The following is a 57,671-nucleotide window of genomic DNA, read 5'->3' as shown; positions in this document are numbered from 1 at the left end:
CGTTCCGAACCAAAGCCGAAGCTGTGGATGCGGCCAAAGAAAAGAGTGAAAAACAGAACATTCGGGCTATTATCCATAATGAAGATGGGCAAATTGCCTCTTCTATTAAGCCTTAAGTGAATCTGTTCTAAAATAGGATATATCGTGGATGTATTACGTTAATTTTTTTACTGAAGGCACGCAAAAAAGCCCTTTCGCCGCTAATGGAATAATTCCCATCAAGCATGCAAAAGGGCTTTGTGTTTGGTATGAGGCAAGCCCACCATACTCGAACAACTTTCATTTCGAATAGGGTGGTCGTTACGTTCAATGGGAAACCCCTCTAGCCACCGGAACTCGTTGTGAAGCACCGCTGACTACTTTGGCTGCAGTCGACACGGGCAGTTTCACAGCTGAAGTGGTAACCGACCGGCGAGCAGGGAAACTGACCATGTACGTAATCACTTTACTGGCAATCCATACGGCCAGAATGGTATATAAAGTTTCTTTTACCGGTAGAAAGAAAAGCGACAATCCGAGTACAAACGCATCGCTGACAAAGAAAACCGTTCCCAGCTTCCAGCCCTTCCAACGGCTAATGAGCACCGCCAGAATGTCATCTCCACCTGTCGCTCCTCCGAATCGAAGCACCATACCAGCTCCCACGCCCGTGATAACACCGGACAGGACTGCCGGAATCCACAGATTACCGTGAAACGGAATGACCAGGGTAGAGTACCGCTCAAACCCGTCATAGAACAATGAGAATGCGGCCACACCCAGCAGCGCCTGAATCATGAACTTCCAGCCCTTGAGGAACCAGGCCAGAATCATGACTGGAATATCCAGCAGCAGCATGCCGATTGCAGGTGATAAGCCTGTCGCGTACTTTCCAAGCAGGGCCAGACCGACAAATCCGCCCTCCGATAAATGATTCTGAAAATTAATGTGATAGTAGGCAAATGCCAAGATAAATGTTCCGAGCAGCATAATGGCGAACTTTCCCGCCTCTGTCTTAACTTGTTGTAAGGTTAACGATGTTCTCTTCATTCAGGTTCCCTCGCAGTTTGTAAAGGTTGGTTTGCACCGACCGTACCCTGCAAAAGGCAAGCCTGGAAGAAATCATCGTATTTGTCCTTCGAATATTATTCATTCCAATCCCCTCTTTCGCAGAGTCAGCCGTTTTTTTCTTTACGGTGGTGTACTCTACAAGGGGCGCTAAGTGTAAGAGAGATCGTAACGTTTCCAGATCGTCCTTGGGGAGATTATCCTTCGGGAACTCATGGTATCCTGATCCTTTCTGTCTGTTGGTGGTTAGCTATGCTTGGTTAAACGAATTGAAATATTACACTATGCACAAAGTCGAACGTCTGATATCACACTTAACCCACTTCGATTGCAGTACCCTCTTTCGATCGCTGTTATCCACGAATTTTTCTGATCCCATATTTCAAATGGGAAAATTCGTTGATAAAGGCGAGCGCTTCGCTTCTACAGACGGGTTCTGCACTCTTCGTTCCTGTGTGAATGTAAGTTCAACATGATTCAAAGCGTGTAATCGTTCATTCTGCTTAAACACCAAAGCTAACTTGCTTGTTCTTCTATTATATAACACCGATGTGATTGGGTCGAAACAGCAGACCCTTCAAATATGCGCAAAAAGCACACTCTGGCCTGCTTGATCCGCCAAACAGCCACACCAGGACAAGCTTCTCTAACTAATGGTGCTACCTGCTCCTTCATTCTATGACTGAAGCTTCCAAATATAACTGTCCAGTCACCCAACTGTGACAATTTGGGTCCATTTTTTATTTTTCCGCGGATTTTAAAGGAATCATCTCCCTCTTACACATACACTATAGCAAATGTGATCGGCTTATCTTGATCCAGCAAACGTTTCCAGACTTACTCTGCTGTTTATGGTATAATATAACAATTGATTCCCACTACCCGTTTAAGCGAGGCGGATTGATGAAAACGTTAAAGCCAAGAGTCTTTATTGGCTGCTCGCTGGAAGCGAAGCCGATTGCAGCCGCAGTACACGAAAACTTGCGTTTCTCGGCCGAAGTTACCCCTTGGTACTCCGGAGTTTTTAATCCAAGCAGTTATACCATGGACGATTTGGAAACAGAAGTGCGCACGACTGACTTTGCCATTTTTATTTTTCATCCAGATGATATATCGAAAATTCGCGGGAAGTACTATGCCTCTGTCCGTGATAATACAATGCTTGAAATGGGTTTGTTTATGGGGCGGCTAGGACGAAAGCGTATTTTTTTCATTCTTCCTGAAGATATTACGGACATCAAAGACGCTTCCAAGATTGAAGGTTTACGCATGCCTACAGACCTGCTGGGATTAAATCCACTGGTTTATGAAATTCGTTCAGATGGGAAATGGGCGCCAGCTGTCTCGGTGGCCTGTTCCAAAATCGCCGACAGCATCGAAGAACAGGGACGATGGAGCGATCCCGAAGTGGAAAAAATCATCGAGAAGCACAAAAGGTCTGAGGGCGAAGCCCGGTTACAGTTGCTCAAGCTGCTGCGATTCTTCAGGGAGTTACTACGTACCCGCAAAGCAGATGCAGTTATGCTGGAGCGAATGAGCGATGCACTTCGAAGTGCATTTGTATCCCTTCCTCCATTTGCCGTGCGTGGGACTGCCATATACCGTACAGATGACAGTGGTCATATTGAACAATTATGTGGTAATGTTGGGGAACCGGGGAGAAAATATAACTTGTCCGCCAATGACGACAAACAACCTGATGATCCGAAGCGGATTCTGGTTATTGATTCTTATCGGGAGAACAAAATCAAGATCAATCTCTACGACGACTACCTTGAGAAAGAGTATCTGCTATGCTATCCTGTAGCCAAGAGGTATGTAATCACGGTCCATATTATTGGACATATTGAAGCGGATGAGGCGATATTTCAGCAGATGGATTTGGAGAACCGTCATCTGTTCAACGCCATCAACGATTTGTTAGGAGGCGAACCGGAATGAAACCGGAAACGAAAAAAATAAGCAAGCGCTGGGGCAGCGAGAAAAAGGTACGCCTCAGTTCTGCGCCCGAATCATCACGACCGGTTCCGGAACCCAAGGAAGAAGATCGTTTCCACAAACCGGCCGTACCGCTGACTACCATTGGCCCTTCGCTGAAGGGTAAAGAAAGACCTTACAAAGTGATTCTGGAAAAAGAGGCTCTTTATGAGAAACCTCAGTATCTGGCTTAACCGCTTTATGCTCATATACAACTCTGCCGTCTGGTTCGGCAGATCATCTGGCCCCGCCGCCCAAGGCAGGGGCTTTTTTGTTGCAATCACTTTGGCAATTCTTCATAACCTTTGCTAATCAACGAACCGAAAAGCTTTTCATCTCTTCCTCTGATGCATTAAGTCTTTTTCTTTATGCCCTTAGGTTTCCTGCAAAACCCAAATATTATACCTTATTTTGGAGAAGGCCTGTCCCTATTTCACCGCCTACAACCTCAACATCAACCGCATACGGACTACTTCCAATATTTCTCGGTTGTATTGTGTATCATCATTGCATATATTGATTATAATATAAGAACATACGTTCTGTAAATAAGAACATGTCCGAATTCAAGGTTAAGGAAGTGAAAGTATGTCATCATCCTCTTCCGCCCCATCCCCTGCGGATGAAGACCACCGATTGATTAAAAGCATGGTTGTACGCACCCTGCTGCTGGATGTGCTTGAACGGGACATTCGTACACTGGATACGTTGCAGCTCAAAATGCCAGAGGTCTACATTCTTTCTCTAACCCGCATTCAGAATGAGGTACTTAAGGAAATGCTCACGCTTCGCAAACAGATGAGAACTCGTGGCGTCAAGGTTCTGGAGGAGAAACGGCAAGTTGATGGAATCGAAACCGAGTATCTATGCAGAGGATATTTGCAGCGGTTCTATATGCTATGGACGTTCGCAAGGAATGAAGTCAAAAAAGAGCTTAGTCGGCATCTGGATATGGATCTGGCCCAAAATTGATGGCTTTGACAACATTGCACTCAGGTACACGCCATATTGTTATTTCAGGAGATAGACCTGACCCCCTTATCCGTCATTACGTTCGATTCTGACTTATACTCGCTTTCTCCAATATCTTGGCTCCTCTGGTTCGAACCTCCCTGATTATCGAAACAGGTTGACCCCGTGAGGCTGCGTTCATTAAGATGGAATAGACATGTCTGTACATTCCGTTCAGACTTGTAATGAAAATGGATTCCTATAAGCAACAAGCCTGCCTGCCATTTACGGCGGAGAGACTTGTTCATTGGAATTGCTTTCAACGTCTTATCAATCAAGGAGTTGTACTTCATGGACTTGAATTCGCATTTCATTCAAAATCAAAAAAACGCACATACAGGCATTGCCGCAGATGTTACGGAACTGATCGGCCAGACACCTGCCGTTAAACTGAACCGACTCACAGGCAGCGACTCCGCTGACGTATACGTCAAGCTGGAATATTTCAATCCGAGTGGCAGCGTAAAAGACCGTGCCGCCTATAACCTGATCGTTCAGGCTGAACGGGCAGGACTGCTGCTTCCCGGCGCAACCATCATCGAGCCGACCAGCGGCAATACCGGCATCGGTCTGGCAATGAATGCTGCCGCCAAAGGATATAAGGCCATCCTGATCATGCCTGACAACATGTCCAAGGAACGCATCAACATTCTGAAAGCCTATGGCGCAGATGTCGTACTTACCCCTGCCGCCGAACGGATGCCTGGTGCGATTCGCAAGGCCAAAGAGCTTCAGGCCGACACTCCGGGAAGTTTCATTCCCCAGCAATTTGAGAACCAAGCGAACCCGGATATCCACCGGATCACCACGGCTCCCGAAATTATGCAGCAGATGGAGGGCAAGCTGGACGCCTTCATTGCTACAGCAGGAACTGGCGGTACGATCACCGGAACGGGAGAAGAACTGCGCAAGCAGTTGCCGGACATTCGTATCTATGCGGTAGAGCCGAAAGGTTCACCTGTGCTGTCCGGTGGCGAGCCCGGACCCCACAAGATCGTCGGTACAAGTCCGGGGTTCATTCCGGATATTCTGAATACCGACGTGTGGGATGCCATCATCCAGGTGTCCGATGAGGACGCACTGGATACGATGCGGCAGCTTGCTGCCCGGGAAGGGCTGCTGCTCGGCCCTTCCTCTGGCGCTTCGGTGTGGGCCTCCCTGCGCATCGCGCGGGAACTGGGGCCGGGTCACCGGGTGCTCTGCATTGCGCCTGATACCGGGGAACGGTATTTGAGCATGGGTATTTTTTAACACAATTAAAATCTGTACACATCAAAAAGGCCGCTCCATAAGTCATCATAAAAATGACAGGAGACAGCCGTTCTTCGCATTTATTGCGTCTAATGAACCTGACACACGCTATTCGCTTCTATCTGCGCAGGTTTGACGTGTAAAGAATCACAGCGACGTTATTCCTCCAAATTCGGTCGATTTCTAGGTTGAAACGCCACTTTCGGACGGGATAACGTTACTGAGATTCGTTAGAATTTACATCTCTTAATGATCGCTCTAATAAGGTGCGGTAGGTTCGTTAGAATGTTGGAGCGACTGAGAGCGAGAGAAAATTCCTCGAAAAAAGGGAAGAGAAGTACATCAGAGGAACCATCAAAATAAGCTCTTGCTCACTTACGGATGATGAATCCACAGAGAACAAGAACTTATTTTGGTAAGAAGCCTTATCATCAAAAACAAAGCAGAACATTTAACGTAAGCTGGTTAATGAGTCAGGGTTGTCCATTCTACACCTTCGGGGAGCAGAGCCGCAATGCGGTCTTTGGCTTCCTTTTTGCTGTACAACGATTCATCCAGAATGGCGGCGGTACCCGAATCACTGCTTGTCCGAATCAAACGTCCCAGACCTTGCTTCACACGCAGCAGCATATATGGAAGATCGATCTCTTCATAAGGTGCCGCTGACGCTGTACGTTTTGCATTAAATACAGGGTCTTGTGGTGGATACGGGAGCGACCAGATCATAACATTGGATAATGACGGTCCCGGAACGTCCAGACCTTCCCACAGATTGACGGAGCATAGCACACTTTCCTCATCCTCCTGGAAAGCGGCAATCAGGTCACTAATCTCCCGATCTCCCTCATACATAAAGCGTAACCCTTGAGCCTCAGGGACATGAACGATGTCCTGCTTGAATGCACGCAACTCTTCCATCGTACGGAACAGAATCAGGGCACGACCCCCACTCTCCTGAAGCAGCGTCACGGCGTCACGCATCCGATTTTCGTTTTCTGGGTGACCAGGTACAGTTTCATCTGTAATCTTCATCTGCATTTTGTCCGCGTAGTCATATGGAGAAGCCACGGAGAACGATACAAAATCATCAATCCCCAGACTGTCTGCCACATAACGGAATGAACTGTCCACAGATAACGTTGCGGATGAGAAGACAATCGGAATGCCTGTATTGAACACACGCTCGTTCAGAATTTCCTTCACGGTACGCGGCATGATCGATAAGGTTATCTCGTCTTCGCTCTCTTCAGCCCAGCAGATGTACCCATCTTCCTTACGGAACAACGCAAGTGCAGACTGAATCATGTCCAAATGTTCTTCCACTACACGCATCTGATAGCCATCCAGTGAGAACAATCCGCTCTCAAATACTAATTCTTCGCCGATCGCATCCAATACGCTGGTCAGACGTTCAATCTCACGCAGCAGCGGCGGTTCTACCCTCACTTCTTTCCGTTCCGATCCGGGAATGGCTACCGTATACGTATCGAGCAACGCAAACAGTCGCTCACTGCTCTCAATCGCTTCATCCACACGCTCGGCGAGGGATTCACGAATCTCCCCTTCAAGCAGACGGGTAACCAGTTCCTCGAAGATGCGGTGTTTCAATTTGTAGCTCAGTGCGTTCAGGGCCGCTTCTTCCAGCAAATGTCCTTCATCAAATACAACCGAGCTGTGATCTGGCAGCAGTGGCAATTGTCCCTCGCGTTTGCGCGCTTCATAGGTCCACACATGCTCCATGTAGTAATCATGGGAACAGATAATAATGTCCTTGGAACGACGATAGTGGTCACGCGACAGCGTCAAGCCACAGCGTTGACGTTTGGGACAAACGAAGCAATCCTGGAACGGGTCCCAGTTAATTTTGTTCCACTGGCGATCATTCAGATGTGGATACTGTTTGCGGTCACCATACGGATGGAAAGCCTGAAGCGTACCCGGCGTATTCACAAAATCCGGAAGGCTTTCATGCACTTCTTCAATGACAGGCGCATCCTCATCCGCAAATCTCATCGCACTTAATTTGTTCAAACAGACGTATTGGTCAGGTGACTTGCCCAGACGTGCGTCCACTTCCAAATCCAGATGTGCAGCCAGCTTCGCAATATCTCCGCCGGCCTTCACGAGCTGTTCAATCAATGACTCATCCGCACAGGCGATTACTGCCGGTTTACCCGTATAACGTGCATAACAGACCGCGTAGAGCAGATAGACTAATGTCTTGCCTGTTCCCACACCAGCCTCAGCCATAATGGTCTTTTTATCTCCATAGGCCCGTTCGAGCTGATACGCCATAAAAATCTGTTCATCCCGTACCTCGAAGCCAGACTCTGGCAAAATATCGTAAAAAACATCGGCAACCCATTCCCCTAAACGGGATACAAAAGGTTCAGCCGGATCATATGCGAAAGGATAACGTTGTGTAGACAATCCTGGGTCAGCCTCCATTCTTCTATAAGTGGTGCATTTTTATCTAAAAACCGTCCATAGGGCAAAAGTTAATTATCCCACGCCATGAGGTGGGTGACAAGCTTTTTTTGCGAAATTTTATGTATAGAACCGGACCACAGGGAAAATATATACAGAAATCCAACCTAAGGAAAGGTGGTACTCCATGGATAACCATTCTTCACAACCTGAGCATTCCTCAGACAAGGCACCCGAGACATTAACGGATCGGCAAGGCCATCCCATCACGGATAATCAAAATGTTCGAACCGTCGGCAGCCGGGGACCGACCACGCTGGAGAATTATCATTTTCTTGAAAAGATCACCCATTTTGACCGCGAACGTATTCCAGAACGGGTTGTCCATGCCCGCGGCGCTGGCGCCCATGGCGTATTTCAGGCTTATGGAACGGCCGGGGATAAACCGGTATCAAAGTATACTCGCGCACGTCTGTTTCAGGAAAAAGGTAAAGAAACGCCCGTATTCGTTCGCTTCTCTACAGTTATTCATGGTGGGCATTCACCGGAGACGCTTCGGGACCCGCGCGGATTTGCTGTGAAATTCTATACCGAGGACGGCAACTGGGATCTGGTGGGCAACAATCTGAAAATCTTTTTCATTCGTGACCCGCTCAAGTTCCCGGATATGGTACATGCCTTCAAGCCAGACCCGTTGACCAATGCACAGGATATGGAACGGTTTTTCGATTTCGTTTCGCTCAGTCCTGAAGCCACCCATATGATTACGTTTCTCTTCTCCCCTTGGGGAATTCCGGCCAACTATCGACAAATGCAGGGGTCGGGCGTCAATACATACAAATGGGTGAATCAGGAAGGCACTGGCGTGCTCATTAAATATCACTGGGAACCGCTCAATCAAGGCATACGCAACCTGCTCCAGAAGGACGCCAGTGATATTCAGGGGCAGAACTTTAACCACGCCACACTCGACCTGTATCACGCCATCGAACAAGGAGACTACCCGGAATGGGAGCTGTGCGTTCAGGTTATGGAGGACGGCGAGCATCCCGAACTGAATTTTGATCCGCTGGACCCGACCAAGCTGTGGCCGCCAGAGCAGTTTCCATTTTTGCCGGTTGGGAAAATGACGCTAAACCGCAATCCAGAGGACTACTTCAATGAAGTGGAACAAGCAGCGTTTGGCACAGGTGTACTGGTGGATGGACTGGATTTCTCGGATGACAAACTGCTGCAAGGCCGCACCTTCTCCTACTCGGATACCCAGCGTCACCGGGTGGGTGCCAACTACCTGCAACTGCCAGTTAATGCACCCAAAAATCGGGTTGCCACCAATCAGAGCGGTGGACAGATGCAATATCAGGTCGATCGTGCACCGGGGCAGAACCCGCATGTGAACTACGAGCCATCCTCTCTTGGTGGACTTAAAGAAGCTGCACCGCGCGGCCCGGAACATGAACCTCTCATTGAGGGTCGTCTTGTTCGTGAGAAGATTGAGCGTACCAATGACTTTGGACAAGCGGGTGATACGTACCGGGCGTTCGAGGATTGGGAGCGGGATGAGCTAATCAGCAACATGGTCGGCGCATTGGCACAATGCAAACCGGATATCCGCGAGCGCATGATCTCCCATTTCACACAAGCCGATGCCGATTATGGACGCCGGGTAGCGGAAGGATTATCCTCCGTCTCAACAGATGACAGTCCCACGGTTCAGCCCAAGCATGAACCCACGGTGGAACAGGCTGCCAAGCGCAGCCATGAAGCTGATCCGTATTAAGAAAAAAGCCAGCGGCTGCGTAATTAAACGTGGTCGCTGACTTCCCTACAACAATTTTTTTGTTATATATGAATTCAAGGAATTTTTAAACCTGCATTTTTGATATCAACATCTTTTGTATCAGATAATTTATGTACAAGTCTTAGTTAGTGAACCATTATCTTCCTTTCCTAGGTTGGAAGACTCGTTCTCCTCTGATCCAAAGATGACATCCCTGAGTTAAATTATGTAATTTTTATCCTCTCAGTTCTGTTATTAACTGCTTATTTTGGCAGTGTTGTATTGGAGTAATTTATTGAAATATCCGGCCCTAATCATGATCTTCTCTTTTGGAATTTTTAAATACCTCAGCTATTATTAAATAAACTAGACCAAGAACAAATAAAATTAACCCCAAAACAATACCTATCTTCGAAGTGAATTCCGTAGATATTATTTGCAACATCTGATATTCATCTGTACCTGACATTAATATTGAATTTGAAATTAAATTCAAACCGATAAACAGGCTTGAGGCAATAATTAACCCTAGTCCAATAGATCGTCTACTCATAGTAAAACTCCCTTATGACAAATTCGTTTAAACCCTGCAAACAAGGCTGAGAACTTTTCCTTGTTTGCAGGGAGAGATAAATAGTTACTTTGTATATTGCTGCTGTTGAACAATGTAACCTACAGGCCTCCAAGCTGATCCGCTTTCTGTACTGGTCGGCCCTTTTACTCCTCCGGATTGCAAGTAACGATTCTCATCAAACTGTCTTACCGAATAATTCGTAAAAATCTTAACGTTTAATTTCTTATTACTGGCAACGGATTCAGTTCTAAAGTTTCTAGAAATTTCATGGCCTGTTGAGGCATTAAACCCAACTTCGGCAGAAACCTCCTTAGCGCTAAATCCAAATTTGCTACTGTATCCGGAATTAACAACGTTTTTTAAAGTATACGTAAAACCATCTGGCAATGGGCCTTCGAACCAATCACTGTATAACGGTTGATCTGCATAATAACGGTCTCCTATTGTTCTTACATTACTTATCCATTTTACGATAAAAGACGTCATTGGTGTAACAATAGAGTCTCCGGGATTATCAACTATTCTATTCGTATTATAGTTAATAGCTGGTTCTGTATAAAGAACTGTTGTATTTATAGAAGTAAGTTGATAGCCATCAGGTACCTCAATTTCTTCATCAGCGATGAGTTGATCCAAACTTTCTCTATCAGTTAAAGTGAACACTTTCTGATTGGCGTCTTCGTATGATAAAGATCCAAAACTTGTATATTTATTAATACTTATTTGATCTTTAGGCGCTTCATCTTGTTCAGCTAATACCGATCCACTTAGACTGAATGCTAAAAATGCACTAAGAAATAAAGTAACAAACAACTTCTTTTTCTTCAAAATATAAAACCTCCATCCTCTTTAATTAAGATATATATGAACGCTGGCCAGCATTTCATATCGCAATTAGCTTCTCTGAGAATATTGCCTATGTAGAGGTACAAATAAATTCTTTTATGATTTTCCATTTGTTGATTATATTTTATCATAATTTGGATAACCAGTTATATAGGTACAAGGAACCTTTATGTAATAATCTGGTAGATTAATTTTGTTTAACAGACGACTTACGCATCAATAATTTATAGCACATCATATGATTAAAGCTCAGATAGAAAGTGTTTAAGGTACGCACATAGCTGGGACCTTCTAAGAATCGATATCCTTTTGTCATCAACTGCTTTGGTTAAATCCTGTGTATGTACACTAACTAAAGTCAACCCCTGTTAGCAAAACAGGGGAAACTGAGTTCAATTAAGCCGATAAACTGTTGAATTCAAATGATAGACCTGAACAATGGATTATCACTCCCGATGACTCATGCCCTCTTAGCCCCCTTCTTGCCCACATCCAAAATAATCTGATCAAATGATTATTGATGATAACGTTTACAACATTTACCATGGACCTGTGTCCTCTAGGACTTCATTTCCCAAATACTAAGGAGGTTTGCGTAATGAAATTATTCTCGTCTGCATCTACTCATGTCCATGCACGAACTGAACGTTCACTGAAATCGAAAATGGCCCATATCTGTCTGAGCGCCGCGTTCCCTCTATTATTGATTGGTGGTGGATCGGCTGGTGCCGAAGAACTGATCGAGAGCAGCTTGCAAAATCCCGCAGAATCCGTTGCTGTGTCTAGCACCGCACTCGCTGCAGGTGATCTATATGTCGCTCCTGGCGGCTCGGCTAGCAATTCCGGAACCCTCGCGAGTCCTACGTCACTGGCTAACGCGCTGACACAAATCGCACCGGGCAAAACGATATATCTGCGCGGCGGCACCTACAACTTCTCGGAAACGGTTACGATTGAACGAGGCAATAGTGGTACATCTGGACAGCGCAAAAATCTGGTGGCGTACGGATCGGAAAAGCCTGTCTTTGATTTCTCAGCCCAAGCATTCGCTTCCACCAATCGCGGGCTGCAAATGTTCGGAGACTACTGGCTCGTCAAAGGGCTTGAAGTGAAGGGTGCGGGCGACAACGGTATCTTTATCGGGGGCAGCTACAACCGCCTGGAACAGATCGAAGCTCATCATAACCGGGATACTGGCATCCAGCTCGGTCGTTATGCCTCTACTGCTGCCAAGAGTGAGTGGCCTGCCTATAATGAGATTATTCGTTCGTATTCCCATGATAACTATGATCCGGATGATGGAGAGGATGCCGACGGATTCGCTGCCAAATTGACGGTAGGCCCGGGCAACCTGTTCGATGGTTGTATCGCTGCCTATAATGTGGATGACGGCTGGGATCTCTATAGCAAAACCGACACAGGCGCCATTGGCGTCGTCACGATCCGTAACAGCATCGCCCATCACAACGGGCAGACTTCGGATGGTACATCCACCTCCAACAGTGACGGTAACGGCTTCAAGCTGGGAGGCGAGAAAATCGCGGTGAATCACATTGTCGAGAACAGTATTGCTTTTCAAAATAAAAAGCACGGCTTCACCTATAACAGCAACCCAGGTTCAATTCAGATGAAAAATAATACATCCTGGCAAAATGGTCAAAGCAACTTCGCCTTTGATGTAGGCACACACATTTTCACCAACAACCTGTCCTTTGAAGGCGGCGCCAGCGACAAAACCAGCGGAACCGACGTCAGCAGTACCAACGTCTGGTGGAAAAACAAAAAAAGCGTCAACGACAAAGGCCTGCTCTCCAGCGCAGCCGACTTTGTCTCTCTCGTGCCTTCGGTAACGCGCAGCGCGGACGGAACGCCTGTCCTGGGCAACTTTCTGAAGCTTGCCACAGGCAGTGATTTGATCGGCTCGGGTACGCCATCGGGTACGAATATTGGGGCGCGGTAAGCGGTAGTGTAGTTTGGAGTTAGAGTAAGACATGTGTGTTCAGCGCACATGCAGAGTAAAAGAAACGGATTAAACATGAAATCCCCTTCCCTATGCCAGCCGAATTGCTGGTGTTGGAGAAGGGGATTTTTGAGTTGCTGCATACCCTGTTGACTTATGGATTGATACATACTCACGGTTTGCATAAAACCTCAATGATGAGTTTACCACCTGTACGAAAACCTTGCTCAAACGCTGCTTCTACATACATGGATGTGGACTGTCCGATCAAGTCGATCAGTTGCTCCAAAGCATCGTATTCTGTATCTGTGAGAGTTGTTTTGTAGATCTGCATCATGTCCGATATTTGGCGATTGATCTCTTGATACTCGGCCTGCTCAGGATGAATCGATTCGTCCAACCGCAGGTTTCCGTGAAACAAATCTTCGATCAGGTTTGACATGTTTTCCTTCATAGTAAGGTCACCTCACGAAGATTGTACCCTAAGAGAAGAACTCATATTGGATTTTAGCGGAAAATTCACTAAGGTAGTTAGTTAAGATCTATCAGTTAATTTGTTACTACAATAAAACGTGAGTATACAGTTCATTTAACTTGCTTTAACGCTCTTCCGTGTTGAAGAAACAAACTCCTCAGAAGGACTGTTTAGAATTGTTCCAATTATCTTAATTTTTATGGTTCGATATCAGTATATTTATTTAGGCCAATAATGCTATCAAGCTGGAACATCTCAGACAAAATATACTGAGATTCAATATAGGGTAATTCAAGTCCTTCAAGTAGACAATTAAATTTATGATGAAGAAAACTATAATGATTCTGTTCTGCAAGTAATAGACCTTTGTTAAACCAATTCTTTTCCTCGTCTAAACCGTTATTGAGTAGAAATTTAGAATAGTAATAGATCGCTTCAGTATAATAATAACGAATCGACTGTAAATCATGGATCGCGTTCTCATAAAAATTGATAGTTTTCTTTTCATCTGTCTCTATGAAAGCTAGCATTAAGGATTTAAGACCCGAGGTGTATCTATCTGTAACAACTAGTCTATTTATAGTTTTCTTATCTAATTTTATCATTTTTGCTTTAATGTAATGAATTTGCATCAATTGTGTATATTCTTTTCTATAGAAACTATTACTTATAACGGTTTCCAACTCATCATATTCCAATTTATTCGTGTTTAACTTCATTTCCATTAATGTAAATGGAGAAATCTTTTTTCTGTTTGAAATCAGTAATTCTTCTATCTTCCCATATTCCCCCGAGTAAAATAATAATCGAATTATATTCCACTGGTTATGGAAATTGCTTTCTTTTACAAACTTTCTAACTTCATTCACATTACTGTACATATAGATTTCAAGCGCTAAATTAACAATATCCTTCTCCAATTCAACAGTATGATCAAGTTTATACATTTCTTCAATTGAGACCGATTTCTTTAATCTATTGTACCCTTCCTCAAAATCACCTTCATTATATTTAGCATTTGCTACTATAACCTCAAATAAAACATTCGACTTTGCCACGTCAAAATGATGTTTTATTTTTTCGATTTTATCACTAAATTGCTGAGTTTGGTGGATTAAGTCAAACATTTGATAAGTTATTACTATAAATTGTATCTTCTCATCTTGATCATCGTCAAAGGCAGTTATATAACTGTAACTTTTAATAAAGTTCTCAACGTTTTGGTCAAAGATTTTTAATCCAAGTGTTCGATCAGCATGATACATTTTATAAAGCATCTTACCTAGAAAATTCATATAATAAAAAGCTCGTTTATAAAAATCAACTTTTTCTTCCTCCGACCTCTTAACAAACTGATGCTCGGCAAACCTTCCTATAATTGATTGTAATTTAATAAACCCCCTGTTGATTTCGATCAACGATTTGTTTTCTAATGAAGTAATCTCACGATCGGTAACCTTTTTGGAATCACGCTTATAATCGCTTTGTGAAAAAAAATTTTTTATATTGTTCATGTGGATACCATCCGGAAATAAGTAAAGCAATTCAAACAACAGCTTTTCATTAACTTTCAGACTTTTGTAAGAATAAGCTATGGACTGGTAGAGTGACTTCGAACGTTCAATATTAGAATCAGTCTCGTCGTCAAAAATATCCTCGTAGTCATCCTTCGTAATGTTAAAGAAATCCTCCTCAAGATCTTTCTTCAGAACGGCCATGTTTTTGGACTTAGGGAGATTTCTGGCTGTTATCTTGATTGCCAGAGGATTGTTATTCAACAGTTTTCCCAATATGTCCTCTTTGAGTATTTTAATCTCTTCTGTGTTCAATGACGATTTGTAGTACTTTCCAAACAACTCAAACGCTTCTTCATTTGTAAAAGCTCTCATCTCATGTCGTTCCTCAAATTCCAATTGAACCCATTCTCTAGATGTTATAACTATGTTTACATAATCACATAAAAAAGCAACAAGAGCTTTGACTTCATCCCTTTCTTTTATATAAAGCAATGTCTCGAAATTATCCATAATAATTACGGCATCGAGTTCAATGTTATTTTGCAAAATATGTTCTTTAAGATTAATTGTACTCTCAATACCAAAACATTGTGCAACCTTATATTCAAAAGATTTATAGTGTGTGATGAACTCACAGTCAATAAAATAAATTCCATCTAGATAGAACCCTCTCTCAAATAGTTCTATGGCGATTTTTTTAACTGTAGTAGTTTTTCCAATACCACCTGATCCTTTAATGGTCAAAACTTGCTTATTGGTATCAATTACTTTTCTCGTAATATCCTCCATATCTGTTTTGCGGCCAACGAAATTAACTAGATTTTTAGCATCAATATTTTCAGATAGAATTTGTTTTGATTCGTCAATTCGTGTTACAACTTTCGAATTCCCCTTTTCCACCAAGTTTAAATCAAACTTTTCTAGATTTACGATAAATCCGTTTATGAAATTATTCAATGTTTTCCTTTGAAACAACTTAAAGAACACGCTACTTAAGTCTGTCTCCCACAAGACTGCCAATGGAATAGATATTGACGGGGTCGTCATTTGTGTTTTCTTATCGGTAAAGATAAATATGCCCTTTAGAAGATCCGAAATCAGATTTTCCTCTATCTCCTCTAATGTAATCAGTTTACTCTTTAGGTACTGATCTTCAATAACAATTTTATCCTTCACTGTCTGAGATAGAATGATAATATAGTTGAATCCCTCCAAATTTCTTAAAACCTCAAGAGAAAAGTAGAAGCACTCAATGGTAACCTTGAATTTAGCAAGGTGCTTAGTCACCTTCTCAAAATATGGCTTATTCTCCTGGTCAATAGGAGCGGCCATTAACAACGCAATTGACACTTCTTTGACTATTAAAGACGGAAGCGCTGGAGCTATATTGCCAACTATAGTTTCTGATGCTCCACTAATTTGGCTTGAAGCTCCTTTAATTTCAATTAGACTGTCCAGAAAGGGACCTAATTCACTCCAATTATTTAGGAGAATAGGGTGCACTCCGTGCATCTCACTTGCATTACTTTCTACGGTCAGATAGTAATGTTGTCTAGAGAATCCTTTGTAAATTGCATGAATGTATTCAAACTGCTTCTTAACGTATTCGTCAGACAAGCTGAATCCAATAAAAAGAATTGTATGATCGGCGACAAGATTTTTAAGCTTTTCAATCGCAGCTGTCTCCTTATACAATTGGTCATAATCGTCCTGAAACAAAATACATTTTTCTGGATTCTCTATGCAACCATGCAATTTGAGCAGGAAATTTTCTTTGTCTTGCAAATTCGCTATATGAAAAGTATTGTCAAACACAACCTTTCTAAAATTTGTCGCTGTTTCGAGCAATCGGTCATAGTTAGTTGTAATGATTTTAGAGGAGACTTTACCTACTTTTTGATGAAGTTCAAGATTCAGTCCATCCAGCGACTTGTCTATTTCACGATACAATACTTCATATACCTGTTTCTTTTTGTCTTTGATTTTGTCCAATACTTCTAAGGAGGTGAACAAACCAGTATCTAATACGTCTTCTAGTCTCTTATATTTATCGTCCTCTGATGCTAACCCTTTCAATACTAAGCTTATAAGCCCGTTCCAACTCGGAAAATTCAATGGCTGAGAAAATCCTGCGCCTATGAACAATAATAGTTTGTTTTCTTTAATGGCCTCAATAATTTGCTGTTTCATAATGCCCCCTGTAGCTTAAAGATGATTGGAACTTTTCTTTCATTCTTTATACTATCCTATTTATTACCATCTCGCATCTGTAAAAAATCTAGTTAGGCACATTTTATTACTCAACTTTTACATATGAAATATTAAACCGACTCTTGTGGCGCAAGAAAAATTCAACTTTTTAATCATATTTACAAAAAAGCATCTCACTTGTTTGGGATCATAGAAGCATCCAATCAATCAAGGCAACAAGAACGGTCCCTTGCTCATCTTTATAAATTTTTGTTCAGTTTTTTTGTTAATAGGATACTCATCAAAAGCATTAGCAATATTCTAAAACACAATAATTCAAAAAGAGCGGTATTACAAACATCTGTACGTGGATACCAAGTTTTCGGTATATCTTCATTTTCCACTGTTGCGTTCATTATGTATTTTAATTCAAAAGAACCCTTTTATATAAAAATACCTTTTTTAGGAACTAATGCTTTTCTTCCGTACTGCACTCCTAAATTATTACTCAGATCAATTAATAAAACTGAGTTAGGCGACAAGATAAAACCAGCTCATAAACGAACTGGCTTGATGACTACCACTATTAAAAATAGCAACGTTGTACAACCTAGCTATCTCCCCTCTGAATATATAAATACATAATTCCCTTCATCCGACTTCTCTTCCGAGAAAGCAAAACCTAACCGATCAAAGCTTCTGATATCCTTCACATCTGTAATCTTACGCTCTGCCATATATCGCACCATCTCACCTCTGGCCATTTTGGCCCGGGTTGCCTTTTCAACAAGCTTACCATCAACCATTTGTCCAAATACACAAGTGATAAAGCGGGTTTCCTCGCTCAAAAAAGGAGTGATGTTTTTGCTATACTCTCTGGAAGCCAGATTCAGAATACAGTTGCTTTCCTCTTGAAGCTGATCTGCCAATTTGCTGCCCCAGAATTGATAGAGAGATTTGAAACCTGGACCTTGCAGCTTGCCCTGCATCTCCAACCGATAAGGGGTAACCCCATCCAAAGGGCGTAACATGCCATAAAAACCGGATAATATGCGTAAATGCTGCTGAAGATACGCCAGTTCCTCATGTTGAAAAACACCTGGAGCCATATATTGATACTGAATGCCCTCGTAGGAATATATGGCTGGCGTAAGATTTGCTTTTATATTCATATTTCGAATCCGCTCCACGTTCTGTTCGGCGATTGCATCGTTACACTTCCACATCGCTTTGAGTTCGTCATAGGTTAACTTTTGAAGCAGACTGAGTAGCTGTTCTGACTCTTTTATAAACTGCGGCATCTGCGCAATAGCCATAAGATCGGTATCAATCTTCATCTTTTTAGCTGGTGATATGATAATTCTCATCGTGCTGATCCATCCTTAATCTACCGTTGTTTTTGTCGTTATTCATTGTACAGGATTGGCTAGGTGAATCCAATGTCAGGGCTTAACTAAATCTCTCATGTCACCTTTGAAAAGGATTAAAAATGAACAAGCCCGCCCACGATTGGACCAGCTTGTTCATTAACATTCAACACTTTAAATGGGTGTGAAAGCAAAACGTGCATTTCAAACTGCTATTAGGGAGATACGCTCCCCGCGCTGCTATTTTGCTCTGTTTTAGTACCCGGCAATTGAATCATTGGCGTGTTGGACCCACTTACATATGGAAGGGCTCCATCCCATTTCTTAATAGTTTCATATTCAACGAGTTGACTCGATAGTGATTGTTGAAGCTCTTTATTCGCTTTAGCCTGACCTTCTGCTTCAATTAATAGTTTGTCTGCATTACCTTGTGCTTCCACTCGCTTGCGCTCTGCTTCTTTTTTGGCGATCTCCAGTTCAGTCGTTTTACGTTCCAGTTCTTGAGAGGCTTCAACACGCTTATCGATTGCTTCCTGAGTCTTAGCGTCAGGTTGAGGAACACCTACAGTAACGTTTGATACGATGAAGCCTAACTCTTTAACGTCATCAGAAAAACGTTGCTGGACGTCCACTCCTGCATCGGATGACTTTTCACCATATACATCAATGACTGTAAACTTGGAAATACCTTTACGAGCTGCGTCACGGAAACGTGTTTTGAGATATGTATCCTCAATTTCTTGAATGCTAATTGGCCCAAATGTATTAAAGATAGAAGATACTTTACTTGGTTCTACTTGGTAGTTATAAGCAAAATCGATGGTGATGTTCTTCCCGTCAGAAGTCGCAATCTGAATATCTTTGTATTCAACCGTTTGAATTCGGATCGGATATTTCGTCACTTTATCAAACGCTCCAACGAGTTTCCACCCTTGACTCAGTGTGCTATCTTTTACGCCTCCATTGGGTGAATATACAACTCCGACATATCCATTAGGAATTCGTGTGACAAAGAAGGTCACCAGTAATACTCCCACGATAATAACCAATGCAACCGTGATCGCCCCTACCCTAAACGTCTTTGAATTTTTCATCTGCATTCTCCTCTTGTTTGAATTTATCGTACTTTTTCAGAATTCTACTACCTATTTTATTGAATAGCGGGATCATTAATGCCCATAGAATAAATGCTAGGATCAAGATTAAAATGATTCCCCCAATAAATGGCATATTCGTCCTCCCCTCTATGGATGTAACCAAGCACAAATTTATAAATTGCAACTAATTATATCCTTCTTTATATATACTTTGTAAAATCTTATTCGGTTTCAATTACCAAAATATAAAATAAACCCCGGTAGCACGTCTGCATTCAGCAGCGTTCAGCCGAGGTTCATCATTATATTTCAAATATTAAACGATAAATTTCTACTTAAACTCACCTTGTAAAATCATGCTGTCCAATCGTCAGCAACGTTGGTCTGCTCTTGCTCCACAACGACGTCGCAATTTTCGGATTGTAATAATAGAGTGCTCCGTGTGTCGGATCAGTACCATTCAAGGCTTTACGAGCTGCCTGATAGGAAGTGTGGGTTGGCTTTGTATTAAACTGTCCATCGTCTATGGCCGTGAACTGCCCTTTCTGGAAAATCACTTTCGGGATCGATGACGGGAATACATCCGAATGCACCCGATTCAAGACGACCGCGCCTACAGCAACTTGTCCTTCAAAGGATTCTCCGCGTGCTTCCCCATGAATCAGCTTCGCGAGCTGGCGCAGCGTATTACCTTGGGCAGCAGCCTTCTTGTTCAGTCTATTTAGTGTTGCCGGACCTGCAATCCCATCCGCACTCAGCCCCTGAGCCTGCTGAAACTTACGGACAGCGCCTTTGGTGATAGAACCGTAATATCCAGTCAATCCAGCTTTAAAATATCCCAGTTCGTTTAATTGCTCCTGCAATTGCAGCACATGTTCACCGCGAACGCCCTGCTCCAGCTTCTGCGCCCCGGCAGATGGAGCTGCCATCGTAAGGCCAAGAGCCATTGCAAAGGCACCGAGAAGCACACTGACTCGTCCTGCTCTTTTGCCAGCCTTTTTCCCCCTGCGATGGGTGACTTTCCGACTGACGGTAATAGGTTCCATGTGGTCAGTGCTTGTGTGCATATCTTGCAGATCAAGCTTCTCATCCCCGCGATCTAACCTAAACCCTTCATCAAGGCTGTAAATATAGCTCGTCATCTTCATCTGTTTCATTTCTCTCATCTCTTTAACAGGAGTAAGATCAATCACATCCGTTCTCCCGCTTATCTCGCTTATCTCGCTTATCCTATCATTGCCATTATAACTGTACATCACATTCATTCCGACATGATGAGTCACACGTATTACTTCACACACGCCATTCTGTCCACTCATCATATGCTTTTCATTCATTCTATTCTTGTCACTTATTCTATTCTGCTCATTCATCATATTCTCTGCATTCGCTTCGCTCAATTCATTCATTTCACGCGTCTGATCCATTTTAATATTGTTCTTCATCATTCCATTAACCTCCACTTTTCTGAATCCAGATCCCACTTCTTCCCCCTGAATCCTCACGGCCCTACATCCCGAGTGTCATTATAGGATATCAAAAAAGTGACGTCTATCGGACCGATGGCGCAGGCGAAAACCCACTCCAGACACAGCAAAAAGAGGCATGAGCCCATGGTCACGCCATAGTCATGCCTCTTCTTGTATCAACCATCTGCCGCTCGTCCAGCCCATCATTTCCGTAGGCAGGTTGACCCGTACAAAAGTTGCGTTGTATTTATTGACATTTATTCAGCCAATTCCAGACCCTTGGTTTCCCGGCCCAGGAACAGCACAGCCGCTGCCCCAATAAGGATGGTCACGAAGAAAATCGTGAAAATCAGGCTGATTGCAACCTCACGCTGAACCAACATACCCACCATTAATGGAGCAAGCACGCCACCAATTCGGCCTACCGATGTGGCAAGACCCACACCTGTTGAACGAACGGAAGTGGGGTATAATTCCGGACTATATGCGTACAGACCGCCCCAAGCTCCCAGATTGAAGAAGGAAAGACAGATCCCTGCGGTCAGGATCGTCGCTTCCGTTGTTGCCAGTCCAAAAGCAATCGCACTTACTGCTGTCAATGTAAGATAAACGACAAGTACAAATTTGCGGCCAAACCGCTCAATGAAGTACGCCGCCGTGAAGTAACCTGGCAGCTGTGCGATCGTCATAATCAGCACGTACTGAAAGCTTTTGACCAGTGTAAAGCCTTTTGCCATAACCACCGAAGGTAGCCACAAGAACATGCCATAATAAGAGAAAATGACGGTAAACCACAAGATCCAGAGCATCAACGTGGTACGGCGATGAGGTGCTGACCATACCGTCGCAACCTTTTCCCGGAACGTGATTTTCTTAATCTTGGTATTGTTCTTGTAACGAGGCGGGTCCTGAATGGCACGGCGCAGATACAACGCATAGAACGCTGGAACGGCACCAATGGCAAAGGCAATTCTCCAGCCGTATTCCGGGATAACAAAGTTGGCAATGAGTGCTGATACAATCCAGCCACCTGCCCAGAAACTCTCCAGCAGTACAACTGCACGTCCACGTTCTGCTGTAGGCATCGACTCCGATACCAACGTAGATGCAACGGGCAGCTCCCCGCCAAGGCCGATACCTGCAATCAGACGCAACACACACAATACGGCGAATCCGGTTGCTAATGCTGACAGTCCACTAGCAATCGTAAAGATCAGTAGTGTCCACATCAAAATGGCCTTTCGGCCAAAACGGTCCGCAAGTGCGCCCGCAAGCAATGCACCTAGCGCCATACCGATGGAGTTGATACTCGTAAGCACCCCGACTTGTCCGGGACTGAGACTCCATTCCTTGGCAAGTGCAGCCACGATGAAGGAAATCATGCCGACTTCCATGGCATCAAACAGCCAGCTCATGCCAGCACTGAACAGCAGCTTGCGCTGCTTGGGATTCCGCAATACTTCCAGTTTGCTCATGTCTTATAGCTCCCTTGATCTCTATGTAGTCATTCTGACACTAAACCATTATTATGCAGAATGATCCAGAAATCAATGTAAAATACGCAGTTTCGCCCATCTTATAATGATCTTTATCCAATCTTCTTCCCATACCTTACCCCTTGAGTGAACCCGCTGTCAGACCTGCCACAAAATAACGCTGAAGCAGCAGGAACAACACGATCATCGGAATAGCCGTTACCAGCACACCGGTGAGCATCATCGGATAGTTTGTCACGTATTCCCCGCGGAACTGCATGAGTGCGAGTGGTAACGTCAGCTTGGACTTACTGCTGAGCATCAGCATCGGAATGAGTAGATCATTCCATACCATCACGAGCAGGAACGTCGCTGTAGCTGCCAAAGAAGGTGCGACGAGTGGTAGTGCAATCCGTGTATAGAGCCTCCACTCGCTTGCTCCATCCATACTGCCCGCTTCCAGTATTTCCGCATTCAGCATACGCATGAAGCCTGTCAGCATAAATACGGAGACCGGCATTAACATCGCGGCTGATACTACAATGAGTCCTGTCAGACTGTCCGACCATCCGAGCGTACGCGTCAGAGAATAGATCGGCAGCATGCTCACTTGGGAAGGAACGATTAGCCCGGCAACGAACAAGGCAAACACCATTTTGCCCACGCTGCCGCCCCAGCGAACAATGGCATAAGCAATCATGCTGCTGAGCAATAACTCAATCGCAACCGTGCCCAGCGTCACGACCAGACTGTTCCCGAAATACTGCCACATCGGCTGATTGCGAAACATACCAGTGAGATTATCCCACGTAAATGGGTCCGGCCAGCTAAATGGACTGATGAAGAAGTTGCTGCTCGTTTTGAACGATGACACAAATACAAAGTACAGCGGCACAAGAATTAACAGGGCGTACACCAATAGGATCAGTCGATTGAACCATTTTAAAACCATATGAACCCCCTCCCTTCTTGTATAAGTCTTTTAGGTCTGCTCAGGCATCGTTCTCATTCAAGTTTTCTGCCCTAAAGTCATTTCAACGTAATGAAATCCAGAACTCGTTCAATAATTCGTTTAACAACTAAATACTCACGACTCACCTATTCACTAACATATCAATCCGTCCAATCGTTAATAGCTTACCCGGTCGGCACGCAACGCTTTGAACTGCAATAACGTCAGCAAAGCAAGCAGAACCAGGAAAATCATCGAACCCGCAGAAGCAAGGCCAAATGAGTAGCTACCAAAGGCAGTATGATAGATGTATGTCGTCAAAATTTCAGTAGCGTAGTTAGGGCCTCCGTCCGTCATGGTGAAAATGAGGTCAAACGCCTTGAACGATTGAATCGTCGTATAGGCCACAACAATCGTTGCCGAAGGTGCCAGCAGCGGCCAGGTCACGGTACGGAATACCTGCCATTTGCTGCCGCCATCCATACGTGCTGCTTCATACAGTTCCGCCGGAATGCCTTGCAGACCTGCGATAAATACGATCATCATCTGTCCGGCATGTGCCCAGACCTGTACCGCGGCAATGGAGTAGATGGCGATCTTCGGATCACCAATCCAGTTGTGGGCCATGCTCCCCATACCTGCCTCGTTCAATCCATAGTTAATCAGTCCGATCGAAGGATCGTACATAAAAGCCCAGATCAAACCCACCGATACGGAAGACAGAATCGCAGGCAGAAAATACAGTGCCCGAAGCGCGATGCGTGTCTTTGTGTTACGTACCAAGAGCAGCGCCAGAACTAGTGAAATAAAGGTTTGTGCAATGACAACCGTCAACATGAACTCCACGTTGTTGCCAAAGGCTTTACGAAATACGATGCTGCTGAGACTGTCCTTGTAATTATCCAGCCCTACAAATGCATACGACGGGGATACCCCATCCCAATCCGTAAAGGAGTAGAACAGCCCCGTCAATGTAGGAAATACGAACAGTGCAACGTACAGCAGCAACCCGGGTAACAGAAACAGGGATAGCTGAATACGGTTCTTCATCGTTTATTTCCCGATATGTTGATCAATGATCGCCTGTGCCTGCTGCGCTGCCTCTTCAGGAGAAGTACCGCTCAGTACAGCCTGAATGGAGTTGGTTACTGCTTTCTGATTATCTCCGTTCAGGATGGTGAACCGTGGCTGGAACACGGTCTTTTTGCTCGCCCAATCTCCGGCAACCTGGAGCTCAGGTGTATCGTACTTCACATCATTCACCGTTACATTCTGTCCCGTCTGGTTCGCATATTCGCCAGCCACTTCCGGATTGCTCAAGAATTCGATGAACTTCTTCGCTTCTTCGGGGTGTTTGGACTTGCTGTTCACCGCAAGCATAAATGTGGTGGTATGAACACCTTCATACTTCGCCTGATCGGCACTCACCGTAATCGGTGCAAGCAGCTTCTGCTCCAGATTCGGATTTTGCAGTTTGTTCTGTGCCAACTGATACGATCCGCTCGCCAGTATGGCTGCTTTCTCCTGGATAAAGAGTGCACCCGCTGCCGGGTCTTTCGTTCCCAGTGCATCCTGTTGGAAGTATCCTTTGTCGTTCAGTTCCTTGATCTGAGTCAATGTTTTTACCCAAAACTCATCCGTCAGTTTGGCCTCTCCGGCTTCCACTTTGGTAAAAATGTCGTCACTCGGTGCATTGTTCATCACCATCGTATTCATGAATTGACCCGGACCAATGTCCGCTCCGGCGAAGGCAATCGGAATAATACCATTGTCTTTCAGCTTCTGGCACAGCGCCAGAAAACCTTCCCAATCCGTCGGTGGTGTCAGTCCGTATTTTTCGAACAGCTTCACATTATAGATTGGATCGTTATATACGAGTTGATAAGGAATTGCATATTGCTTGCCATCGTGCTGGCCTGCTTCAATCAGCTTAGGATTGTAGGCCGAGAGAAACGACGATCCGGTCAGATCGGTGAACAATCCGGCTTTGGTGAAGGCTTCGAACTGTGCACCAGGGAAGGAAGCAAATACATCCCCGACCGAACCGTCACTGATTTTGGATTGTACAGTGGATTGGTATTGGTCCGAAGGAAGAGTCTGCATTTCCACATGAATGTTCGGATTTTCCTTTTCAAACGCATCAATGGTCTTGTTCAGTGCTTCCACATCCTCTCCACGCCAGTGCATGAAGCTGATTGTTACTTTGCCCGAACCGGAGGAGTCTTTCCCTCCTGATGCTGCGTTATCCCCGCCGCCGCAGGCAGACAGCAGGATGGACATCACCAGCATACTGACAAGGGGCAGGATATATTTTTGTTTTTTTCTCATGAAAGAAGACCTCCTGAAGGATGATTAATGTAAGTTGCACGAATGTTTTTACACTGGATACTCCGAGTGCAGTACCATCTTCCGATCGCTGTTATCCCCGAATTTCTTTGAATCATCTCTATAAATGGTTAAAATCCGGGGATAAAGGCGAGCGCTCCGCTTCTTCAGATCGGTTCTGCCCTCTCCGTTAAAGTGTAAAAAAGGGGCCCTTACTTAGATTTGGTAGTAACTTAGTTCGTAGTAACTGAATGCTTCTTCTGTCTTGTTTTCCACTTCTCACGAATGATGGGCATCACCGTCCGGCCGAAAATTTCGGCTTCTTCCAGATGTGGATAACCGGACAAAATAAATGTGGTCACGCCCAGATCCCCATATTCCATCAATCGTTCTGCAACCTGTTCCGCTGTACCGACAATGAGGATTGCTCCGCCGGAACGAACAACGGATAACCCTGTCCACAGATTGGGACCTACGACGAACTGCTGTTTCTCGGACAGCTCCCGCAGCTCATTCTGTCTACGTTGGTTGGTTGCATCCGTCTCTGCGAAGGCTGCTTTGGCTTTTTTAATCGCTTCAGGTGGGACTTTGCTAATAATCTCCCAAGCCGCCGCCCATGCTTCTTCTTCCGTATCCCGGATGAGTACTTGTGCCCGCATGCCGTAACGTAACTGGCGATCTTGTCCGGTTTCCTCTTGGATCTGTTCGCGAATGACTTCAATTTCTTCGATCTGCTCCTGAATCCAGTCATGCGGCTCGCCCCACATGAGGAATGTATCTGCATGTTCAACAGCGACCCGTTTGGCAATCGGTGAACTTCCACCCAGGTAGAACGGCGGATATGGCTTTTGCACCGTTTCAGGCATGCCTACCGGACCTTTGAAATTGTAATACTTACCATTAAACTCCGATTTGTCTTCGGATGCTTCCTGATTCGACTGAGCACCACTTCCGGCAAACTCGGTCAGATTGAGCCCGGCCGATTGTGTCCATGAACGCTTCATCACTTCCATGTACTCGCTCGCCCGTTCATAACGTTCATCATGGGCATGAGCCAATGGATCTCCCAGTTCCTCCAAATCCCGAACCGAGCTGCCTGTCACCACATTGATCATGGCACGACCGCCAGACAGTTGATCCAGTGCCGCTCCCATTCGTGCCGCCAATACAGGGGTGACCAGACCTGGGCGAATCGCCACAAGCGGACGCAGTGTTTTCGTGTGACTCATGACAGCCGAACCCACAACCCACGCATCCAGACAGGCTCCACCTGTCGGAATCAATACAAATTCAAAACCTGCCGTCTCCGCTGTCTGCGCCACTTGAACCAAATAATCCAGGCTCGGTTCCCTCTCCGGGGCAACTCCAACATACTTTCCGTCTCCTGCTGTAGGCAAAAACCAACCAAACTTCATCTCTTCCTGTTCGCTCATGCAAGTCAATCCCTTCTATGAATAAATAAAGTCTCATGATTAAAAATAAGATCGGTGTTGTGCACATTGGCCGTTCCGGTTACGAATCGTTCTTTCGATCACTGTTATCTCCAGATTTTCTTTTATCTCTTTTTCAAGGGTAAAATCCGGAGATAGCTTATGCTTCCGATGTAGCTTTCTCTCAGAAAGCTTTCAGGTGAACGCGTTGCTTCTTCAGAATCGATTTCGTCCCCTCCACTACGTTCGCACTCGTTAACCTTATTTTTAAAGTGCGCCTAATTTCTAATCATTTTATAAGTACGTTTACATCCAAATGCCGATTAATTAACTTGGTTTAATAGGTATGGACATCATAACAATTGATTTGTCTGTGATCAATGTCATTTCGCGGTAATTTTATTTTGTCATTTTGTGGTGAATTCACAGGAATAGGTCTTCTCGATCTTGAATATTTACAAAACCCACCTGTATAATAGGTTATAAGAGAAACTTTCAGAGATTACAAACTATACTTATATTAAAGAGGTGTTCCTGATGATCGAGAGCATGAAGGAGGACCACCACGAGTTTTTGGATATTATTTTTTTTACTCCGTCTGAATTCGAGAAAGCCGGTGGAGCTTGGCCGATTCGAATTGGCCGTAATATAGCCAAGAGCAATTATCATATTGGCCCTCGAACGACGCCTTTTCATTATTTGATTTTTGTTCTGGAGGGCGAGGGAACGTTCATCCAGAACGGACATCGTTATTCCCTGCGTGCCCGTGATGCTTTCTGCCTGTATCCACAGGTTACCCATGAGTACTGGTCCGACCCGAAGGAATCTTTGCACAAAATTTTCATTGCCTTTGATGGAAAACATGCAGCTGAACTTCTGGCACGAATCGGGCTTACGCCGGACGCGCCGCATCGTTCAGGTGTACTCACGCCGGAGACGGCAAGTGGCATGCGTGCTTTTATGGAAGAGGTTCGCAAACCTCAGGGAGGCGCAAGCGACCTGGGACGACTTACCCGTTTTCTCGGATTGTTTGACCGCATTGCCAAATCCCCCACTACCCGAGTGCTTCAACCAGACACTGCTACACCATGGCTGCAAAAGGGCAAGGAGTACATGGATATTCACTTTGCCGGCGGTATTACCGTGGAAGGTGTATCTTCACACGCAGGCGTGGATCGGACCCATTTTGCCAAACAATTCCGCAAAGCCTACGGCCTGTCTCCTGTCCAATACATTCAACGCCTGAAAATGAATCAGGCCAAACGACTGCTTGTTCAGACCCCGTTAACGTTAACTGAAGTAGCGCACTCGGTCGGTTACCCTGACCTGTTCTCCTTCTCCAAAGCATTCAAAAAGCAGGTCGGTCTTCCACCCAACCGCTATCGAACGGCCGAGAACAACAAAAACAAAAACTGATTTATCGCCAAGCCGCAAGCTATGAATAGCAAAAAAGGCAAGCCTCCTTGACCGGAGACTTGCCTTTTCCTGTTTATAACTTACAACGATCTTTTTGCTAACTTACAACGATCTTTTTGTTAACTATATACGCCCGTTACTTCTTCTCCTCGCTCTTTCGAGCCAGCGGAATTCCATTTTCCTTTGCATACCATGCCTCATAATGATGCACTGCGACACCTGCAAAAGAGGAATGAGAAGCACCGAGATCAAACACTTTCTTCATTTCTTCGTCCATGTTGGTGATGGATTTGCTGAAAAAGGTTAGATGATCGCCCTCATGTGTATCTGCAAGCTCGGCTCCAACCCATACCTTCTTGCCAAGCTCATCCGCTTCGTCCAACTCTTCCTTGGACAGATCATACATCTGCTGACCACTATCCCGATAGGCCATAATAGCCACCGCATCAAAATGGTCAATCACCCAGCGGCTGAATGTACCTCCGCCTTCTGCCGACTCGCGTGCATCCAGCCAGAAAGGGATTGCGGCGCTCATGTAGAGCCCGGCATCCTTACCAGCTTTGGTCCAGGCCTTCATGTTGTCGCTCCACTCCGCAATAACGCTATTCTGCTCGTCCTCCCAGCGTTTTAACTGATAAGGCTCCACATCCAGCTGAATTCCCTCAAAGCGTTCCTTTTTGGCTGAAGCTGCATTATATGCCCGTACTTTTTCAATAAACGCAAGTCCCTCTTCCCGCTTCTCCGTATAGGCCCAGTCTGCATGACCATTAAGGGCATGTACTTCAATCTCAGCCTGGCTCGCAGCCGCGATGAATTTGCGGTATGTCGCATCGGGTACCTCATCCTGAATTTGCAAGAAAATGGTATCTACGCCCTGCGCTTTGGAGAAGGAGATAATCTCAGGCGTCTGCTCTGCAATAATGGAAGCGTCCCACAGCCAGGTCGCCTTATGTTCCTCATGTGAAAACCATTTGAGTAGCCAGGGCAGAAGAAGCAGGCAGAACAGCAGGGCCAAGATGGCCCATTTTGCCTTCACCGTCAATTTGCCCCACTTGTTCGTTAGATTCCTCAGACGAGCAACGCTTCACTTGGCTCAAGCACAGGGTGCTGTACCGAATGACCAATCTTGTAAATGTGCGGATGTGTATACGTTTTGAACGCATTACGTGTATCCAGAATCGGCACACCCATCTCGGCAATATCAAAGTAAGGCAAATCGCTGTGGTTGGTGATCAGCACGATGCAATCGTACTTCTTGAACTGTTCCAGATTGAACGCTTCGCTATAAACCGTCTCGCCATGTTTGTCCCGGAACGATTCAGCATGTGGATCATAATAGCTGACATTAGCTCCACCTTCCTTGAACAGTTCGTAGACTTCCAGTCCTGGAGATTCACGCAAATCGGCAATATTCGGTTTGTACGACATACCAAGCAACAGAATGTTGGATTTACGTACCGATTTTGCGTACTCATTCAGAATGGTTGATGTTTTGTTCAGTACATAATATGGCATATTGTCATTGGTGGATTGCGCCAGCTCAATGAATTTGCTGTAGAAACGGAATCCTTTGGCCTTCCAGGACAGGTACATCGGGTCAAGCGGAATGCAGTGCCCACCGATACCAGGGCCCGGATAGAAAGGCATGAAGCCAAACGGCTTCGTCGCAGCTGCGTCGATAACTTCCCAGATATCAATGCCCATACGGTCACACATCATGGCCATTTCATTAACAAAGGCAATGTTTACGCTGCGGAACGTATTTTCCAGCAGTTTGGACATTTCAGCCACTTTTGGTGAAGATACAGGTACAACCGTTTCAACATATTTGCTGTACAACGCTGTTCCCAGCTTGAGGCAAGCTTCAGTTGTGCCCCCGATTACTTTTGGTGTATTAAACGTAGTGAATCGTCCGTTGGACGGGTCCACACGTTCAGGCGAGAAGCACAGGAAGTAGTCTTTGCCTGCTTCATGTCCGATCTTGTCCAGCTCATCCTGAATCAGCTCTTCGGTTGTACCCGGATAAGTGGTGCTCTCCAGGGTAATCAGCATACCTGGTTTCATATGCAGTTTAATCTGATCCACAACCGTCTCGATATAAGACGTATCCGGGTCCTGATTTTCACTGAGCGGTGTAGGTACGCAGATACTCAACGCGTCAATCACGCGCAGCATGCTGTAATCCGTTGTAGGCTGGAAGCGGCCGCTTTGCATCACTTTTTTCAATTCATCGGACGAAATATCGTGAATATAGGAATCTCCCTGATAGATGCTCTCCACTTTGGATGCATCCAGATCAATCCCGATTACCGTGAAGCCCTGATTGACCATCTCCACCGCAAGTGGTAATCCTACGTAACCGAGCCCGACCACGCCGAGCACCGCTTCTTTATTTTCAATCGCATTCAATAATGTGTGGAATTGTTGATTCTCCATGATATTCCCTCCGGGCAGTGTATTTGTTTGGTTAATTGACGAATCCATTTGATAGATGTTTGTCTGTAGATATACTTGTTTGACTGATAAAAATTAATGAAGACTATCTGTTTCTCTTGGCTTTACTTGTGGTTGCGTTTAATGCAGGCAACGCCTGATTCGGGCATCCAGCTCCACAGGCGAGAACGGTTTGGTCATATAATCATCGACTCCGCTGCGGAAGCATTGACTGATTGTTTGTTCCACACGCTGTTCCGTCAATACGACGATTTTGGGCGGCTGCGCCACATCCAGGTTCTGGATATGTTGAATGAACGGCAGACCATCAATGCCATACAGATTCAATTCCGTCAGCACGAGGTCAGGCGCGATTTTCTCAATCAGTTCCAGTGCAGCCAGTCCATCCACCGCTTCATAGGTTTCATACCCCTGCATCTTCAAACGTAATTGCAGGAACTCGCGTACCGTCGGATCGTTATCCACAATCAAAATTCGTTCCGGATCGTCTGCCGTGTTGTCCAGCGTGTAGATATGAATCTCCGACGGGTCTACCAGTTTGGCGGACTCAGCCATATGTTGAATGGTTGCCTTTGAAGGACGTTCACCTGCCGGGAAACTTGCCAACGTGATTTGTGGATCGGCACCAGGTACCGTTTCCTGCAATTCATGCTTGATGCGAAGCCCCTCATAATGAACCTCATCCAGTGTCAACCCTGGCAGCAGGACAGCAATCGCCTGTGTGGCTCCATCCTCCCAGACCTGGAAGGCAGACTCACTGGTCTGCTCCAGATGTGTCCTGACCTGCTGCTCCGGCTGAGACTGCCCTGCACAATGGATGAACATTAAGCCGCATGTTTCGGCACCCGTTTCTTTCAATCCCTGTTCTACACTGCGATACACATTAACGGCAGCCTCACGCTGCAATGTCGCCGTATTTGGCATGTTCTTTTCCACCCTTCTCCCTCGGTTATCTATATTGTTTCTGCTGTATTGCCTGTGCTTAGCTTAAGCTGCCTCACTTGTCTTCTCTTCCTCGGACCAGCTCTGGCGTGTCATGGTACCCCATGAGTTGTTGTTTTGCATGAACTGGATATGCCCCTGCAGTCTCCACAGCACGCCGAGTTGATGATAGCCGACGAATTTTAGAGCGGAGTAGAACAGCATTTTGACCAGATCCGATAGCTTGTTATACCGCTTGAATGCAATTTCCTCGAGCACTAGGGCTCCCACACTCAGCAGATAACCACTCACCACGTTGAGCAATCCAAAGAGTACAAGAATCGGCCACTGGGTCATATCCATCAGTACATATCCCGTGAGAGCGAGAAGTCCGGTAATGCGAAAATACGGATTCAGCGCTTCAAAAAGGATGTTGTACGGCATGGTCAGCATGCCCATGACTTTATATTTCGGGTTGAACAACATGCCGCGATTCTCGATCATGTTCTTCAGATTTCCACGTCCCCAGCGCTTGCGCTGACTGGACAAGATCCGGTAGGAATCTGGCGCCTGTGTCCAGCAAACGGCTTCAGGGCAGAAGGCTACGCGGTATTTCAGTTTGTTCTCCAGCATATAACGGTGAAGTTTGATGATAATGTTCATGTCTTCACCCGGATAACCGTCTCGGTATCCCCCAACCGCGATAACCGCATCCTTACGGAACATGCCGAAGGCACCCGAGACGATGATCAGACCATTCATGTGACTCCAACCGATCCGTCCGCCGAGAAAGGCTTTGAGATACTCGATGGACTGGAACATCGGCCAAATCTTGCGAGGCAGTGAAACGTCCTGCACTGCCCCATTCTCGATTTTGCAGCCGTTGGCTATCCGTACATCCCCACCAATAGCAACCGTCTCTTCCGGATTCTCCATATACATGCGAGCCATACGAATCAGGGCATCCTTCTCCAGCAAAGAGTCGGCATCGATGGAAGAAATCAACGGATAATGAGACAGGTTGATTCCGGCATTGAGGGAATCGGCCTTCCCGCCGTTTTCCTTGTCAATGACGTAAAGGTCCGGGAATTCCGGATTATGGTAGATCCCGCGAATTTTCTGACAGGAAATCTTGCCCCGAATCTTCGTGTTGGGTACCGGCTTTAGACGATATTCTTCCAGCAACACCTTTAAGGTGGTATCGCTGGATCCATCATTCACTACGATGACTTCATATGTTGGATAATTCAGCGTCATCAGGCAGTTCACATTTTCAATAATCGTCAGTTCCTCGTTGTATGCGGGAACCAGCAAGGAAACCGATGGTACCAGTTCCGAGCCTGACAACGTATTGTATTTGGAATAATGCGATCGCCTGAAGATCGTCCAAATGTTACGGAATGACAAGGCCAGAATGGAAAAGTAAAGCGTATTTACGGCAACGACATAATAGATTGCAACCATGCCGTAGATTAATAGTAGATCTCTAAGCAGTGTAATCCCCTCCTACCGCAGCCACACCTGTACGTTTCTTGCTTGTTGTCCGGTTCCCACGTACGGGACCGAAGTACCGATCATACAGCAGCCTTTTTTTGTTATGTGCAATCATCTGGTCAACGGCTTTGTGGTCTGTTCCTGAGTGCTGCATCGTGCTCTCAATCTGCTGCATTGCAATTTCCCGTTCAGCACCTGTGCCCTCCACAGCGGCCTGACACAAGGCTTCAAATCCCGGTTCACCCAGCTTGCCCAGGCTCTCCGCACTGTTATAGCGTACTCCCCAATCTTCATCACGCAGCGCTTTGCGCAGCAGTGGAATGCTGCCTGCCGCATGTTTTGAACCGAGCGCCTGAACCACTTCGGCACGCACCTCCGGGTCCGAATCCTGCATGAGCTTCAGAATGGTTTCGTCCTGAAGTGCCGGACTTGCGCTAAGGTACAGCTTCACCGCTTCTGCCCGTACATCCTGATGTTCTGCGCCAACGAGTCTGTCGAGTGCAGGCATTACTTCCGGCACAGCTTGTCCCCACATCGCAACCAGTCCCACTTTGACAAAGTCAGGATTGCGATCTTCCAGCAATTCAATCAAAATTCTGCTTGTATCCAGACTGGTTTCGAGCAGAATATCTGCTGCCAGATGATGAATCGATTTTCCTTTGGTCAACAACAGTGCGAGCATGTCTTTCAGTTCACCCTGACGAGTGGTACATCTTGCAATTGAACGACCAATCATAATCGCCATCGGGCCGGGTTTCTCATCCTTAAGCAATTCCATTAAGCCTGGAACGGCCTCTGGACAACGCATGCCGCCCAATCGATAAGCTGCATCAATCTGGCGTCCATAACGAATACGACTCAGTTCCTTCAGATCATGCTCTACAAATCCGGCTTCACGGCAGAGTACAATCAATTTGTTGCGATACTCGCCCTTGAACTGATCGATCCATTCAATAAGTTTGCTCTGGATGACCCGGCGCTCAAGCGGGGCCAGCTTCCCAGGTGGCAATCTCAGGGGACTGTCCTCTGTCAACGCCGTCTGCAGATACGTAAAGTAGTCACGCTGCTTTAGTTTATAAAACTCAATCTTGCGCCGTTTGCCGTTGTGGGACATTTTCATGGCAAACAGCAGGATTACACCCACAGCGACGAGCGCCGTACAGATGTATAGAAATAGATAAGCCAAAGCCAAATTCGGAAACATGTGAAAAGGTCCTCCTTTATACTCATTTATTCGGTCTGAAAACTTGGAATTTGTTCATACCGTTTCTTCATTTCCTCGTAGCTCAGTTTCAGTCGTTCACTGTACTGTACCTGCTCCCATGGCTTCCAGCTGTATATAGGCAATGTTTTCACATCCAGTGTCTTCTGGTCACCACCAGGCCAAGAGATATTTCCAGTAGAACGATCCATTAGCCACGGAACCAGGGTCACACCCTTGACTGCGACAGTTTCGAATTCCCGTCCACCTTTCAGCGCTCCATACTTGATCGCTTGCAGTGAACTTGGGTCACCGAATCCAAGCAGCATCCAGGGAATACGCATCTCGATCTGATTACCGTTATACTGCCAGGCGGTTAACGAATCGGTATCGGACTGATCCGGAGCTGTCGTTCCCCGTTTCAATGTACCCACCTTCTCATTCATGAACGGTTGGGCCGACCGGGTATCTGGTGGGGTCATCCGCAGGCTGACAGCCAGGTTCCATGGATGGAATGGATCTGCCGCATTCTCTTGCTTCTCGGGCAGCATACCGTAACCGTCCTTGCCATAGAGGCGCTGGTTAAAGTCATAGTCCTTGGCGATCTCCACTTGTGATTCATCATCCTGCCCCAGTGTAATCACTGTTTCGAGTCCGTCACTCAGCGTTCGATCTGGAAGTCTCGTACCTGGCTGATTGCCACCATCCAGCGTATCTGTTCCGATACGAAGCAAAGTCTGATTCGGGTCAAAAGGTTGTTCCAGCGTCATGCCAATGTACAGGTAGGCTTCATCATGGGTCATTTTCATTTCCTTGATGCCTTCTACCTTGCCTTGCCAGATGGTGACCTCTTCCTTCTTCAGATCATTCCAGTCGTCCAGTTTCCCGTCGATGGTCAGCTGTTCCTGCTTACCCGGGTCCATGGCGAGCAGACCGAACATCTTCTCATTAGTCAGCACGTTCAGCCAGTAGGCCCGCCGATCAGCGGGAATTTCCAGCGGCATCGTGTTCCAGGTTTTTTTGAACCACTCATCCTGCCACATGAACAAAATCGCTCCCGCATACCCCTCATCATAAATATCCTGAGTCAGCGATGCGTCGATCTCGCCCTGTTCGGCCTCGTTATGTCCGCCCTGATCCCGACCTCCCATACCCAGATGGGAGATCCCAAGCGAAGACGGTACACCGTACTCTGTAATCATTACAGGCATATCGGAAAACTCGGCTTTGAGCTTGCGCAGATAACTTTTGTACGTGTTGTACTCGCCGTTCTCATCCTTGATCGTCTGCAGTGTCTGGTCCGTATGGAACAAGTCCGGGTAATAAGGGTACACATGGTATGCTGCAAAATATCCGCCCTGCCACTCTTCCGGTTGAATATGTCGCGCATCCACACTCACCAAATCCTCTTCAAACAGCGGCTCGCCCGGATGATCCAGCACATCGGTGGTTACCCAGTTGGTAAAGGTCATCGGATGCTCCCACCCGTATTTCTTCTCCAACACGGCGGTGTAATCCAGCAGCTCTGCGAGCCAATTCTCGAACGGTGATGCATCCTGCGTCCCGGAAAAATGAACGCCTTTGTACTGCGGCACGTCAGGATGGCTCTCATTCGTGTTGTTCACCATCGAAGGGTCCCACTCGGTTCCCACATGCCAAGCCATCAGATATTTCCCGGCATTCGTCTTGTATTTGCCGCTTGACTCTCCCGGTTTATCGGGAATGTCCGCATCCCCATATACAGCCGATACCGCCTTTTCAATCTCCTGCTTGAACGTCTGCTCAATATGGTCAGCATAGGCATCCTGCTTCTCGATCAACTCTTCTTCCGGCGACCATATGCCCTGTATAAAATATAACGGTTGCTCCCGGCCACGGTTATACTCAACCAATGCGGTGTAAAAAATCGGCTCATGTACCGTGTACACCCGGATGACATTGGCCCCCAGATCCTCAATCTGCTGGAACCACTTCAAGTAATCCTCTTTGGTCAACGGAAACTCGCCTGGGTAATGTCCTGGTGATGTCGCGCCCAGGTTCACACCTTTCACGAACATCTCCCGCCATGCACCATCGGGTCCATATTCCATGAACCGGTCTCCATCGGTCTTGAATTTCATCTCCGTGCCATTGTCCGCTGTGTACGTAACGAGCTGGGGTTGCATATAGTGCCAGCCGGCAAGTATTCCGCCTGTCACTACGGCCGCTCCTGCAAACATCGTTAGCAACCAGCGTCTTCGTCTTCGTCTGCTCATGGCTCTTAATTGCTCACCTCTCTAGTATGCATCCTGCTTCATCTGCGGATCTTAAATGACATGAAGGTCTACGGGAAATTCCGCATCGGATGTCCGCTTTGGGTAGAGATGTCAGCGGTGTAGTTCTCACTATAGCTCTAAGTCTCTGCATTTGTAACTAGGCTGATGGAAGCAAACGTGAACTGCAACATTCTGCCCATAATTCGTAAAATGCGCCATCAACTAGCATCCAGGATTCCTTCTTGCTCTTATGTTCCATGGACACGAATATTGCCACTTTAACCGTCCGTTTGAGGTTCTTCCAGCCTTGCACATCTCTACCCGTTATTGTTATATGCAACGCGGATTGCGAGATCTGTTTCCGCTTGAACGCTTACCCCATTAAACGCTAATGATATTTTAAAGTTGCGGACATTTTTACAGTATTAACCATAAAGATTACAAAATTGATACTATAGTCCGATAACGCATCCTTGAAAACCCGCGTCCTATCAAGGTTTTCTGAAAAGTGCAGAAAATGAAAAAAGGACATCAGTCCCCCCCTATAGGACTGTGCCCATTTATATTACTTTTACATAAAGCCCAATGAACACCCGGTCATCACCCGGAAGTCACGGATCTCTTACATGAAATGTAAAAAAATACATCTTATTTCCTAAATTTTGACTCTATTAGGTCCATCCAATATTTGTGTCCAATTTGCAAAATAATTCCGGTTGCCGCGTCTGACATTGTCGGATATGCTTATAAAACAAGAACACTTGTTCCATACTGTAAATAAACTGTAAAATAACATTGGCTGAATGAATCCCATCGCTGCACAGAAGCAGCCGAATTATGAATAAAAGGAGAGAAGTACTATGCCCCGCAAAGACGGACGTGTCATTATGCTGGCCGATTGCCAGTCATTTTATGCCAGTGTGGAGAAGTCTGCACATCCTGAATACAGAGACCGTCCGCTTGTTGTTGCGGGAGATCCTGCACGCCGTTCAGGTATTATTCTGGCAGCCTGCCCACTCGCCAAGTCCTATGGAATTACTACAGCAGAACGTCTGGGCGAGGCTCTTGCCAAATGCCCCGATGTTGTCGTCATTCGTCCCCGGATGGCCGAATATATCCGTGTTTCCCTACACATTACCCGTATCCTTCAGTCCTATACCGACCTGGTTGAACCATATAGCATTGACGAACAGTTTCTGGATGTCACCGGAAGTTTGGATCTGTTCGGCAGTCCCGAAACAATTGCCCGCAGCATCCAGGACAGGGTCATGGATGAGACTGGCGTCTATATCCGCGTCGGCATCAGCGACACCAAGGTTGTCAGCAAGATGGCCTGTGATCTGTATGCCAAAAAAGTCCCGGGAGGCATCTATACACTGCCCCGCAAGGACATGCAGACAACGTTGTGGAATAAACCTGTTCGAGACATGTTTATGGTCGGTTCCCGGATGGGGCAGCATCTCTATAAGATGGGAATTCATACGATCGGTGATCTGGCGCAGACTCCATTGTCCCGGCTTAGAGAACGTTGGGGTGTAAATGGTGAGGTATTGTGGCGTATTGCCCGCGGAATCGATGATTCTCCGGTAAAACCCGGGACATATGCCCACCAGCAGCAGGGCATTGGACATCAGATGACATTGCCTCGGGACTATGAATCGTGGGCAGACATCAAGGTGGTACTGCTCGAACTGGCAGAGCTGGTCAGCCGGCGTTCCCGGGACAAATCGCTCATGGGCCATGTCGTCTCTGTAGGATGTCGGGGGCAGGATTACGATCGTCCAACCGGCTTTTCCCGCCAGATGAAGGTGAATGAACCTACCAACATCACCGATGAAGTATACGATGCGGCAGCAGCTCTGTTTCTGCGCCATTGGGACGGATTACCCATTCGCCGCATCAGCGTGTCATTGACCGGGCTTGTGCCTGATTCCGAAGTACAGCTGTCCTGGTTCGATGACCGTGAACGCAAAAGAGAACTGGAACGTGCCACGGATGACATCAAGCGCAAGTTCGGAGAAACCGCGATCATGCGGGCCTCCTCGCTCTGCTCGTCCGCGCAGGCACAGGACCGTTCTCATAAAATTGGAGGTCACTATAAATGAGTAAAAAATTACAGCAAAACGGGATTTTTGAATCTTCGCGCATGATGCTTCCTGAACACCGGGAAGCCTACATCATTCATCAGGAGCAACTTGCTCCCCGTACCCGTCCATCCCTGGATGCCCAGGCAGCGGAAGAAATGTCCCGTTTGCTTAGTAACTCCATGCTGCTTGGGGATGCAGTCACCATCACCCTGTTTCATGAACATGATGATATCCGTTTTACCGGACAGGTGCTCCGATTGGACTCCCCTGCCCGTACCCTTAAGCTGCTGATGGAGAGCGGGACCCGGGACATTCAGATGAATCTTATTACGGATGTGGTGCTCGCGAATGAATGATGCGGGCTGGGGTTGCGGGTATACAGGAATAGATGCAGCATAGCCATTGCTATGCAGGACCGTTTTCCTACACATTCTGAACCAAGTCTGAAGCAACCGACAGGCCAGATTCCTAACGGATCATTTCGTTCAAAAGAATCAAAAGCACGGATTGATGATTCATCGGCTACTCAGGAGGGTAAAGGAGATTTCTTAGTTTTAGAACAAAGTTTTAGAACAAAGTTTTAGAACAAAGTTTTAGAACAAACTCCAGTCAAATTCTTTGGAAAGACGCTCAAGCAAATGCACGCCTGCAATGCTGTTTCCTTTCCGATTCAGAGCCGGACCTACAAGACCGATGCCAAACTGGCCTGGAACCAGAGTCAGAATTCCTCCCGACACTCCGCTCTTGGCAGGCAACCCGACCTGAATCGCGAATTCGCCTGATGCATTATACATACCGCAGGTGGTCATGAACGTTTTGGCGATCTGTACATAACGACGAGGAATAAGCTCAATCCCGGTGATGGGATCTGTCCCGTCATAAGCAAGCACCAGTGCCATACGGGCCAGGTCCGCACAAGTCACCTCGATGGAGCAATGGCGGAAATAGACGGCAAGCACATCTTCCACGTCATCCTTGAGCACACCATTGTGCTTCAGAAAATAACCAAGCGAGCGGTTCAGATGGCCTGTCTCCGATTCGGACCGATATACCGCTTCGTTATAGCCCAGCCGATCATTATTCGCCAGCTTGCGGAAAAATTCCAAAATGCGCCGTGACTTCTCCTCTTTGCAATCCCCGGCAATCAGGGACGATACCGTGATCGCACCCGCATTGATCAATGGATTAAACGGAATGCCCGGTTCGACCAGTTCGAGCTTGATCATGGAATCATAATCATCCCCGGTAGGTTCTTTTCCTACATTAAAGAAGACCGCTTCCTCCCCATGATCCATCAGGGCCAGAATGAGTGTAAATACCTTGGAGATACTTTGCATCGTAAACGGGACACCACAATCTCCGGCTGATACATGATTGCCTTCGGCGTTCATGATATGTATACCCAGTTCGTCTTGTGAGGCCTTGAACAACTCGGGAATATAAGAAGCGACTTTCCCCTGTCCAGTGTGCAGACGGCTGGTCTCCAGCCATTCTGGCAGCAACTGGTTCAGACGTTCCATTGCAGCATTGCTCATATCCATCTCCTCCAAATCTCTGTATAAGCATTTCACAAGCATCCGAATGACAAGTTCCCATCAAAGTGATGCAAAATGCTCGGTATAGTATGTATTACCCGCGAGTCTGATCCCTTACCGCTTCACCTGAAGATTCAGCTCCAGAATCTCGCCGGGTAACCCATGATAATCCCCAACCCATGTGGATACAAAGTTCTGTCTGAGCAATATTCGACGTGATGCCGCATTGGACGGATCGATAACCGCATAGAGTACACCAATTCCCGCCGCCTGTGCCTGAATAATCAGCCGAGCTGCGATGGAAGTCCCGTGTCCTTTCCCCCAATGCTCCGGCAGAATCATATAACCCATTTCCGCCCGGGACGGATCGGATTCATCCGGGATCAGTTTCGCATAGGCCATGCCTACCCCATCTTCACCAGATATCCGATAATAGCCACAATTGTTTCCGAGATTATAATTCAGCATGGATTCAAATTCCGCCGTAGCTTCATGCTCAGGCAAAGCACGTTCGGTAATCTGCTGCATGACTTCAATATTGGACACAAGAGCATAATAATCAGCAAAATCAGATGGTGCATATTTCAAGAAATTCATGACGAACATACCTCCTCCAAATGGCTAACAAGGACTTGCTCTTTTTATTTCACCTAGAGTATACCAGAAGCAAAGTATGCATTGCACACAACCGCATCATGTACAAAAATCTCATTCCTCCCCAGTCGAGCAGGTACCAAAAAAGCGGCCTCCACAGAGACCGCCCAGCTTGCATTTTATAAAATAGAACTTCGTCCCTCGCTACACTCAGCTTGCCCGGGATGAAGGCTTAAGATTCATCTGCTGTTCACGTTGACGTGTACGACGTCCTTGACCCGGAGGTGTAATAATCAACGTCAGCAAGAGCGAGATGGCACACAGTACAGCGATCACTATAAAGGTAAGATGGAATCCGCCCAGCAGGGCGCTGATAAACGATCCAGCCAAGGCACCAAATCCAAATCCCTGATAGATAACGCCATAGTTTTTGCTCTGATTTTTCAGTCCGAAGTAATCTGCTACAATCGCCGGGAAGACCGTGATATTCCCACCAAAGCAGAACGCGATAGCGGCTACACAGGCGAAGAAAATGCCAAAGCTCAGCGGTACCAAACTCAGCGTCATTACGGCAACAGCCGTGACCAGCAGTGCTCCGGCAATAACTTTCATCCGTCCTACTTTATCCGACAGCGCACCCAGAATGATACGTCCAGCGGTGTTAAAGATGGCAACCATCGCCACCGCATTCGCGGCTGTAGCCACATTAAGACCTGCCAACTGTACACCGATGTCTTTCACAATACCGATCAGATACAGTCCGCTCATACATGCCGTGAAGAAAATAACGAACAGCATATAAGCTTCTTTCGTACGCAGCATTTCTTTGACCGTATAATCATGACGTGTTACTTGTTGCTTCCCACCGTCCGTGCTGCTTGCTGCCGGAGCTTGTTCCCGAACAACCGCTTCACGGATCAGGAACGAGCCACCTACAATCAATACCAATACAATAATGCCCCAGTACATAAAAGCTTGAGCAGGACCAACGGCACCGATTAATGCAGAGTTCACGTATTTGAACAACAGACTGCCTGTGCCAAAGGCCCCGACCGAAATACCTGAGATCAGACCTTTTCGCTCAGGGAACCACTTGATCAGGTTGGAGAGGGAAGTAATATACGCCGTACCATCCGCGAATCCAACCACAAATCCGGCCAGAATGTAGAGTAGTGTCAACGAACTCACTTGAGAACTGAGCACGAGTCCCAGACCAAGCACTATACCCGCTACCCGAATCAGGCGACGAAGTCCCCATCGTTCTTGCAGTCGGCCTGCAAATAGTGTGGCAAATGCCAAAGCAAAGCTGGTAATCGAAAAAGTTATCGCGACCGAGCTGACGTCCCATCCGAAACGATCAGACAACGGTTGATTAAATAAACTCCAGGTGTAGATGGTTCCGAGACCCATTTGTACAATAATCGTTCCCAGTACAATAAGCCAGCGGTTCATTTTTATAGTTGTAGATGCTGAATTAGGTGTGGATGAAATAGTTGCTTTCATCGTGATCTCCCCTTTGCCGATGTCATATATATGAATGCGTTCACAAGCTAATCATACATGAAAGGGGATTCATTACACCGATTTAGGCATGAGTTGCATCAGATGCGGAATGAAATGCCTCTAGATGCGCATGAGCTGCCTGAATTCTTTGACCTTGCCCCGACTAACAGGCACTTCAGCCTCCAGATCACGTAAACGAAGCAGGTACGTATTGTTAAACCAGGGCACTATTTCACGAATTTGAGACAAATTTACCACGTAAGATCGATGGCAGCGAAAAAAGGTTTCCTGCGGTAATCTGCCGTGAAAATCCGAAATGCTGACTGGCATCGTAAACTCACCATTTTTGGTATACACCTTCGTTACTTTCTCTTGTGCTTCCGCATAATAAATATCGGCGGTGTCTGTCACAATAATATTGTCATTGCGCAGCAGATTGATGCGTCTTCCAGTCTGGGCATTGGATTCACGCGCCTGCATATATGATGCAGACCATTCATCGTTTGTTTGAGCCGTATTGTGAGCCTGTCCATCGTCGCTGCCACGTTCACGTTCGTCCTGCTCATGATCCCGTTTGAACGCCGTTTCGAGTTTATGAAGCATCGCGGCAATTCGTTTCTCATCATAGGGCTTCAGAATATAGTCAAACGCCTCCAGCTCAAACGCTTCAGCCGCATGTTCCTTGTACGCCGTTGTGAATACGATATATGGCTTGCTCGCAAACTTCCCTATATGATGTGCCAGCATCATGCCATCCAGCGAAGGGATATTTATATCCAGAAAAATAACGTCGACTTCCTGCTCCTGCAAAAACTTCAGCACATCCAGTCCATCTTCCAGACAATCTACCACTTCAATTTGGCTATGTTCCTGTATCAAGTAATTCAGTTCCTCACTTGCCGGAATTTCATCTTCAACAATAAGAGCTCTCATCGACCGTTCATCACCTTGTTACTACATCTCCTTTGGGTACATCAAATAAAATATCGGTTCCTTGCTCCATCCGGGTAATCGTCACCCCCTGTCCATAGATGAGTTTCACCCGTCGATGCACGTTATACAACCCGATCTGGTTGGCAGGCATCCGGTCATGATAGACACGCTCAATAATGTCGGCTCCAATGCCTGCTCCTGTGTCACTGACCCCAATTCGCACAAAGTTAGGATAATCCTGTACACGAATCCGTACGGTCCCGGGTCCTTTTACCTTGAGAATACCGTGAATAATGGCGTTTTCCACAAGCGGCTGAATGACCAGGCTTGGAATATGCACAGCCACCTCATCAATATCATAGATGACGTTAAGCCTGCTCCCGAAGCGTGCCTTCTCGATTTCCACATAATTGCGGACCTGCTCCAGCTCTTTGTGAATATCAATAAGCTCATCCGACAGCTCCAGGTTATAGCGCATATATCCCGACAAATTCACAATAAGCTCGCGCGCCCGATCCGGCTTGGTGCGAATCGATGAGGCAATCGCGTTCAGCGCATTAAATAGAAAATGAGGATGGATCGTGGTCTGCAATGCACGCAGCTCCGCTTTATTGGCGGCAGCCTTGATCTCCTCCACACGTGATACTTCCATCTGAGTGGAAATAATCTGGGACAAACCCACAGCCATCGTTTGCAACGGATACGTAATCTTGTATGCTTTACAGTAATAGATTTTCAGCGCACCCGTCACTTCCCCCCGCTCTTTGAGCGGAATAATGAGCAGGGAGTGGATATCCGGCGTTTTTTCGTCAATTACATCATTGCTGATTGTAATCTCTCCACTGGAGATCGTCTTCTTCGTCATCTCACTAATAATTTCATTACCGATGTGATATCGTTCTTCACCAAATCCCACATAAGCCAGTACATTTCGGGTATCCGTAATCGCAACCGCATCCGCCTGAATATCCTCCTGAATAATCCGGCAGATCGTACGCAGAGAGTCTTCATCAATGGAGCGGAAGTATGGCAAGGTTTTGTTCGCAATCTCCAGCGCCAGCTTGGCCTGACGAGCTGCAATCATTTCCTTTTCCCCTTCCACACTCTGTACCAGCAGCACGATTAGTCCAATGTTCACCTCACCCAATATCATCGGCAGCGCAATCTTCGAGACAATATCAGCACCCAGAGGATCGGGATAGGAATACAGTAGGATAAGCAGCATCGTAAGCGCCTCACAGATCATTCCGGCCGCAATACCGATCATCCAACGCTTCGACTTAGGTGTATACTTGTGTATATACCCGGAGACCAGACCTGCAAGGATACTTGTGATCAGGCACGGGATCGCCGTGACCCCATCCATATCGATTAAATACCGATGCACCCCGGACACAATCCCTGTAATGATGCCCACAGGCGCTCCAAACAGAATGCCGCCAGACATGATCGCAATAATGCGCACATTCACCAGCGAGCCTTCCACATTAATACCGGTATACGTACCAAAGATGGCAAATGCACAGAATAACAACGTAACCGCAATGTACTCCTGCCATCTCAATTTTCCCTTTTGCAAAATCTGTCTAAACCGCGGTATCCTCGATAGAAAGAATAAAAATATAATCAGCAGTGCCGCCCGTTCAAACAGCCCCAGCAGCATCGTAAACATTTCCATCAATCTGACTTCCTCCAAATCCGTCAAAAATAAACGCCCCTCATCGCAGCATCGTTTTTACTCGCTTTGAACTCCATGCACGCTCGTATGCAACAGTTTACCGCTCCAATAGGAGGAAAGCAAAGTCAATCCTGTGAAAAAGAAATGCAAAAGGACTCAGCCGATAGCTATGTACACGATTGATCTACATAAAACCCCACTTCCAGAAATCCAATGTGTTATAAGGGAGTCATTATTGAAATTGCCAACACCGTGTCGGACGAATGCCTTGAATTAAGCCCTGTAGTTTGGGAATTGAAAAGATATGAGGAGTTTTCTGGAATGCTGATTCCCGTGTCCCCTTAGGATTGCAGCTGCATTCCAGTTATGAACAAAAGAATCCGGATCGCGTTAAAGCAATCAGCGAGGTCATAAAGTTGAAAAATCTGGATCTACAATTCATGGAGAACTATTTATCAAGCAGCTCCTATCGACAGCTCATAGAACAAACAATTTAGATGATAATTAAATAAAATCCGTTAAGATCTGCATTTAGGTACTTAATAATTTTTCCCCCAACAAATACAAAGAAGAAACCACTCCTAAGTAAACAGTAAAATGGAGTGGTTTTCGTTTTCTAATTGATAGAACTAAATTTTTGGTTCGAACATTCAATTTAACTCTGCTATTATACGATGTAAAACCTTTTTGCTTTCTACGTCTTTTGGCCGTGGTATCCTGCCAATCTGTTCGTAAACCTCTTTTTCTTCCAAGAGCTGTCTAGGATTTAAGACATAAGCTGATATTCCGTTTAACATAAAACGTTGTGGTAACAAGGAATCAAATCGCCAGACCCACTCGGGTAAGCCGTTCATAATAATGCTTCTATCCTCCGCTCTGGTTAAATAGCAAAAAGTGATGTCTACGCCATCCTTCTGAAAATCGGATTGCCTACCTCGAAATTCTTCTTTGACTGGAACCTGTTCATATCCAGCTTCGACAAGAGCAGACTCTAACTGATCTCGGTATTGTATCCAAGTTATCAAGTCTATATCGTCATGTAGACGAGTAACCTTGTCAAGTATAAAATCAATCGCCCATCCGCCACGTAACCAAAAATCAATTTCCATTGCTGCAGATATTGTACTGATCTCACTTAATAAATTTAACTGTGACTCCGTTTGAGTTTGGAAAAGCGGATCTATCATATTAAACCTCCTGTAGAACAATTCATCGCTTCTCTATATAACCACCTGTTTAATACATTCCATTCTTAAAAAGAAGCAATGCTCATGGTACCATATGTTGGAATATATTTCTATATCGTAAATTATCCTCTAAGTACTTCGACAGGCCTCAGTACTCAATATTCATATATCATTGACAGACAGACGAGCTCCAGCACTCCATTTCTGCATAAATCTATAAATTCCTATTTGATTCATTTACATATATATTCTTCTTTATTCATAGAACTGTCCCTGGCTTAAAAAATCAAAAGAGCGGTTCATAAGTCATCTTGCTGACTTTTGAACCGCCCATCCACTAAAATTACTTCATACACATTCGATGTAATTTGGTTTTTATAAAGTGAAACCCAAGATTTACACAATAACGGAGAGGACAGAAAAAACCTGAAGAAGCGAAGCGTGCGCCTTTATCCCCGGATTTTCCCCTTTGAAAAAGGTAATTCAAAAAATCCGGGGATAACAGCGCTCGGAAGGTTGTTCTGTCATCGTAGTGCCCCGTGTAAATGAAACTGTTTCATTTTATACCACCCAACATTCCATCGAATCCCTACCTAAACATGCCCCACAGCTTAATCAAATGAAACGTATTGTTCGGATCGATCTTCTGTGCAAGAACAAAAGCAACGAATTGTTCCTCCTGAGTCGTAGAAAAATTCTCGTTCATAATGACCGCTGACGACTTGACCAGCCTTCTCACCTTCGCCTTATCCTGCAAATCGGACTTGGTGACCCCATCTATCAACTTTTTGATACGCTCTTTGACAGCGGGATTTTTCATCTTTGTTTTGATCCGCTCCACCAGCTGCGGACTGATTCCATATTGTTGGTAACCCAAAACGTACAGCACCTCCTGAATAATGAACTCACTTCTTATTCATATGACAGGAGGGCCTGTACACTTGACATTTTCCCACGGAAAATGTGGAAAACCACACATCCACAGCTCCGATTAATCGATCAGATCACCCTGGAATACTTGCTGCTGCTGTAAAAAGTCACGTAAAGGAGCGTAGTCAACAGACGTCCAGAAGTTCGCATCCCCAATCAGGCTGGACACATCATCTCGCGCCTGCTCCAATACGGCAAAATCCGCAACCATGTCGGCAAGCCGGAACTCGGGTAGTCCACTTTGCTTGGTGCCAAAGAAATCCCCCGGTCCCCGCAGATCCAGATCCCGACGGGATACTTCGAACCCATCTTCGGTTTCCGTCATGACCTTCATGCGCTCCTGCCCAACCTCTGTCTTGGGATCAGCAATCAGCACACAATAAGAGGCATGAGCGCCCCGACCGACCCGACCACGAAGCTGATGCAGCTGCGACAGACCGAAGCGGTCCGCATCCATAATGACCATAAGCGTAGCGTTAGGTACATCGACACCAACCTCCACAACCGTTGTGGAGACCAGAAGCTGAATTTCGTTGCTGTAGAAGTCCCGCATCATCTCTTCCTTCTCACCAGCCGTCATCCGTCCATGCAGCAGACCTACACGGTACTTCGGAAAGTTCTGCTGCATCTGGATGTGCAGGTCAATGGCATTCTGTACATCCAGCTTCTCCGACTCTTCAATGAGCGGGCAGATCAGATAGGCCTGACGTCCTTGGTCCACTTCGCGCGATATAAAACCAAGAACCCTGTCCATCATGACATGCTTGACCCAGTACGTTGAGATTGGAATCCGTCCCTTTGGACGTTCCGAGATGGTCGATACCTCAATATCACCAAAAGCGGTAATCGCTAGTGTTCGCGGAATCGGCGTCGCCGTCATCGTTAACACATCCGGGTTATAGCCTTTACGCCGCAAAATGCTGCGCTGGTTCACACCGAAGCGATGCTGTTCATCCGTAACGACAAGACCCAGATCGCGGAAAAATACATCCTCCTGTATCAAAGCGTGTGTACCCACAACGATATCGATCATGCCCATTTGCAAGGATGCAATCAGATCTTTGCGCTTCCGTCCATTCACACTGCCCGTTAACAGCCCCACAGTTACGCCAAAGGGTTCAAACAGCTTTTGCAGTGAGCGCATATGCTGTTCTGCCAGAATCTCCGTAGGGACCATCAGAGCCCCCTGAAAACCGGAACGCACGGTCGTATACAGCGCAATCGCCGCAATAACCGTTTTACCCGAGCCTACATCTCCCTGCAGCAGTCGATTCATCGAATACGGTGAACGCATATCATGCAGAATTTCAAGCTCTACCTTCTTCTGCGCGTCCGTCAGTTCAAATGGCAGACTACGGACAAACTCCCGAATCGTCGTATTATCCGTTGTGTGCACTACACCATCCATACGATCCCGGTTCAATGCACGATAGGCCTGCATCTTGAGTTGAAACAAAAATAGCTCCTCATACACCATCCGTTGTCTGGCCTGCTGGCCTTCCCGGTTATCCTGCGGACGGTGAATCCCGGCAATCGCCTGTTTGCGAGCCATGAATCCATATTTCTTCATGAGTGATTGAGGCAGAATTTCGGGGATCATTTCCCCGAATTGGACTAACCCCTGATTAATCGTTTTGCGCATCCAAGACTGCGTAAGCTTGCCGGTTACGGAATACACAGGCTGCAGCGTGCCTGATCGCCCTTCCCCTTTATCCGGGAATTCCGAATCCGTTACGGTCATCTGCATACGTTTCTGTTCCCATTTCCCCGTAATAACAATCTCCCGATTGGGCGTAAGCTGTTCCTTCAGAAAATGCCGATTGAACCAGGTGGCTGAAATCATCCATTCTTCCGTCATCACCTTACAGGTAAGGCGTGATTTTTTGCCATAACGCTGCAACACCGGGATACCCATCACTTTACCCTGTACCGTGATTTTATCCCCGTCCTTCACTTCACTGAGCGAACGCAGTCGATAATCCTCATAACGGAACGGATAATATTCAAGCAAGTCTTTTACAGTAGAGATGCCAAAGGCGTGAAGCTCTCCCTCTTTGAGAGCACTCACGCCGTTAATTTGTTTTACCGATATTTCTTCCCATTTCATGTCTAATCCCTCATTCCGGAACAGGCCACATAAAGATGGCAATTACGCCAGGCCCAACATGGCTGCCAATGACGGCCCCAATATTGGTATATACCACTTCATTCAGTGTAAAATGCCCGCGTAATTGCTCTGCACAAGCGATCGCTGATCCGGGGTCTGCGGTATAACCTACCGCCAGATTAACACGTTGACCCGCCAGATCCTGCTGAAACAGCTCAATAATGCGTGCCATGGCTTTTTTGTGACCTCTGACTTTCTCCACTGCGTAAATAACGCCTTCCTCATCAATGGACAAGATCGGTTTAATATTCAGCAGTGTTCCCAAGATGGCCGCAGCTTTGCCTATCCGACCGCCTTTCTGCAAATACTCTAATGTATCTACGAGAAAGAACAGCTTGCGGCTCTGCTGCATGGCTGCTACAGCCGCAGCGATCTCCGCAGCGGACTTGCCTTGTTCAGCAAGCTCGGCAGCCTGTACGACCAATAAACCATATCCATAGGATGCAGACTTCGAATCCAGTACCGTTATGTCTCCCTCACGTTCCAGCAACGATTTGCCAAGCAGTGCCGATTGATAGGTACCACTCATGCCGGAAGACAAATGAATCGATACAATGGGCCGCTCTGGGTCCTCATCCAACAATGTGTTGTAGATATTCATAAAATCGGTGGGAGAAGGCTGTGAGGTTGTAGGCAGCATTGATACCTTCTCCAATTTTGCATAGAACTGTTCCGAAGTCAGATCAACGCCATCTGCATAAGCTTCTTCCCCGAACAAAACGCGCAGCGGAACAACATGAATTCCATATTTACGGATCAGTTCTTCCGGTATATCTGCCGTGCTATCGGTTACGATCGCAACCTTGTGGCTCATCAGATCCCCTCCTCTTTGCTTAAGTGCTATTAGTGCATGTTCAAAAAGTTAACTGGGAACTTTTTGAACAACCTCTATTAGGACTCTACAGAGAACAAATAATAATAAACCGGCTGTCCTCCAAGATGCACCTCTACCTCAGCATCAGGATATTGTTCTTCAAGCCATGCGACAAGTGCAGAGGTAATCTCTGGGGTAGCCTCGTCCCCTTCAAGTATGGTCACTACTTCATCTCCGCTCTCCATCATCTGTTGCAGAAGGCCTTCACATGCGTGCAGCATGCTCTCGTCCGTTGCCACGATCTTGGAATTATGGATACCGATATAGTGTCCAGCTTTGATATCAAGCTCGTCATATTGTGTATCTCTGACTGCATGAGTTACTTGACCGGACTGTACCCGGCTAATCGCCTCAAGCATATGGTCACGATTGGTTTCCGCAGACTCATCCTCCTGGAAAGCAAAAGCCGCTGCCATACCCTGAGGGATCGTCTTGCTCGGAATCACAATAATTCGACGTTCATCTTCAAGCAGCTCCCTAGCCTGCTCCGCAGCAAGTACAATATTGGAGTTGTTCGGCAAAATAAATACCTGTTCTGCCGCGATCGAACGCACCGCTTTCACAAAATCTTCAGTGCTCGGATTCATCGTCTGTCCACCAGACAGAACTACATCCACGCCAAGACTCTGGAAAATCTCCGCAATCCCTTCACCAGAAGATACCGCGATGAATCCATACGGTGCCATCTCGTCTGCTGGGAGCACAGCTTTTTCCATGCTACGCGTCGCTTCAGGTGGAATCTCTGCGAACAGCTCAGGCGAAGGCGCAATGTCCATGCCTGCAGTCAGAAGATCACGATGCTGCTCACGCATATTGAGGATGTGAATTTGTGTGATTTCTCCATAACGGAGAGCCAGGTTTAATACATCCCCAGGTGTCTTGGAATGCACGTGAACCTTAATCACTTCATCGTCAGCGATTATAATGATGGAATCCCCGTTAACTGACAACGCTTTCCGGAATGCTTCGTCGTCAAATACAACACCTGCATTCTCTCCAAGCTCGCGGTTAATAAAGAACTCCATGTCATACAGGAACTCAATATCTTCCGTTTCCAATCGCGCTTGGGCAGACATTGGCATCTCCGGCACGATTACCTGCTGTTCAGACTTCGCAGAAACCACTTCTGACGGTGCAGCCGGTTTCAATGCAGATGCGGCTACGGTTGGTTGTACGTCTCTCTGGAAGGATGTACGACTTGCACCATCCGTTTGCAACAGAACGTCCATAAAGCCTTCGTAAATATATACAAGCCCCTGACCGCCCGAATCCACAACACCGACCTGTTTCAATACAGGCAGCAATTCCGGAGTCATTGCCAGTGCTTCTTTTGCTTTTAACAATACTTCATTCATTAATTCAGTTATATCATTCGTCCGTCTTGCGTAGTAGCTGGCATGTTTCGCCGCTTCCTTGGCTACGGTAAGAATGGTCCCTTCAACGGGTTTCACTACAGCTTTATAAGCTGCATCCACACCGTTCTGCAGGGCTGCGGCGAACTGGAGTGTATTCAGTTCCTCGTAAGGAGCAGCTGAACGACTGAATCCGCGGAACAATTGTGATAATATTACTCCGGAATTCCCCCGTGCGCCCATAAGCAGGCCTTTTGATAAAATACCGGCAGCTTCTCCGATGGAGGCAGAACTCTTGCGTTTAATCTCTGCGACTCCTGCACTCATTGTCAAATTCATGTTCGTTCCCGTGTCGCCATCCGGCACAGGGAAAACATTCAGGGAATTGACGTGCTCTGCATGCTGTCCAAGTTGTTCCGCTCCGGCAAGTACCATTGCGGTGAAATCTGTTCCATTTAAAGAACGTATACTCAAGTGAGAATTCCCCTTCCTAGCTTGATACACGAACATCTTGCACCAAGATGTTATCTGGTCTGTTCATGCGCAAACGCTAATCGCGTTATTCTTCGTCCATACCTTGTCCGGCCCAGGCATATAATACAACATGTCAGCCGGATTAACGGTCTGGGCGGCCGGGCAACCGATATCCTGCAATTGCTCTGTAACCCCTAATTCGGGGCATACGGATATGCACCGGTATCAAGAGCCGGCATGAATGCCGCATGGAGACTGGTGCCAATGATGGAATGCCGCAGCTCACAGCGTTGCCAAAAAAGCAGACCACCGACCCTTTAAGGCCGGTTTTTTCTCCGGCTTCCCCGCGGCAACAGCCTGTTCACCGCTGTATTATGGACTATTCAACATTGTACTATATTAGACAGGAGAAATAAATAAAGTTTTTGGATCAGTTGACGAAGCTTTTTTCAATATGATATTATATTCAAGTATTGTTTTATGCAGGTTTAGTAATGGAAATGATCCGGCTATGCCGGCTTGAACAACGCCATTAGCTACTGGAACCTGACCATTGCGGTCAGGAAGAACAATTTAGCCCGTCTGGAATGGCATTCGTGTCTCCTTAGGGCAACTGGTTATTTTAGGATAGGAGGTGTAATCTATGTCTCGCAAATGTTATGTGACAGGTAAGAAACCGGGCACCGGTAACCACGTATCCCACGCTAACAACCGTAACCGTCGTTCTTGGGGCGTAAACGTTCAGAAGGTCCGCATTCTCGTGAACGGTAAACCAAAACGTGTATACGTAAGCACCCGTGCACTGAAAGCCGGTAAAGTGACTCGCGTATAATCACGCAAAGCTACTATAAATCGGGTAAGCAAAAAGCACCTTGTTCCTTGCAGGTGCTTTTTTGGTATTCAGAAATAACATCATGAATACACACATCAGCATGTGAATGGCCGCCGCATGGCGCTTCGCAGGTCCGAATTCCAGATGATCCTGTAGCCAAAGCGGCGGTATTCGCCAATGGAACCTTTTAATCATGTCAGTTCTTTTGAAACGTATTAAGAATCGCCTTTACAAACCCTCCCAAAAACTTCGGCAGTTTGAATGTGTAAAATTTCATACTTCACCCTCCCCATCATGCTCATGCATCCGCCGTATCCTATGCTCCAGGCCTTCCTTGCCTTAAACACGACAAAAAAGGCTACATGAGAAACCTGCTCATGTAACCATATTTATGCGGAACTCTCTGTCCCTATTCCACAATGACGAGCCTGTTATTCAGTCATTTAGGTTTGGGTAGGGATATATTGATAGACAGCGATCATGAATACACTCAATAAGTAATACAGTATGCTGAATATTACAAAAGTAACCCGAAGTCCTGTACGGTCAAATTTGCGGAAGTACATAATGACAACACCAACCCCGAGCAATGACGTAATCGCATTGTAAGGGGATTGAATAACCGCAAACATAGCAAGCACCAGTCCCGTAACGAGACTCGCAGCCATTGTCCACAGCGTCTCCTTGAGGTTCATGCTCAGCCTCCGTAGCTACTGCGAATTTCGGCAATGGCGGCAGCGCGATCTTCACGTCCAAATACAGCACTTCCCGCAACGAGCACATCTGCTCCAGCTTCAACCACAAGCGGAGCCGTGTCAGCAGCGATACCGCCATCCACTTCAATATGCACTTCATGACGCCCTTTTTCGTTCAGCCAGCTACGAATTTGCTTGATTTTGTTCATAGTACCAGAGATGAAGGCCTGTCCACCAAAACCGGGATTTACGGTCATGACAAGCACCATATCCACATCGTCCAGCACTTCTTGAATAGCACTCGCCGGAGTTCCCGGATTAAGGGCAACCCCTGCCTTAACTCCCTGTTCCTTGATTAAATGGATAACCCGGTGCAGATGCACACAAGCCTCTGCGTGAACCGTAATAACAGCCGCGCCAGCTTTCGCGAATTCCTCCACATAACGCTCTGGGTTCTCAATCATCAAATGAACATCAAGCGGCAAGCTTGTATGTGGAGCGATCGCTTTGACAATCGCAGGTCCAAGCGTAATATTAGGGACGAAATGACCGTCCATGACATCAACATGAATCCAGTCTCCGCCAGCAGCTTGGGCTTCCGCCACTTCCGCGCCGAGACGGGCAAAATCCGCAGATAAAATAGATGGGGCAATTTTAATCATATTAATACCTCCGCTTTTTGTCTTTCATTTCTGTAAGGAATTGTTCGTAATGCTGATAACGGCTTTCGGAGATCATTCCCTCCGCTTTGGCTGCAAGTACTCGGCAACCTGGTTCGTGCGTATGAGTACAGCCTCGGAACTTACACTGATCCGCATATTGAGCGAACTCCCGGAAACAAGTGGATAACTCCTCCACACCAATCTCCAGGAAGTCCAGTTGGCTGAATCCCGGCGTATCGGCGACAAAACCACCATTATCCAGCGGTATGAGTTCCACGTGCCTGGTGGTGTGTTTCCCTCTGCCAAGGCGCATGCTGATTGCACTGGTCTCCAGGGTTAGACCTGGCATCAAGGCATTCAGCATCGAAGATTTTCCTACACCGGATTGTCCGGAGAATACGCTAATCTTGCCGGCAAGGCGCTCCTTGAGTAGTTCATTACCTTCACCAGTTCGTGAACTGGTAGAGATCACTTCATATCCAATTTGTTCGTACAAAGCTTTTACTTCAGCCACTGTATCACGGGCATCATTTTCTGGATCAGCCAGGTCCTGTTTCGTGAGCACAATCAATGCATCCAGTCCAGCTTGTTCGATATGTACCAGGAACTTATCCAGCAAATTGAGATTCATATCCGGTTCCTTAACGGAAAATAACAGAACAGCCAAACTAACATTGGCAACAGGTGGACGGATTAATTCCGTCTCACGTTTGCGAATCTCATCTACTGTTCCTTCCCCGTTCTCTGTCAGCATATAGCTGACTCGGTCACCCACAAGCGGTGAGGTACCCCGTTTTCTGAAGATGCCTCTGGCCCGGCATTGAACGGCGGAGCCTTCAACCGAAGGCACCCCGCTGTCTTCCAGTGGCATGACATAATAGTAACCGCTTAGCGCTTTAACGATGATACCTTCTGGCATAGCTCCGTCGCCCTCCTTTAATTTACAGTACATTTACCCTGAACGTCGGCAATAAGCCGCCCTTACGGACGGCTTGATGCGTTAACGACTTCCTTTTTCTTATCTTTTCCCTTGGCGAGACCATGTCCGTTCTTCATCGCGGAAGTATCTGCCTCGTCGTGCTCCCCTTCACCCTCAACAGGTGTATCCGGTTCACCTTCCTGTTGTGTATCCACGGTGCCTTCATCACCACCACCGCCTTGTTCAGGCTCCTCTGTTGTTGGAGGCGGCTCTGCACCCTTCTCAGGCTCAATGGTAGGCACAACTACCGTTCCGTTTTTGGCGTCAGTGTAGGACACCAGATACGTATCCAGGAATTGTCCATCCCGGTAGACAGAGACAACACCATCGACGTTTGGAGCCAGAATAAGCGGAATTGTCAGCGTTTGGACAGACTTGATTGTCCGGGTTCCCCATTCCTGACTTTTGCCACGAGCATCTTCGAACGTAATTCGAATTTTGCTGCTCTTTCCTACTTCTTTTGGCGAAACGTTAATGTTATAGGCGTAGTTCAATGCCTCTGGCGGATATCCAGTACTAATGAAAATGGTGATTTTATCACCAGGATTTACCTCTGCACCAGCTTCCACAGGCCATTGCTGTGTCACTTTGCCTTCATCTACGGTGTAGCTCGACTCTTCCTGAACCTGAGCAAGGATTAACCCAGCGGATTTGAGCATACTCTCTGCCTCACTTCGAGTACGGTTTTTCAAGTCAGGCATTTTTATCGTTTCGGATCCTTTGCTGACAGTCAGAACAATCTGAACCTCTGCCGGATCGTATTCTTCATTCACTCCAGGAGTTTGGGATAGAACCGTACCCGCAGATTTATCATTTGAATATTCATCTTTTCGCTGGATCTGATCCTCTTTGATGCCCAGTCCGGTGAGTTGTTTGACCGCCTCATCATAAGATTTGTCTTTGAGATCAGGCATCTTCAACAACTCTTTTTCCGCCCCAACACTCAGCTGGACCTCAGAGCCTTCTTTGACCACATCGCCTTCATTTCGGGTCTGGTCAAATACTATACCTGGTTCCACATTCTCCTTGTACTCCCGGATGACATTATCACTGACCACAAGCCCTTTATCCTGCAACATTTGACGAGCCTTTTCCTCGGTTTGGCCAATGACATTTGGTACAGTCACATCAGGCACAACAAGCATGCCTTTCACGTACCATACAACTCCAACCATCGCGATAAGAATAAGCACTGTCAAAGAGATCAGCAGCGCTGGCTTCTTCCAGTTCTTTGTTTTGGGTTTGCCCTTGTTGTTATCTTCGTCAGACTCCATCACGGGTATAGAACCTGTGGATGTAACTCCACGCGGCTCTGGCTTGATTGCCGGCATAACACGTGTCTGATCAATATCATCCTCATCCGGAAAATCAATCTTCGTTTCATTACGTCTTTCCGGCATCAGGCAGGTTTCCAGATCCGTCTGCATTTCTTTAGCGGATTGGTAACGCTCCTGCGGATTTTTGCGCATGGATTTCAGAATAACGTTCTCCACGCTTTGCGGGATAAGTGGATTGAATTTGCGAGGTTCATCAAACTCTTCCTGCAAATGCTTCAAAGCAACGCTAATTGGACTCTCTCCCAGGAACGGAAGCTGCCCAGTCAGCATTTGATAAAGTACGATACCGAGAGAATATAAGTCCGACTTCTCGCCAGTTACGATGCCTTTGGCATGTTCAGGTGAGAAGTAATGTACGGAACCGACCACTGAGCCGGTCTGTGTAATCGTTGTGGACGTAACCGCACGGGCGATCCCGAAATCCGTTACTTTCACACGGCCATTTCGACCAATCAATATATTATGGGGTTTGATATCCCGATGAATGATCTGATTATGATGTGCATGATCAAGAGCATCTGCAATCTGGGAGGCGATCCGAACCGCTTCGTCCACCTGCAGAGGCGCCCGCTCTTTAATAATTTCATTCAGGTTTTTGCCTTCAACATACTCCATGACAATATAATGAACGTCATCTTCCTGCCCCACATCGTAGATACTGACCACGTTAGGATGGGACAGGGATGCTGCAGACTGTGCTTCCCTGCGAAAACGGCGAATAAACTCTTCGTCATGCACAAATTGCTGCCGTAACACTTTGATGGCAACGTTCCGGTTGAGCAACAGGTCCTGGGCTTTGTACACAAGAGCCATGCCGCCACCGCCGACACGCTCGATCACTTCATAGCGTCCGCCTAGCTGGTGCCCAATCATGACTCACACCCCGTTTCCGATGTCACGGAACCTTCCTTTTGCAGTTCGAATAATGCCACCGTGATATT

The 57,671-nt window shown here is 46.4% G+C and carries 48 protein-coding genes (2 of these 48 only partly in view); 11 read left to right on the top strand and 37 right to left on the bottom strand.

Annotation, left to right across the window (positions count from 1 at the left end):
- A protein-coding gene (locus DC345_RS16350) for a DUF2188 domain-containing protein (RefSeq protein ID WP_113053973.1) crosses the window boundary here: on the top strand, positions 1–116 show its 3' portion. 358 nt of this gene lie to the left of the window's left edge; 116 of the gene's 474 nt are visible here — the last part of the coding sequence; its start codon lies off the left edge, out of view; its stop codon occupies positions 114–116.
- Positions 117–306: 190 nt separating this feature from the next.
- Here the strand turns inward: DC345_RS16350 and DC345_RS16345 are convergent, their stop codons facing one another.
- Positions 307–1,029 carry a YitT family protein gene (locus tag DC345_RS16345; RefSeq protein WP_113053972.1) on the bottom strand — a complete coding sequence of 241 codons (723 nt, stop codon included), beginning with the start codon at positions 1,027–1,029 and terminating at the stop codon, positions 307–309.
- Between the two features lie 921 nt (positions 1,030–1,950).
- Between DC345_RS16345 and DC345_RS16340 the strand changes: the two genes are divergently transcribed.
- The 4 genes from DC345_RS16340 (at position 1,951) to cysK (ending at position 5,286) form a co-directional block, all read left to right on the top strand.
- Complete coding sequence (locus DC345_RS16340) at positions 1,951–2,988, top strand: nucleotide-binding protein (RefSeq protein ID WP_113053971.1); 1,038 nt, start codon at positions 1,951–1,953, stop codon at positions 2,986–2,988.
- The gene (locus DC345_RS16335; protein WP_064636670.1) at positions 2,985–3,218 is read left to right on the top strand and encodes a hypothetical protein; all 234 of its coding nucleotides are present in this window, start codon (positions 2,985–2,987) and stop codon (positions 3,216–3,218) included. The genes DC345_RS16340 and DC345_RS16335 overlap by 4 nt, the downstream gene beginning before the upstream one ends.
- A gap of 394 nt (positions 3,219–3,612) precedes the next feature.
- Positions 3,613–3,996 (top strand): YhjD family protein, encoded by a 384-nt coding sequence (locus DC345_RS16330; protein ID WP_113053970.1) that lies wholly within the window; start codon positions 3,613–3,615, stop codon positions 3,994–3,996.
- Between the two features lie 330 nt (positions 3,997–4,326).
- Positions 4,327–5,286: a cysteine synthase A gene (gene cysK, locus DC345_RS16325; RefSeq protein WP_220095244.1), complete on the top strand. Its 960-nt coding sequence runs from the start codon at positions 4,327–4,329 to the stop codon at positions 5,284–5,286.
- Positions 5,287–5,751: 465 nt separating this feature from the next.
- Here the strand turns inward: cysK and DC345_RS16320 are convergent, their stop codons facing one another.
- On the bottom strand, positions 5,752–7,734 hold the full coding sequence (locus DC345_RS16320; RefSeq protein WP_113053969.1) for an ATP-dependent DNA helicase: 1,983 nt from the start codon (positions 7,732–7,734) through the stop codon (positions 5,752–5,754).
- Between the two features lie 166 nt (positions 7,735–7,900).
- On the opposite strand from DC345_RS16320, the gene DC345_RS16315 reads away from it, so the two are divergent.
- On the top strand, positions 7,901–9,493 hold the full coding sequence (locus DC345_RS16315) for a catalase (RefSeq protein ID WP_113053968.1): 1,593 nt from the start codon (positions 7,901–7,903) through the stop codon (positions 9,491–9,493).
- 310 nt (positions 9,494–9,803) lie between these two features.
- On the opposite strand, the gene DC345_RS16310 is transcribed toward DC345_RS16315, so the two are convergent.
- On the bottom strand, positions 9,804–10,046 hold the full coding sequence (locus tag DC345_RS16310; protein ID WP_113053967.1) for a hypothetical protein: 243 nt from the start codon (positions 10,044–10,046) through the stop codon (positions 9,804–9,806).
- Between the two features lie 84 nt (positions 10,047–10,130).
- The gene (locus DC345_RS16305) at positions 10,131–10,895 is read right to left on the bottom strand and encodes a hypothetical protein (RefSeq protein ID WP_113053966.1); all 765 of its coding nucleotides are present in this window, start codon (positions 10,893–10,895) and stop codon (positions 10,131–10,133) included.
- Positions 10,896–11,511: 616 nt separating this feature from the next.
- On the opposite strand from DC345_RS16305, the gene DC345_RS16300 reads away from it, so the two are divergent.
- Positions 11,512–12,873, top strand: coding sequence for a right-handed parallel beta-helix repeat-containing protein (locus DC345_RS16300; RefSeq protein WP_113053965.1), 1,362 nt, complete (start codon positions 11,512–11,514; stop codon positions 12,871–12,873).
- 172 nt (positions 12,874–13,045) lie between these two features.
- Here the strand turns inward: DC345_RS16300 and DC345_RS16295 are convergent, their stop codons facing one another.
- From DC345_RS16295 to DC345_RS16250, 10 genes are all read right to left on the bottom strand, one after another.
- Positions 13,046–13,327, bottom strand: coding sequence for a DUF6809 family protein (locus DC345_RS16295; RefSeq protein ID WP_113053964.1), 282 nt, complete (start codon positions 13,325–13,327; stop codon positions 13,046–13,048).
- Positions 13,328–13,545: 218 nt separating this feature from the next.
- The gene (locus DC345_RS16290) at positions 13,546–17,055 is read right to left on the bottom strand and encodes an SIR2 family protein (protein WP_113053963.1); all 3,510 of its coding nucleotides are present in this window, start codon (positions 17,053–17,055) and stop codon (positions 13,546–13,548) included.
- A 614-nt stretch (positions 17,056–17,669) separates the two neighbouring features.
- Positions 17,670–18,422, bottom strand: a complete 753-nt coding sequence (yaaA, locus tag DC345_RS16285; protein WP_113053962.1) for a peroxide stress protein YaaA — start codon at positions 18,420–18,422, stop codon at positions 17,670–17,672.
- Positions 18,423–18,637: 215 nt separating this feature from the next.
- Entirely contained in the window at positions 18,638–19,516 is an 879-nt protein-coding gene (locus tag DC345_RS16280; RefSeq protein WP_113053961.1) for a prohibitin family protein, read from the bottom strand.
- Between the two features lie 344 nt (positions 19,517–19,860).
- Positions 19,861–20,448: a cell wall hydrolase gene (locus DC345_RS32450; protein ID WP_113054059.1), complete on the bottom strand. Its 588-nt coding sequence runs from the start codon at positions 20,446–20,448 to the stop codon at positions 19,861–19,863.
- Between the two features lie 797 nt (positions 20,449–21,245).
- Positions 21,246–22,463, bottom strand: coding sequence for an MFS transporter (locus DC345_RS16270; protein ID WP_063565627.1), 1,218 nt, complete (start codon positions 22,461–22,463; stop codon positions 21,246–21,248).
- Between the two features lie 136 nt (positions 22,464–22,599).
- The gene (locus tag DC345_RS16265; RefSeq protein ID WP_113053960.1) at positions 22,600–23,415 is read right to left on the bottom strand and encodes a carbohydrate ABC transporter permease; all 816 of its coding nucleotides are present in this window, start codon (positions 23,413–23,415) and stop codon (positions 22,600–22,602) included.
- 177 nt (positions 23,416–23,592) lie between these two features.
- A complete protein-coding gene (locus tag DC345_RS16260; protein WP_175383100.1) occupies positions 23,593–24,465 on the bottom strand; it encodes a carbohydrate ABC transporter permease in 873 nt (290 codons plus the stop codon).
- 3 nt (positions 24,466–24,468) lie between these two features.
- Positions 24,469–25,743: an ABC transporter substrate-binding protein gene (locus DC345_RS16255; RefSeq protein ID WP_113053959.1), complete on the bottom strand. Its 1,275-nt coding sequence runs from the start codon at positions 25,741–25,743 to the stop codon at positions 24,469–24,471.
- 230 nt (positions 25,744–25,973) lie between these two features.
- Complete coding sequence (locus DC345_RS16250; RefSeq protein WP_113053958.1) at positions 25,974–27,173, bottom strand: LLM class flavin-dependent oxidoreductase; 1,200 nt, start codon at positions 27,171–27,173, stop codon at positions 25,974–25,976.
- Positions 27,174–27,707: 534 nt separating this feature from the next.
- On the opposite strand from DC345_RS16250, the gene DC345_RS16245 reads away from it, so the two are divergent.
- Positions 27,708–28,586 carry a helix-turn-helix transcriptional regulator gene (locus tag DC345_RS16245; RefSeq protein ID WP_113053957.1) on the top strand — a complete coding sequence of 293 codons (879 nt, stop codon included), beginning with the start codon at positions 27,708–27,710 and terminating at the stop codon, positions 28,584–28,586.
- Between the two features lie 136 nt (positions 28,587–28,722).
- Here DC345_RS16245 and DC345_RS16240 read toward each other — a convergent pair whose 3' ends face one another.
- From DC345_RS16240 to DC345_RS16215, 6 genes are all read right to left on the bottom strand, one after another.
- Positions 28,723–29,622: a hypothetical protein gene (locus tag DC345_RS16240; RefSeq protein ID WP_258530690.1), complete on the bottom strand. Its 900-nt coding sequence runs from the start codon at positions 29,620–29,622 to the stop codon at positions 28,723–28,725.
- A gap of 32 nt (positions 29,623–29,654) precedes the next feature.
- A complete protein-coding gene (locus DC345_RS16235; protein ID WP_113053955.1) occupies positions 29,655–31,022 on the bottom strand; it encodes a nucleotide sugar dehydrogenase in 1,368 nt (455 codons plus the stop codon).
- 138 nt (positions 31,023–31,160) lie between these two features.
- A complete protein-coding gene (locus tag DC345_RS16230; RefSeq protein ID WP_113053954.1) occupies positions 31,161–31,964 on the bottom strand; it encodes a response regulator in 804 nt (267 codons plus the stop codon).
- A 63-nt stretch (positions 31,965–32,027) separates the two neighbouring features.
- The gene (locus tag DC345_RS16225) at positions 32,028–33,425 is read right to left on the bottom strand and encodes a glycosyltransferase family 2 protein (RefSeq protein WP_181586610.1); all 1,398 of its coding nucleotides are present in this window, start codon (positions 33,423–33,425) and stop codon (positions 32,028–32,030) included.
- 22 nt (positions 33,426–33,447) lie between these two features.
- Positions 33,448–34,659 carry a HEAT repeat domain-containing protein gene (locus tag DC345_RS16220; RefSeq protein WP_113053953.1) on the bottom strand — a complete coding sequence of 404 codons (1,212 nt, stop codon included), beginning with the start codon at positions 34,657–34,659 and terminating at the stop codon, positions 33,448–33,450.
- A gap of 26 nt (positions 34,660–34,685) precedes the next feature.
- Complete coding sequence (locus DC345_RS16215) at positions 34,686–36,911, bottom strand: hypothetical protein (protein ID WP_113053952.1); 2,226 nt, start codon at positions 36,909–36,911, stop codon at positions 34,686–34,688.
- A gap of 860 nt (positions 36,912–37,771) precedes the next feature.
- On the opposite strand from DC345_RS16215, the gene DC345_RS16210 reads away from it, so the two are divergent.
- Complete coding sequence (locus DC345_RS16210; RefSeq protein WP_113053951.1) at positions 37,772–39,016, top strand: DNA polymerase IV; 1,245 nt, start codon at positions 37,772–37,774, stop codon at positions 39,014–39,016.
- The gene (locus DC345_RS16205) at positions 39,013–39,354 is read left to right on the top strand and encodes a YolD-like family protein (protein ID WP_076288242.1); all 342 of its coding nucleotides are present in this window, start codon (positions 39,013–39,015) and stop codon (positions 39,352–39,354) included. The genes DC345_RS16210 and DC345_RS16205 overlap by 4 nt, the downstream gene beginning before the upstream one ends.
- A gap of 237 nt (positions 39,355–39,591) precedes the next feature.
- On the opposite strand, the gene glsA is transcribed toward DC345_RS16205, so the two are convergent.
- From glsA to DC345_RS16155, 10 genes are all read right to left on the bottom strand, one after another.
- The gene (gene glsA / locus DC345_RS16200; RefSeq protein ID WP_113053950.1) at positions 39,592–40,533 is read right to left on the bottom strand and encodes a glutaminase A; all 942 of its coding nucleotides are present in this window, start codon (positions 40,531–40,533) and stop codon (positions 39,592–39,594) included.
- Between the two features lie 114 nt (positions 40,534–40,647).
- Complete coding sequence (locus tag DC345_RS16195) at positions 40,648–41,130, bottom strand: GNAT family N-acetyltransferase (protein WP_175383105.1); 483 nt, start codon at positions 41,128–41,130, stop codon at positions 40,648–40,650.
- A gap of 207 nt (positions 41,131–41,337) precedes the next feature.
- Positions 41,338–42,630, bottom strand: coding sequence for an L-lactate MFS transporter (locus DC345_RS16190; RefSeq protein WP_181586609.1), 1,293 nt, complete (start codon positions 42,628–42,630; stop codon positions 41,338–41,340).
- A 120-nt stretch (positions 42,631–42,750) separates the two neighbouring features.
- On the bottom strand, positions 42,751–43,563 hold the full coding sequence (locus DC345_RS16185; protein ID WP_113053948.1) for a LytR/AlgR family response regulator transcription factor: 813 nt from the start codon (positions 43,561–43,563) through the stop codon (positions 42,751–42,753).
- A gap of 10 nt (positions 43,564–43,573) precedes the next feature.
- Positions 43,574–45,226, bottom strand: a complete 1,653-nt coding sequence (locus DC345_RS16180; protein ID WP_113054056.1) for a sensor histidine kinase — start codon at positions 45,224–45,226, stop codon at positions 43,574–43,576.
- A 665-nt stretch (positions 45,227–45,891) separates the two neighbouring features.
- Positions 45,892–46,428, bottom strand: coding sequence for a nucleotidyltransferase domain-containing protein (locus tag DC345_RS16175; protein ID WP_113053947.1), 537 nt, complete (start codon positions 46,426–46,428; stop codon positions 45,892–45,894).
- 589 nt (positions 46,429–47,017) lie between these two features.
- Complete coding sequence (locus DC345_RS16170; RefSeq protein ID WP_113053946.1) at positions 47,018–47,305, bottom strand: stage VI sporulation protein F; 288 nt, start codon at positions 47,303–47,305, stop codon at positions 47,018–47,020.
- A gap of 114 nt (positions 47,306–47,419) precedes the next feature.
- A complete protein-coding gene (gene recG / locus DC345_RS16165; RefSeq protein WP_113053945.1) occupies positions 47,420–49,465 on the bottom strand; it encodes an ATP-dependent DNA helicase RecG in 2,046 nt (681 codons plus the stop codon).
- 10 nt (positions 49,466–49,475) lie between these two features.
- On the bottom strand, positions 49,476–50,339 hold the full coding sequence (locus DC345_RS16160) for a DegV family protein (protein WP_113053944.1): 864 nt from the start codon (positions 50,337–50,339) through the stop codon (positions 49,476–49,478).
- A gap of 77 nt (positions 50,340–50,416) precedes the next feature.
- Positions 50,417–52,225, bottom strand: a complete 1,809-nt coding sequence (locus DC345_RS16155) for a DAK2 domain-containing protein (RefSeq protein WP_113053943.1) — start codon at positions 52,223–52,225, stop codon at positions 50,417–50,419.
- Positions 52,226–52,868: 643 nt separating this feature from the next.
- Between DC345_RS16155 and rpmB the strand changes: the two genes are divergently transcribed.
- Positions 52,869–53,057: a 50S ribosomal protein L28 gene (gene rpmB / locus DC345_RS16150; protein WP_024631107.1), complete on the top strand. Its 189-nt coding sequence runs from the start codon at positions 52,869–52,871 to the stop codon at positions 53,055–53,057.
- Here rpmB and DC345_RS16145 read toward each other — a convergent pair whose 3' ends face one another.
- From DC345_RS16145 to DC345_RS16115, 7 genes are all read right to left on the bottom strand, one after another.
- Positions 53,058–53,252, bottom strand: a complete 195-nt coding sequence (locus DC345_RS16145) for a hypothetical protein (protein ID WP_113053942.1) — start codon at positions 53,250–53,252, stop codon at positions 53,058–53,060.
- Between the two features lies 1 nt (position 53,253).
- Positions 53,254–53,334 carry a stage V sporulation protein SpoVM gene (spoVM, locus tag DC345_RS16140; RefSeq protein WP_019424875.1) on the bottom strand — a complete coding sequence of 27 codons (81 nt, stop codon included), beginning with the start codon at positions 53,332–53,334 and terminating at the stop codon, positions 53,254–53,256.
- Positions 53,335–53,500: 166 nt separating this feature from the next.
- Positions 53,501–53,752, bottom strand: coding sequence for a hypothetical protein (locus DC345_RS16135; protein ID WP_113053941.1), 252 nt, complete (start codon positions 53,750–53,752; stop codon positions 53,501–53,503).
- A gap of 2 nt (positions 53,753–53,754) precedes the next feature.
- Positions 53,755–54,414, bottom strand: coding sequence for a ribulose-phosphate 3-epimerase (gene rpe, locus DC345_RS16130; RefSeq protein WP_113053940.1), 660 nt, complete (start codon positions 54,412–54,414; stop codon positions 53,755–53,757).
- A 1-nt stretch (position 54,415) separates the two neighbouring features.
- Positions 54,416–55,333: a ribosome small subunit-dependent GTPase A gene (gene rsgA / locus DC345_RS16125; RefSeq protein ID WP_090901032.1), complete on the bottom strand. Its 918-nt coding sequence runs from the start codon at positions 55,331–55,333 to the stop codon at positions 54,416–54,418.
- 62 nt (positions 55,334–55,395) lie between these two features.
- Positions 55,396–57,603: a Stk1 family PASTA domain-containing Ser/Thr kinase gene (gene pknB, locus DC345_RS16120; RefSeq protein ID WP_113053939.1), complete on the bottom strand. Its 2,208-nt coding sequence runs from the start codon at positions 57,601–57,603 to the stop codon at positions 55,396–55,398.
- On the bottom strand, positions 57,600–57,671 hold the 3' end of the coding sequence (locus tag DC345_RS16115) for a Stp1/IreP family PP2C-type Ser/Thr phosphatase (protein ID WP_090901037.1). The gene runs 705 nt beyond the window's last position; the window shows 72 of its 777 coding nt (coding positions 706–777); its start codon lies off the right edge, out of view; it ends in the stop codon at positions 57,600–57,602. Before DC345_RS16115 ends, pknB begins: the two co-directional genes overlap by 4 nt.

The sequence above is a fragment of the Paenibacillus taichungensis genome (assembly GCF_003287275.1).
Classification (GTDB): domain Bacteria; phylum Bacillota; class Bacilli; order Paenibacillales; family Paenibacillaceae; genus Paenibacillus; species Paenibacillus taichungensis_A.
This window is presented reverse-complemented; position numbering and strand designations above follow the sequence as displayed.

What these genes read in the sequence shown, in the direction of transcription:
- DC345_RS16345 (WP_113053972.1), bottom strand. Translation starts at nt 1,029, where the DNA reads ATGAAGAGAACATCGTTAACCTTACAACAAGTTAAGACAGAGGCGGGA.
- DC345_RS16340 (WP_113053971.1), top strand. Translation starts at nt 1,951, where the DNA reads ATGAAAACGTTAAAGCCAAGAGTCTTTATTGGCTGCTCGCTGGAAGCG.
- DC345_RS16335 (WP_064636670.1), top strand. Translation starts at nt 2,985, where the DNA reads ATGAAACCGGAAACGAAAAAAATAAGCAAGCGCTGGGGCAGCGAGAAA.
- DC345_RS16330 (WP_113053970.1), top strand. Translation starts at nt 3,613, where the DNA reads ATGTCATCATCCTCTTCCGCCCCATCCCCTGCGGATGAAGACCACCGA.
- cysK (WP_220095244.1), top strand. Translation starts at nt 4,327, where the DNA reads ATGGACTTGAATTCGCATTTCATTCAAAATCAAAAAAACGCACATACA.
- DC345_RS16320 (WP_113053969.1), bottom strand. Translation starts at nt 7,734, where the DNA reads ATGGAGGCTGACCCAGGATTGTCTACACAACGTTATCCTTTCGCATAT.
- DC345_RS16315 (WP_113053968.1), top strand. Translation starts at nt 7,901, where the DNA reads ATGGATAACCATTCTTCACAACCTGAGCATTCCTCAGACAAGGCACCC.
- DC345_RS16310 (WP_113053967.1), bottom strand. Translation starts at nt 10,046, where the DNA reads ATGAGTAGACGATCTATTGGACTAGGGTTAATTATTGCCTCAAGCCTG.
- DC345_RS16300 (WP_113053965.1), top strand. Translation starts at nt 11,512, where the DNA reads ATGAAATTATTCTCGTCTGCATCTACTCATGTCCATGCACGAACTGAA.
- DC345_RS16295 (WP_113053964.1), bottom strand. Translation starts at nt 13,327, where the DNA reads ATGAAGGAAAACATGTCAAACCTGATCGAAGATTTGTTTCACGGAAAC.
- DC345_RS16290 (WP_113053963.1), bottom strand. Translation starts at nt 17,055, where the DNA reads ATGAAACAGCAAATTATTGAGGCCATTAAAGAAAACAAACTATTATTG.
- yaaA (WP_113053962.1), bottom strand. Translation starts at nt 18,422, where the DNA reads ATGAGAATTATCATATCACCAGCTAAAAAGATGAAGATTGATACCGAT.
- DC345_RS16280 (WP_113053961.1), bottom strand. Translation starts at nt 19,516, where the DNA reads ATGAAAAATTCAAAGACGTTTAGGGTAGGGGCGATCACGGTTGCATTG.
- DC345_RS32450 (WP_113054059.1), bottom strand. Translation starts at nt 20,448, where the DNA reads ATGGCAGCTCCATCTGCCGGGGCGCAGAAGCTGGAGCAGGGCGTTCGC.
- DC345_RS16270 (WP_063565627.1), bottom strand. Translation starts at nt 22,463, where the DNA reads ATGAGCAAACTGGAAGTATTGCGGAATCCCAAGCAGCGCAAGCTGCTG.
- DC345_RS16265 (WP_113053960.1), bottom strand. Translation starts at nt 23,415, where the DNA reads ATGGTTTTAAAATGGTTCAATCGACTGATCCTATTGGTGTACGCCCTG.
- DC345_RS16260 (WP_175383100.1), bottom strand. Translation starts at nt 24,465, where the DNA reads ATGAAGAACCGTATTCAGCTATCCCTGTTTCTGTTACCCGGGTTGCTG.
- DC345_RS16255 (WP_113053959.1), bottom strand. Translation starts at nt 25,743, where the DNA reads ATGAGAAAAAAACAAAAATATATCCTGCCCCTTGTCAGTATGCTGGTG.
- DC345_RS16250 (WP_113053958.1), bottom strand. Translation starts at nt 27,173, where the DNA reads ATGAGCGAACAGGAAGAGATGAAGTTTGGTTGGTTTTTGCCTACAGCA.
- DC345_RS16245 (WP_113053957.1), top strand. Translation starts at nt 27,708, where the DNA reads ATGATCGAGAGCATGAAGGAGGACCACCACGAGTTTTTGGATATTATT.
- DC345_RS16235 (WP_113053955.1), bottom strand. Translation starts at nt 31,022, where the DNA reads ATGGAGAATCAACAATTCCACACATTATTGAATGCGATTGAAAATAAA.
- DC345_RS16230 (WP_113053954.1), bottom strand. Translation starts at nt 31,964, where the DNA reads ATGCCAAATACGGCGACATTGCAGCGTGAGGCTGCCGTTAATGTGTAT.
- DC345_RS16225 (WP_181586610.1), bottom strand. Translation starts at nt 33,425, where the DNA reads ATGGTTGCAATCTATTATGTCGTTGCCGTAAATACGCTTTACTTTTCC.
- DC345_RS16220 (WP_113053953.1), bottom strand. Translation starts at nt 34,659, where the DNA reads ATGTTTCCGAATTTGGCTTTGGCTTATCTATTTCTATACATCTGTACG.
- DC345_RS16215 (WP_113053952.1), bottom strand. Translation starts at nt 36,911, where the DNA reads ATGAGCAGACGAAGACGAAGACGCTGGTTGCTAACGATGTTTGCAGGA.
- DC345_RS16210 (WP_113053951.1), top strand. Translation starts at nt 37,772, where the DNA reads ATGCCCCGCAAAGACGGACGTGTCATTATGCTGGCCGATTGCCAGTCA.
- DC345_RS16205 (WP_076288242.1), top strand. Translation starts at nt 39,013, where the DNA reads ATGAGTAAAAAATTACAGCAAAACGGGATTTTTGAATCTTCGCGCATG.
- glsA (WP_113053950.1), bottom strand. Translation starts at nt 40,533, where the DNA reads ATGAGCAATGCTGCAATGGAACGTCTGAACCAGTTGCTGCCAGAATGG.
- DC345_RS16195 (WP_175383105.1), bottom strand. Translation starts at nt 41,130, where the DNA reads ATGAATTTCTTGAAATATGCACCATCTGATTTTGCTGATTATTATGCT.
- DC345_RS16190 (WP_181586609.1), bottom strand. Translation starts at nt 42,630, where the DNA reads ATGAAAGCAACTATTTCATCCACACCTAATTCAGCATCTACAACTATA.
- DC345_RS16185 (WP_113053948.1), bottom strand. Translation starts at nt 43,563, where the DNA reads ATGAGAGCTCTTATTGTTGAAGATGAAATTCCGGCAAGTGAGGAACTG.
- DC345_RS16180 (WP_113054056.1), bottom strand. Translation starts at nt 45,226, where the DNA reads ATGCTGCTGGGGCTGTTTGAACGGGCGGCACTGCTGATTATATTTTTA.
- DC345_RS16175 (WP_113053947.1), bottom strand. Translation starts at nt 46,428, where the DNA reads ATGATAGATCCGCTTTTCCAAACTCAAACGGAGTCACAGTTAAATTTA.
- recG (WP_113053945.1), bottom strand. Translation starts at nt 49,465, where the DNA reads ATGAAATGGGAAGAAATATCGGTAAAACAAATTAACGGCGTGAGTGCT.
- DC345_RS16160 (WP_113053944.1), bottom strand. Translation starts at nt 50,339, where the DNA reads ATGAGCCACAAGGTTGCGATCGTAACCGATAGCACGGCAGATATACCG.
- rpmB (WP_024631107.1), top strand. Translation starts at nt 52,869, where the DNA reads ATGTCTCGCAAATGTTATGTGACAGGTAAGAAACCGGGCACCGGTAAC.
- DC345_RS16145 (WP_113053942.1), bottom strand. Translation starts at nt 53,252, where the DNA reads ATGATTAAAAGGTTCCATTGGCGAATACCGCCGCTTTGGCTACAGGAT.
- spoVM (WP_019424875.1), bottom strand. Translation starts at nt 53,334, where the DNA reads ATGAAATTTTACACATTCAAACTGCCGAAGTTTTTGGGAGGGTTTGTA.
- DC345_RS16135 (WP_113053941.1), bottom strand. Translation starts at nt 53,752, where the DNA reads ATGAACCTCAAGGAGACGCTGTGGACAATGGCTGCGAGTCTCGTTACG.
- rpe (WP_113053940.1), bottom strand. Translation starts at nt 54,414, where the DNA reads ATGATTAAAATTGCCCCATCTATTTTATCTGCGGATTTTGCCCGTCTC.
- rsgA (WP_090901032.1), bottom strand. Translation starts at nt 55,333, where the DNA reads ATGCCAGAAGGTATCATCGTTAAAGCGCTAAGCGGTTACTATTATGTC.
- pknB (WP_113053939.1), bottom strand. Translation starts at nt 57,603, where the DNA reads ATGATTGGGCACCAGCTAGGCGGACGCTATGAAGTGATCGAGCGTGTC.